The 54986-nt window shown below is 66.0% G+C and carries 58 protein-coding genes, 3 tRNA genes and 1 other RNA gene (1 of these 62 running past the window's edge); 48 read left to right on the top strand and 14 right to left on the bottom strand.

Annotated features, from left to right (window positions below; all coding sequences use genetic code 11):
• The first annotated feature begins 73 nt into the window (after nt 1–73).
• Together C0V74_RS04970 and C0V74_RS04965 are read left to right on the top strand one after the other, a co-directional pair.
• Nucleotides 74–754 carry a response regulator transcription factor gene (locus C0V74_RS04970; protein WP_131624350.1) on the top strand — a complete coding sequence of 227 codons (681 nt, stop codon included), beginning with the start codon at nt 74–76 and terminating at the stop codon, nt 752–754.
• A 94-nt stretch (nt 755–848) separates the two neighbouring features.
• Complete coding sequence (locus tag C0V74_RS04965; RefSeq protein WP_246844994.1) at nt 849–2162, top strand: HAMP domain-containing sensor histidine kinase; 1314 nt, start codon at nt 849–851, stop codon at nt 2160–2162.
• A 24-nt stretch (nt 2163–2186) separates the two neighbouring features.
• Here the strand turns inward: C0V74_RS04965 and C0V74_RS04960 are convergent, their stop codons facing one another.
• A complete protein-coding gene (locus C0V74_RS04960) occupies nt 2187–2477 on the bottom strand; it encodes a chorismate mutase (RefSeq protein ID WP_143252167.1) in 291 nt (96 codons plus the stop codon).
• 67 nt (nt 2478–2544) lie between these two features.
• Here C0V74_RS04960 and C0V74_RS04955 point away from each other — a divergent pair, with 67 nt between their 5' ends.
• The 9 genes from C0V74_RS04955 to C0V74_RS04915 all read left to right on the top strand — a co-directional run bounded on the left by C0V74_RS04955 (nt 2545) and on the right by C0V74_RS04915 (nt 12150).
• Complete coding sequence (locus C0V74_RS04955) at nt 2545–3564, top strand: polyprenyl synthetase family protein (RefSeq protein WP_143250878.1); 1020 nt, start codon at nt 2545–2547, stop codon at nt 3562–3564.
• Between the two features lie 107 nt (nt 3565–3671).
• Entirely contained in the window at nt 3672–6125 is a 2454-nt protein-coding gene (gene hrpB, locus C0V74_RS04950; RefSeq protein ID WP_143250877.1) for an ATP-dependent helicase HrpB, read from the top strand.
• Between the two features lie 18 nt (nt 6126–6143).
• Nucleotides 6144–6422 (top strand): ETC complex I subunit, encoded by a 279-nt coding sequence (locus C0V74_RS04945; RefSeq protein ID WP_143250876.1) that lies wholly within the window; start codon nt 6144–6146, stop codon nt 6420–6422.
• Nucleotides 6423–6514: 92 nt separating this feature from the next.
• Nucleotides 6515–6609: signal recognition particle sRNA small type (gene ffs / locus C0V74_RS04940), an RNA gene on the top strand.
• Between the two features lie 43 nt (nt 6610–6652).
• The gene (locus C0V74_RS04935) at nt 6653–8446 is read left to right on the top strand and encodes a DNA polymerase III subunit gamma/tau (RefSeq protein ID WP_143250875.1); all 1794 of its coding nucleotides are present in this window, start codon (nt 6653–6655) and stop codon (nt 8444–8446) included.
• On the top strand, nt 8443–8784 hold the full coding sequence (locus tag C0V74_RS04930) for a YbaB/EbfC family nucleoid-associated protein (protein ID WP_131624362.1): 342 nt from the start codon (nt 8443–8445) through the stop codon (nt 8782–8784). Before C0V74_RS04935 ends, C0V74_RS04930 begins: the two co-directional genes overlap by 4 nt.
• A gap of 82 nt (nt 8785–8866) precedes the next feature.
• Nucleotides 8867–9139, top strand: coding sequence for a hypothetical protein (locus tag C0V74_RS04925; protein ID WP_143250874.1), 273 nt, complete (start codon nt 8867–8869; stop codon nt 9137–9139).
• Between the two features lie 84 nt (nt 9140–9223).
• Complete coding sequence (gene lon, locus C0V74_RS04920; RefSeq protein WP_143250873.1) at nt 9224–11611, top strand: endopeptidase La; 2388 nt, start codon at nt 9224–9226, stop codon at nt 11609–11611.
• 266 nt (nt 11612–11877) lie between these two features.
• The gene (locus tag C0V74_RS04915; protein WP_131624368.1) at nt 11878–12150 is read left to right on the top strand and encodes an HU family DNA-binding protein; all 273 of its coding nucleotides are present in this window, start codon (nt 11878–11880) and stop codon (nt 12148–12150) included.
• Between the two features lie 65 nt (nt 12151–12215).
• On the opposite strand, the gene C0V74_RS04910 is transcribed toward C0V74_RS04915, so the two are convergent.
• Both C0V74_RS04910 and rlmB read right to left on the bottom strand, forming a co-directional pair.
• Entirely contained in the window at nt 12216–13112 is an 897-nt protein-coding gene (locus C0V74_RS04910; protein WP_143250872.1) for a hypothetical protein, read from the bottom strand.
• A 37-nt stretch (nt 13113–13149) separates the two neighbouring features.
• Nucleotides 13150–13965, bottom strand: a complete 816-nt coding sequence (gene rlmB / locus C0V74_RS04905; RefSeq protein ID WP_143250871.1) for a 23S rRNA (guanosine(2251)-2'-O)-methyltransferase RlmB — start codon at nt 13963–13965, stop codon at nt 13150–13152.
• A 115-nt stretch (nt 13966–14080) separates the two neighbouring features.
• Here rlmB and C0V74_RS04900 point away from each other — a divergent pair.
• The 5 genes from C0V74_RS04900 (at nt 14081) to C0V74_RS04885 (ending at nt 17217) form a co-directional block, all read left to right on the top strand.
• Nucleotides 14081–14166: transfer RNA gene (locus C0V74_RS04900), tRNA-Tyr, on the top strand.
• A 57-nt stretch (nt 14167–14223) separates the two neighbouring features.
• The gene (locus C0V74_RS12850; protein ID WP_168194154.1) at nt 14224–14367 is read left to right on the top strand and encodes a hypothetical protein; all 144 of its coding nucleotides are present in this window, start codon (nt 14224–14226) and stop codon (nt 14365–14367) included.
• A gap of 42 nt (nt 14368–14409) precedes the next feature.
• Nucleotides 14410–15540: a beta-ketoacyl-ACP synthase III gene (locus C0V74_RS04895; protein WP_143250870.1), complete on the top strand. Its 1131-nt coding sequence runs from the start codon at nt 14410–14412 to the stop codon at nt 15538–15540.
• Between the two features lie 67 nt (nt 15541–15607).
• Complete coding sequence (locus C0V74_RS04890; protein WP_143250869.1) at nt 15608–16357, top strand: phosphatidylserine decarboxylase; 750 nt, start codon at nt 15608–15610, stop codon at nt 16355–16357.
• A complete protein-coding gene (locus tag C0V74_RS04885) occupies nt 16354–17217 on the top strand; it encodes a phosphatidylcholine/phosphatidylserine synthase (protein WP_143250868.1) in 864 nt (287 codons plus the stop codon). Before C0V74_RS04890 ends, C0V74_RS04885 begins: the two co-directional genes overlap by 4 nt.
• Here C0V74_RS04885 and C0V74_RS04880 read toward each other — a convergent pair.
• Nucleotides 17153–17422 (bottom strand): hypothetical protein, encoded by a 270-nt coding sequence (locus C0V74_RS04880; protein WP_143250867.1) that lies wholly within the window; start codon nt 17420–17422, stop codon nt 17153–17155. The genes C0V74_RS04885 and C0V74_RS04880 overlap by 65 nt on opposite strands.
• A 333-nt stretch (nt 17423–17755) precedes the next feature.
• Here C0V74_RS04880 and rpsB point away from each other — a divergent pair, with 333 nt between their 5' ends.
• From rpsB to rpmE, 12 genes are all read left to right on the top strand, one after another.
• Nucleotides 17756–18553 carry a 30S ribosomal protein S2 gene (rpsB, locus tag C0V74_RS04875; protein WP_131624379.1) on the top strand — a complete coding sequence of 266 codons (798 nt, stop codon included), beginning with the start codon at nt 17756–17758 and terminating at the stop codon, nt 18551–18553.
• Nucleotides 18554–18648: 95 nt separating this feature from the next.
• The gene (gene tsf, locus C0V74_RS04870) at nt 18649–19575 is read left to right on the top strand and encodes a translation elongation factor Ts (RefSeq protein WP_131624381.1); all 927 of its coding nucleotides are present in this window, start codon (nt 18649–18651) and stop codon (nt 19573–19575) included.
• Nucleotides 19576–19729: 154 nt separating this feature from the next.
• Nucleotides 19730–20464 carry a UMP kinase gene (pyrH, locus tag C0V74_RS04865; RefSeq protein WP_143250866.1) on the top strand — a complete coding sequence of 245 codons (735 nt, stop codon included), beginning with the start codon at nt 19730–19732 and terminating at the stop codon, nt 20462–20464.
• Nucleotides 20464–21021, top strand: a complete 558-nt coding sequence (gene frr, locus C0V74_RS04860; RefSeq protein ID WP_131624385.1) for a ribosome recycling factor — start codon at nt 20464–20466, stop codon at nt 21019–21021. Before pyrH ends, frr begins: the two co-directional genes overlap by 1 nt.
• Nucleotides 21022–21085: 64 nt before the next feature.
• Nucleotides 21086–21727, top strand: a complete 642-nt coding sequence (gene uppS / locus C0V74_RS04855; RefSeq protein ID WP_143252166.1) for a polyprenyl diphosphate synthase — start codon at nt 21086–21088, stop codon at nt 21725–21727.
• Entirely contained in the window at nt 21717–22439 is a 723-nt protein-coding gene (locus C0V74_RS04850; RefSeq protein ID WP_246844968.1) for a phosphatidate cytidylyltransferase, read from the top strand. The genes uppS and C0V74_RS04850 overlap by 11 nt, the downstream gene beginning before the upstream one ends.
• The gene (gene dxr / locus C0V74_RS04845; RefSeq protein WP_143250864.1) at nt 22439–23593 is read left to right on the top strand and encodes a 1-deoxy-D-xylulose-5-phosphate reductoisomerase; all 1155 of its coding nucleotides are present in this window, start codon (nt 22439–22441) and stop codon (nt 23591–23593) included. The genes C0V74_RS04850 and dxr overlap by 1 nt, the downstream gene beginning before the upstream one ends.
• A gap of 1 nt (nt 23594) precedes the next feature.
• A complete protein-coding gene (rseP, locus tag C0V74_RS04840) occupies nt 23595–24713 on the top strand; it encodes an RIP metalloprotease RseP (RefSeq protein ID WP_143252165.1) in 1119 nt (372 codons plus the stop codon).
• Nucleotides 24714–24924: 211 nt separating this feature from the next.
• A complete protein-coding gene (gene bamA / locus C0V74_RS04835) occupies nt 24925–27636 on the top strand; it encodes an outer membrane protein assembly factor BamA (RefSeq protein ID WP_246844967.1) in 2712 nt (903 codons plus the stop codon).
• A complete protein-coding gene (locus C0V74_RS04830) occupies nt 27636–28316 on the top strand; it encodes an OmpH family outer membrane protein (protein WP_143250862.1) in 681 nt (226 codons plus the stop codon). The genes bamA and C0V74_RS04830 overlap by 1 nt, the downstream gene beginning before the upstream one ends.
• Before the next feature lie 28 nt (nt 28317–28344).
• Nucleotides 28345–28827: a 3-hydroxyacyl-ACP dehydratase FabZ gene (fabZ, locus tag C0V74_RS04825; protein WP_143250861.1), complete on the top strand. Its 483-nt coding sequence runs from the start codon at nt 28345–28347 to the stop codon at nt 28825–28827.
• Between the two features lie 98 nt (nt 28828–28925).
• Complete coding sequence (gene rpmE / locus C0V74_RS04820) at nt 28926–29150, top strand: 50S ribosomal protein L31 (RefSeq protein ID WP_131624397.1); 225 nt, start codon at nt 28926–28928, stop codon at nt 29148–29150.
• A gap of 107 nt (nt 29151–29257) precedes the next feature.
• Here rpmE and C0V74_RS04815 read toward each other — a convergent pair whose 3' ends face one another.
• Entirely contained in the window at nt 29258–29800 is a 543-nt protein-coding gene (locus C0V74_RS04815) for an MOSC domain-containing protein (protein ID WP_143250860.1), read from the bottom strand.
• The gene (locus tag C0V74_RS04810) at nt 29797–30429 is read right to left on the bottom strand and encodes a 2OG-Fe(II) oxygenase (RefSeq protein WP_143250859.1); all 633 of its coding nucleotides are present in this window, start codon (nt 30427–30429) and stop codon (nt 29797–29799) included. The genes C0V74_RS04815 and C0V74_RS04810 overlap by 4 nt, the downstream gene beginning before the upstream one ends.
• Nucleotides 30430–30599: 170 nt before the next feature.
• Here C0V74_RS04810 and C0V74_RS04805 point away from each other — a divergent pair.
• The 10 genes from C0V74_RS04805 to C0V74_RS04765 all read left to right on the top strand — a co-directional run bounded on the left by C0V74_RS04805 (nt 30600) and on the right by C0V74_RS04765 (nt 38678).
• Nucleotides 30600–30676: transfer RNA gene (locus C0V74_RS04805), tRNA-His, on the top strand.
• Nucleotides 30677–30715: 39 nt separating this feature from the next.
• Complete coding sequence (locus C0V74_RS04800; RefSeq protein WP_143250858.1) at nt 30716–31777, top strand: Glu/Leu/Phe/Val dehydrogenase dimerization domain-containing protein; 1062 nt, start codon at nt 30716–30718, stop codon at nt 31775–31777.
• A gap of 75 nt (nt 31778–31852) precedes the next feature.
• Entirely contained in the window at nt 31853–32593 is a 741-nt protein-coding gene (gene ccmC, locus C0V74_RS04795; protein ID WP_143250857.1) for a heme ABC transporter permease CcmC, read from the top strand.
• Nucleotides 32593–32730: a hypothetical protein gene (locus C0V74_RS12845; protein WP_168194153.1), complete on the top strand. Its 138-nt coding sequence runs from the start codon at nt 32593–32595 to the stop codon at nt 32728–32730. The genes ccmC and C0V74_RS12845 overlap by 1 nt, the downstream gene beginning before the upstream one ends.
• Nucleotides 32727–33197, top strand: coding sequence for a cytochrome c maturation protein CcmE (gene ccmE, locus C0V74_RS04790; protein WP_143250856.1), 471 nt, complete (start codon nt 32727–32729; stop codon nt 33195–33197). The genes C0V74_RS12845 and ccmE overlap by 4 nt, the downstream gene beginning before the upstream one ends.
• Nucleotides 33194–35140, top strand: a complete 1947-nt coding sequence (locus C0V74_RS04785; protein WP_143250855.1) for a heme lyase CcmF/NrfE family subunit — start codon at nt 33194–33196, stop codon at nt 35138–35140. The genes ccmE and C0V74_RS04785 overlap by 4 nt, the downstream gene beginning before the upstream one ends.
• Entirely contained in the window at nt 35137–35667 is a 531-nt protein-coding gene (locus tag C0V74_RS04780) for a DsbE family thiol:disulfide interchange protein (RefSeq protein ID WP_143250854.1), read from the top strand. Before C0V74_RS04785 ends, C0V74_RS04780 begins: the two co-directional genes overlap by 4 nt.
• A complete protein-coding gene (locus C0V74_RS04775) occupies nt 35664–36068 on the top strand; it encodes a cytochrome c-type biogenesis protein (RefSeq protein ID WP_143250853.1) in 405 nt (134 codons plus the stop codon). The genes C0V74_RS04780 and C0V74_RS04775 overlap by 4 nt, the downstream gene beginning before the upstream one ends.
• On the top strand, nt 36065–36694 hold the full coding sequence (locus C0V74_RS04770) for a tetratricopeptide repeat protein (protein WP_143250852.1): 630 nt from the start codon (nt 36065–36067) through the stop codon (nt 36692–36694). Before C0V74_RS04775 ends, C0V74_RS04770 begins: the two co-directional genes overlap by 4 nt.
• A gap of 76 nt (nt 36695–36770) precedes the next feature.
• The gene (locus C0V74_RS04765; RefSeq protein ID WP_143250851.1) at nt 36771–38678 is read left to right on the top strand and encodes a potassium transporter Kup; all 1908 of its coding nucleotides are present in this window, start codon (nt 36771–36773) and stop codon (nt 38676–38678) included.
• Here C0V74_RS04765 and C0V74_RS04760 read toward each other — a convergent pair.
• Genes C0V74_RS04760 through C0V74_RS04740 form a run of 5 tightly spaced genes read right to left on the bottom strand, consistent with a single transcriptional unit; the run spans nt 38675 to nt 43900 of the window.
• Nucleotides 38675–39331 (bottom strand): inner membrane-spanning protein YciB, encoded by a 657-nt coding sequence (locus C0V74_RS04760; protein WP_143250850.1) that lies wholly within the window; start codon nt 39329–39331, stop codon nt 38675–38677. The two genes, C0V74_RS04765 and C0V74_RS04760, sit on opposite strands and share 4 nt — an antisense overlap.
• Entirely contained in the window at nt 39331–40254 is a 924-nt protein-coding gene (gene ftsY / locus C0V74_RS04755) for a signal recognition particle-docking protein FtsY (protein WP_143250849.1), read from the bottom strand. Before ftsY ends, C0V74_RS04760 begins: the two co-directional genes overlap by 1 nt.
• Nucleotides 40251–41423, bottom strand: coding sequence for a MiaB/RimO family radical SAM methylthiotransferase (locus C0V74_RS04750; protein WP_143250848.1), 1173 nt, complete (start codon nt 41421–41423; stop codon nt 40251–40253). The genes ftsY and C0V74_RS04750 overlap by 4 nt, the downstream gene beginning before the upstream one ends.
• Entirely contained in the window at nt 41420–42232 is an 813-nt protein-coding gene (gene dapF, locus C0V74_RS04745; protein WP_143250847.1) for a diaminopimelate epimerase, read from the bottom strand. The genes C0V74_RS04750 and dapF overlap by 4 nt, the downstream gene beginning before the upstream one ends.
• Nucleotides 42233–42283: 51 nt before the next feature.
• A complete protein-coding gene (locus tag C0V74_RS04740) occupies nt 42284–43900 on the bottom strand; it encodes an EAL domain-containing protein (RefSeq protein WP_143250846.1) in 1617 nt (538 codons plus the stop codon).
• Between the two features lie 147 nt (nt 43901–44047).
• Here C0V74_RS04740 and C0V74_RS04735 point away from each other — a divergent pair, with 147 nt between their 5' ends.
• Both C0V74_RS04735 and C0V74_RS04730 read left to right on the top strand, forming a co-directional pair.
• Nucleotides 44048–44461: an EVE domain-containing protein gene (locus C0V74_RS04735; protein WP_143250845.1), complete on the top strand. Its 414-nt coding sequence runs from the start codon at nt 44048–44050 to the stop codon at nt 44459–44461.
• Between the two features lie 80 nt (nt 44462–44541).
• Entirely contained in the window at nt 44542–44712 is a 171-nt protein-coding gene (locus C0V74_RS04730) for a CsbD family protein (RefSeq protein WP_143250844.1), read from the top strand.
• A gap of 353 nt (nt 44713–45065) precedes the next feature.
• On the opposite strand, the gene C0V74_RS04720 is transcribed toward C0V74_RS04730, so the two are convergent.
• Nucleotides 45066–46373, bottom strand: a complete 1308-nt coding sequence (locus C0V74_RS04720; protein WP_143250843.1) for an MFS transporter — start codon at nt 46371–46373, stop codon at nt 45066–45068.
• Between the two features lie 110 nt (nt 46374–46483).
• Between C0V74_RS04720 and pgsA the strand changes: the two genes are divergently transcribed.
• Nucleotides 46484–47089, top strand: a complete 606-nt coding sequence (gene pgsA / locus C0V74_RS04715) for a CDP-diacylglycerol--glycerol-3-phosphate 3-phosphatidyltransferase (protein WP_131624434.1) — start codon at nt 46484–46486, stop codon at nt 47087–47089.
• A 23-nt stretch (nt 47090–47112) separates the two neighbouring features.
• On the opposite strand, the gene C0V74_RS04710 is transcribed toward pgsA, so the two are convergent.
• Nucleotides 47113–48009 carry a hydrogen peroxide-inducible genes activator gene (locus C0V74_RS04710; RefSeq protein ID WP_131624436.1) on the bottom strand — a complete coding sequence of 299 codons (897 nt, stop codon included), beginning with the start codon at nt 48007–48009 and terminating at the stop codon, nt 47113–47115.
• Nucleotides 48006–49199, bottom strand: a complete 1194-nt coding sequence (gene rnd / locus C0V74_RS04705) for a ribonuclease D (RefSeq protein ID WP_143250842.1) — start codon at nt 49197–49199, stop codon at nt 48006–48008. Before rnd ends, C0V74_RS04710 begins: the two co-directional genes overlap by 4 nt.
• Before the next feature lie 165 nt (nt 49200–49364).
• Here rnd and aspS point away from each other — a divergent pair, with 165 nt between their 5' ends.
• The 7 genes from aspS to C0V74_RS04670 form a co-directional block, all read left to right on the top strand.
• Complete coding sequence (gene aspS / locus C0V74_RS04700) at nt 49365–51185, top strand: aspartate--tRNA ligase (protein ID WP_143250841.1); 1821 nt, start codon at nt 49365–49367, stop codon at nt 51183–51185.
• Nucleotides 51186–51272: 87 nt separating this feature from the next.
• Complete coding sequence (locus tag C0V74_RS04695) at nt 51273–51509, top strand: acyl carrier protein (protein ID WP_067683987.1); 237 nt, start codon at nt 51273–51275, stop codon at nt 51507–51509.
• 101 nt (nt 51510–51610) lie between these two features.
• Nucleotides 51611–52873: a beta-ketoacyl-ACP synthase II gene (gene fabF, locus C0V74_RS04690; protein ID WP_143250840.1), complete on the top strand. Its 1263-nt coding sequence runs from the start codon at nt 51611–51613 to the stop codon at nt 52871–52873.
• A 1-nt stretch (nt 52874) separates the two neighbouring features.
• The gene (gene mltG, locus C0V74_RS04685) at nt 52875–53837 is read left to right on the top strand and encodes an endolytic transglycosylase MltG (protein WP_143250839.1); all 963 of its coding nucleotides are present in this window, start codon (nt 52875–52877) and stop codon (nt 53835–53837) included.
• Between the two features lie 26 nt (nt 53838–53863).
• Nucleotides 53864–54349: a 2'-5' RNA ligase family protein gene (locus C0V74_RS04680; RefSeq protein WP_246844966.1), complete on the top strand. Its 486-nt coding sequence runs from the start codon at nt 53864–53866 to the stop codon at nt 54347–54349.
• A 63-nt stretch (nt 54350–54412) separates the two neighbouring features.
• A tRNA-Met gene (locus C0V74_RS04675) sits at nt 54413–54489 on the top strand.
• Nucleotides 54490–54957: 468 nt separating this feature from the next.
• Nucleotides 54958–54986: the beginning of a hypothetical protein gene (locus C0V74_RS04670; protein ID WP_143250837.1), read on the top strand. The gene runs 151 nt beyond the window's last position; the window shows 29 of its 180 coding nt (coding positions 1–29); it begins with the start codon at nt 54958–54960; the stop codon falls past the right edge of the window.

The following is a 54986-nucleotide window of genomic DNA, read 5'->3' as shown; positions in this document are numbered from 1 at the left end:
GCTCGGTTGACGCGTTCATGTCTTGCGCCCACATCGCGGCGGCAAGATAGAACACACAGGGGATCACTCGCCCATGCGCATCCTGATCGTCGAGGACGAGCCCACTCTCGGCAAGCAGCTCAAATCCACGCTGGAACAGACCGGCTATGCCGTGGACCTGTCGACGGACGGGGAAGACGGTCATTTCCTGGGCGCGACCGAGGAATACGACGCGGTGATCCTCGACCTAGGCCTGCCCGAGATCGACGGCCTGACCGTGCTCGGCATGTGGCGGAAAGAGGGGCGCAAATTCCCGGTCCTGGTCCTGACCGCGCGCGACAGCTGGTCGGACAAGGTCGCCGGCCTCGATGCCGGGGCCGACGATTACCTTGCCAAGCCGTTCCAGACGGAAGAACTGATCGCCCGGCTGCGGGCGCTGATCCGCCGCGCATCGGGCAACACGTCCAGCGAACTGACCGCGGGGCCGGTCCGGCTCGACACCCGTTCGGGTCGGGTCACCCTAGCCGGGGAGCCGGTCAAGCTGACCGCGCAGGAATACAAGCTGCTGTCGTACCTGATGCATCACAAGGGCAAGGTCGTCAGCCGCACCGAGCTGATCGAACATATCTACGATCAGGACTTCGATCGCGATTCCAACACGATCGAAGTCTTCGTCACCCGTATCCGCAAGAAACTGGGCGCGGATGTCATCACCACGATCCGCGGTCTTGGATACAGCCTCGACGATCCCGACGGCCAGCCGCGCGCCAACTGAGCCGGCCGTCCAGGACGCGGGCCATCCTGCGTCCGGAGCGCCGGTGAGCGCGGAGCCGGCGCACGTCCCGCACACCGGCAGCCTGGCGCGCCGGATGATGCTGATCGCGTTCGGGTGGATCGCGCTGCTGCTGGTCGGCGGCGGTTTTGCGCTCGACCGGACGCTGACCAATCTGGTGGAGAGCAATTTCGACGATCAGCTCGAATACCTGCTGAATTCCATGCTGGTGTCGGCCGAGATCGGCCCGGACGGCGAGGTTTATTTCAACCGCACCATCGGCGAACCGCGCTTCCTCGAACCGAATAGCGGCCTCTATTTCCAGATCAGCGCGCAGGGGCAGGAGGGGTATCCCTCACGCTCGCTGTGGGACAAGACCCTCGCCACCCGGCCCGACCACGTCGATTCGATGCCGCACTTCTACGACAGCGCCCAGTTTCCCGATGAGCCGCTGCGCGTGATCGAGCGTACCGTCACGCTGCCCTTCAGCGATGCGCGCTGGACCTTCACCGTCGCTTCGGCACGCGTGCAGCTCGACGAGCAGATCCAGCGCATCCGCTCGATCCTGGTGTGGAGCTTCGCGATCCTGGGGCTGGGCCTATTCCTGATGGCGGCGCTGCAGACCTGGTATGGCCTCAGCCCCTTGCGCCGGGTGCGGATCGCCATCCAGCACATGCGCACCACCGGCATCAACCGGGTCGCCGACCCGCTGCCGCAGGAAGTGCGCCCCTTGGTGGAGGAGCTCAACGCCCTCCTCGCCCATTCGGAAAAGCAGGCAGAGGAAGCGCGCACGCACGCCGGCAATCTCGCGCATGCGCTGAAGACCCCGCTGACGGTGATCAACAACGCGGCCACCGCCAAGTCGCCCGACCTTGCCGACACGGTGATCCGCGAGGCGGGCACGATCCGCCGCCATGTCGATCACCACCTCGCCCGCGCGCGCGCCGTGGGCCGCCGCGCTGTCGGCCACGCGCGGACGCCGGTGTGCGAAAGCGCCGAAGCGGTGCGTCGTGCGGTCGAGCGGCTGTATCCCGAAGTGCGCTTCGATCTTGATGGCAACCGCGGGGCCACGGTCGCCATCGAACGGCAGGACCTCGATGAAATTCTAGGCAATCTGATCGAAAACGCCGCCAAGTACGGCGGGGGCAGCGTGTTCGTGACCGTGGATGCCGAACCGGAAGACGCCGCCTGCGTCATCTGGGTGGAGGACGACGGCATGGGCATCCCCGATGCCGAGCGCGACCGCATCTTCGCACGCGGGGCGCGGCTCGACACCGGCAAGCCTGGTACTGGCCTCGGCCTCGCGATCGTGCGCGATGTGGCGGAAATCTATGGCGGCGGGGTGACGCTGGGCGAGAGCGAGGATCTAGGCGGCCTGCTGGTCCGGCTAATCCTGCCCAGGGCCGGATAACGCGCTGGGTAACGGGCCGGGGAGCTACGCTTCGCGCGCCTGTTCGTGGTGCCGGATCACCTCGTCGATCACGAAGCGGATGAACTTTTCGCTGAATTCGGGATCGAGCTGCGCCTCTTCCGCCAGCGTGCGCAGGCGCTGGATCTGCGCCGCCTCCCGCGCGGGATCGGCCGGGGGCAACTGGGCGTGCGCCTTGTATTCGCCGACCGCCTGCGTGATGCGGAACCGTTCGGCCAGGATATGGATCAGCGCGGCATCGAAATTGTCGATGCTCTTGCGATAAGCGGCCAGCACGGGATCGGGGGCGTCGGTCATCTGGCGGCGCACGATAGCGGCGATTCCCGGCTTGCCAAGCGTGGTCCAGCCCCCCATGTCGCGCGCCATGAGCGCCGACATCGTCCCGCTGAAGCGACACGCAGGCGAGACGCCGTCCCTCGACCCCATCCTTGCGCTGACCGCGCCCGGCATGAACGCGGTCAATGCCGTGATCCTCGACCGCATGCAGTCGAAGATTCCGCTGATCCCGGCGTTGGCGGGCCACCTGATTTCGGGCGGGGGCAAGCGGCTGCGGCCCATGCTGACGCTCGCGGGGGCCGAGCTGGTGGGATATAACGGCGCGCGGCATCACAAGCTCGCCGCCGCGGTCGAATTCATCCACACCGCAACCCTCCTGCACGATGATGTGGTGGACGGCAGCGACCTGCGCCGCGGCAAGGCGGCGGCCAACATCATCTTCGGCAATCCGGCGACCGTGCTGGTGGGCGATTTCCTGTTCAGCCGCGCGTTCGAGCTGATGGTCGAGGACGGCAGCCTCAAGGTCCTGAAGATACTGTCCAATGCCAGCGCGGTGATTGCCGAGGGCGAGGTCGACCAGCTGACCGCCCAGCGCCAGATCGAAACGAGCGAGGAACGCTACCTCGCGATCATCGGCGCGAAGACGGCAGCGCTGTTTGCGGCTGCCAGCCGGATCGCGGCGGTCGTGGCCGAATGCGACGACCGGCGCGAGCAGGCGCTCGACGATTACGGCCGCAACCTCGGCATCGCATTCCAGCTGGTCGACGACGCGATCGACTACGATTCCGATGCCAGCACCATGGGCAAGGCGCGGGGCGACGACTTCCGCGAAGGCAAGATGACCCTGCCGGTGATCCTCGCCTATGCCCGCGGCAGCGAGGTTGAGCGCAAGTTCTGGCAGGCGGCCATCGCCGGCCATCGCGGCGGCGACGAGGCGCTCGCCGAAGCCACCCGGCTGATCGCGCAGCATCAGGCGCTGGAGGCCACGCGCGAGCGGGCGCGCCACTTCGCCCAGCGCGCGATCGATGCGCTGTCGATCTTTCCCGACGGCGCAGCGCGGCGGGCCATGACCCAGGCCGCCCAGTTCGCGGTGGCGCGCGGGTACTGAACCTCTGCGTTGCCCCATGAGAAGGCGGGGCTTCATTCCCCGATGCATGTGATCGCCGCAACCAGTCCCAGCTTCCGCTCGAACGGCAGGGTGGGTAGGCCAGGTCGATGAGCGCCGATCTGCCCATCGACGCGGTGCTGCCCGATCTCCTCGCGGCGCTGCGCGAACGAACCGGAGCCGTGCTGATCGCTCCCCCCGGTGCCGGCAAGACCACTGCCGTCGCGCCCGCGCTGCTCGGTCAGCCATGGTGCACCGGACAGGTCATCGTCACTTCGCCCCGCCGGGTGGCCGCCCGCGCCGCTGCCGAGCGGATGGCGGAGCTGATGGGCGAGAAGGCGGGCGAGACGGTCGGTTACCTCACCCGGCTCGACAGCAAGCAATCCGCGCGCACCCGCATCCTGGTCGTGACCGAGGCGATCCTGGTCAATCGGCTGCTCGACGATGCCGAGCTATCGGGCGTTTCGGCGCTGCTATTCGATGAAGCGCACGAACGGCATCTCGACGGTGACCTTGGCCTGGCGCTGGCGCTGGAAACGCGCGCGGTGCTGCGCGAGGATCTGCGGGTGGTGGTCATGTCCGCGACCATCGACGGCGCGCGCTTCGCCGATCTGATCGGCCTCGGTACGCCGGTGATCGAGAGCGCGGGCAAGGCCTTTCCACTGGAAATCAGGTGGCTGGGATCGGCTCCCGCCAAGCGCATCGAGGATGCGATGGCGGACGCGGTCATGCAGGCATGGCGCGAAACCGAGGGCGACCTGCTCGCTTTCCTGCCGGGGGTAGGGGAGATCGAACGGGTGCGCGAGCGGCTCGAGCCGCGCCTTGCCGATACGCCGATCCTGCCGCTTCATGGCCAGGTCGAACCCGCTGCCCAGCGCGCCGCGATCCGCCGCGATCCGCAGGGACGACGCAGGATCGTGCTGGCGACCAGCATCGCTGAAACCTCGCTCACGCTCGACGGCGTGTCGGTGGTGGTCGACAGCGGGCTGGCCCGCGGCGCTGCGTTCGACAAGGCAGCCGGAACCACACACCTGGTTACCAGCCGGGCGAGCCAGGCCGCCGCCGCCCAGCGCGCCGGCCGCGCGGCGCGGCAGGGGCCGGGGGTCGCCTATCGCCTGTGGGAAGCCGCCGCGCACGCTGGCCGTCCGGCGTTCCAGGCGCCCGAGATGCTCACCGCCGACCTTGCGCCACTGGTGCTGGCGCTTGCCCAATGGGGCGCGGCCGATCCGGCGGGCCTGCCGTGGCTTGATCCGCCGCCCCCCGCCGCAGTGGCTGCCGCGAGAAGTGCCTTGGCGAGCTTGGGCGCGATCGGCGGGGACGGGCGCATCACCGCACACGGCCGCGCGATGGCGCAACTGGCGATGGCCCCTGGCCCAGCGCACATGGTGCTGTTCGCAGCGCAGAACGGGGCTGCGCGCGATGGCGCCGAACTGGCGCTGCTGCTGCAGGAGCGGGGACTGGGCGGGCGGGGTGAGGACCTGGCCCAGCGCCTTTCCCGCTGGCGGGGCGACCGCTCGCCCTCCGCCACCGCAGCGCGCAAGCTCGCCGCCCGCTGGGCGCGCCGCGCCGAGGAGCTGACCGGCCAAGACGCCGCTGCCAATGCGCCGACTGCCGGGGTGCTGCTGGCGGAGGGCTTCCCCGACCGGGTGGCGCGGCGGCGGGGCCCGGATGCGGAAGAATGGCTCTCCGCCGGCGGGCGCGCTTACCGCCTGGAGCGGACGTCCCCCCTCGCGGGCGCCGAATGGCTGGCGATCGGCGACGCGCAAGGCTCGGCGCAAGGGGCACGGATCACCGCCGCGATCGAACTGCCGTATGCCGAACTGACCCGCTGGCTGGACCACCGGATCGAGGAGCGCTGCCACGTCCGCTGGATCGCCGAGCGGGAGGCGGCCGAGCCGGTGCGCGAGCGGCGGCTGGGTGCCATCGTACTGTCGCGCGGGCACGACCCGTCGGCGGCCCAGGGCGCGGTAATCGCGCTGCTGGTCGACCATTTTCGCCGGGAAGGGCTGGCGGCGCTGCCGCTGTCGCCGGCGTGCCGCACCCTGCTCGCACGGGCGCGGTATGCCGGGATCGAGGCGCTGTCGGAGCCCGCGCTCAAGGCCGATGCCGAAGACTGGCTGGGCGACATCGCCGGGGCGTTGAACTCGCTGCGCAAACTCGATCCCGCGGCGATCCGCCAAGCGCTGCACAATCGGCTGACCTATCAGCAGCGAATGGACCTGGAACGCTATGCCCCGGCTGAATTCACCAGTCCCGCGGGCACCAGCCATGCGATCGACTACGCCGGCGACGACGCGCCCAGTGTCGAGGTTCGGGTCCAGGCGCTGTTCGGGCTGGAAGTGCATCCGATGATCGGAACCACGCCGCTGCTGCTCAAGCTCACCAGCCCCGCCGGGCGCCCGCTTCAGTCCACCCGCGATCTGCCGGGCTTCTGGCGCGGCAGTTGGAAGGACGTGAAGAAGGAGATGAAGGGCCGCTATCCCAGGCACCGCTGGCCGGACGAACCGTGGGCGGAAAAGCCCAGCCTCAAGACCAAGAATGCCTTTTCCCGCTCCCAAAGCTGATCTAGGACGCAAAGCATCATGGCAGCACGTATTTACCAACGTCCCAAAAGCACGATGCAGTCCGGCAAGGCACGGACTGCAGAATGGGTGCTCGAATTTGAAAGCACCGAAGCCCACCGGCCCGACCCGCTGATGGGCTGGGCCGGTGGGTCCGATACCCAGAGCCAGGTGGTGCTGACCTTCGCCAGCGTAGCGGAAGCGACCGCCTATGCCGACAAATACGGCATCCCCGCGCGGGTCCAGCCGACCCCGCCCAAGCGGCTGAAGCTGCAGGCCTACGCCGACAACTTTCGTTAGTGCGCGGACCGATCATCTGCGGATGACTTCGCGCCGGCACCGTGGCCAGCCGGACGGCTGGACAAAACACCACGAAGACTCCATATGCCCGCCCGGGAGTCGGTCGGACGCTTGCGTCCGCCAACCTGGTCAGGTCCGGAAGGAAGCAGCCACAACGGGTTGCGGCGGGTCGGCCGGCTCCTCCTCATTCATCCGATGACTTTCGCCCCCTCAACCCCTAGCTTCGCTTCATGAGCGAATCCGGGGACATGTTCGGCGAGACCCCGCCCGAAGACGATGCCGACCGCGCCCCCAGTGCGGCGGAGCTGGAAGCGGCGGGTCAGAGCGCGATGTTCGCCGATCCCGCGCCGGCCCCGACGCCCGCACCCGCACCCGCAGCTGCGCCGGCACCCTCTCCGGCAGCGCAGCCGTATCGCGTCCTCGCCCGGAAGTACCGGCCACAGACCTTCAGCGAGCTCATCGGGCAGGAACCGATGGTCCGCACGCTGGCCAATGCGATCAAGCGCGACCGGCTGGCGCACGCGTTCCTGATGACCGGCGTGCGCGGCGTGGGCAAGACTTCGACCGCGCGGCTCATCGCCAAGGCGCTCAACTGCATCGGCCCCGATGGCACCGGCGGCCCGACGATCGACCCGTGCGGAGAGTGCGAGCCATGCCGCGCGATCGCCGAAGGGCGCCACATCGACGTGATCGAGATGGACGCGGCCAGCAACACCGGCGTCGACGACGTGCGCGAGATCATCGAGGCGGTCCGCTACGCGGCAGTCAGCGCCCGCTACAAGATCTACATCGTCGACGAAGTCCACATGCTGTCGCGCAATGCGTTCAACGCCTTGCTCAAGACTCTTGAGGAACCCCCCGCGCATGTGAAGTTCCTGTTCGCGACCACCGAGGTCGAGAAGCTGCCGGTCACCGTGCTTAGCCGGACCCAGCGGTTCGACCTGCGGCGCATCTCCGCCGAGCTGCTTCAGCAGCATTTCGCCAGCATCTGCCGCCAGGAGGGCGTCGAGGCGGAGGACGAAGCGCTGCACCTGATCGCCGGCGCAGCAGAAGGATCGGTGCGCGACGGCTTGTCGATCCTCGACCAGGCGATCGCCCACGCCGACCTCGACACCGAGGGGCCGACCAACGCACCGATGGTGACCGCAGAGCGGGTGCGCGACATGCTCGGGCTGGCGGACAAGAGCGCGCAGCGGCGGTTGTTCACTCACCTGCTCGAAGGCGATGCCAAGGGCCTGCTGACCGCGCTCGCTGACCAGTACGCGCTGGGCGTCGAGCCGATGGCGCTGATGCGCAGCCTGATGGAACTGACCAACCGCATTACCGTGTGCCAGGTCGGCGGCAGCGGCGCCGATGCGCCCACCATCGAAGAACGCGCCGTGATCGACGAGTGGGCGGAGCGGCTCTCTCCCGGCCAGCTTCACCGGCTGTGGCAGCTTCTGCTCAAAGGCTACGACGAGGTGCGCACCGCGCCCGATCCGCTGGTCGCGGCTCAGATGGCGCTGCTCCGCGCCCTCCATGCGAGTGATCTGCCCGACCCGGGCACGCTGGCGAAATCGCTGGAGGAGATGGCGGCGCGCGCCGCCGCGTTGCCCTCTGCAAGTGCTGGCGCCGATGCCGCGCCCGTGGCACCCGCCGCGCTCGACTGGACGCAGTTGGTCGATGACATCGAGAACAAGATCGGCCGCCTGCAGCTCGCCTCGCAGCTCAAGATGCAGGTGCGCCCGGTCGAGGTGGTCGCGGGCCAGCTGACGTATGCGCTGGCGCCCGGCTTCAGTGACGATCTGGCTCCCGATCTCAGGCAGGCGCTGCTCGAGCTGACGGGCGAGCGCTGGCAGGTCGAGCGCGTGGCCGAGGGCGGCGCGCCCACGCTTTACGAACGCGAGCAGATGGACCGCGATGCCGCCGCGCAGAAGCTGCGCGCGCATCCGCTGGTTGAAGCCGCCTTCGCCGCATTCCCCGACGCCGAACTGGTGCCTGAAGAAGGCGCCGCCGGCTCACCCCCATGGAGAAGTCGCGCATGAAATCGATGGAAGAGATGCTGGCCGCCGCGCAGAAAGCGGCGGAAACGATCCAGCAACAGATGGGCGACGCCCAGGCCAAGCTCGACGCGCTTGAGGTCGAAGGCGTATCGGGCGGCGGCCTGGTCAAGATCCGCTGTACCGCCAAGGGCCGCATCCTCGGCGTGTCGATCGACGACAGCCTGATCGTGCCGGAAGAAAAGACGATGCTGGAAGACCTCGTCACCGCCGCGTTCAACGATGCGCGCGGCAAGGCGGACCGGGTGGCCAACGACGAGATGCAGAAGATCCAGTCGGGCATGGGCCTGCCCCCGGGACTGGAAATCCCCGGCTTCAGCTGAACGGAGGCGGCCCCGCGCCTAGGGGTTCATACGGAGGCCCTGGTCAGCAGGCTGTTGGTGCCCGGCGGCATAGCCCTGCCGCGTGGCGCGCTTTCTTCTGCTGATCGGCCCCGTCTTCGCCGCCGCCGCTCCTGTGCTGGCAGCGGAAGAGCGCGCCACGATCAACGTCTCCCTCAAGATTGAGCCGTTTTGCGCGGCGCGCTCCGTGCCGGCAAGAAACAGCGCAGCGCCCAGCTTTGCGATCGACTGTGCACGGAACCCCCAGCGGGCCGGACCCGGGCGCGAGGGTTCGCCGCCTTACTCCGTGCGAACCGTGCGCAATGCCAGGGGCACGGTGATCTCGTTCGAGTTCTGATGCGACTGTGCGCAGCGGTGCCTGCGCCCGTTGCGCGCCCGCGCGCCAGCTCCCATATCCGTTTTCAACAGACGGATATCTTTCATGAACCAGCTTTTCCCCCTCCTCCCCTTGCGCGACATCGTGGTCTTTCCGGGCCAGGTCGTGTCGATCTTCGTCGGCCGCGAGAAGTCGGTCGCCGCGCTGGAAGCAGCGATGGAAGGCGACAAGGACATCTTCCTCGTCGCGCAGCTCGATCCGGGATGCGACGATCCGTCGGACGACGATCTGTTCGATACCGGGGTGATCGCGCAGGTCCTGCAACTGCTCAAGATGCCTGACGGCACGGTTCGCCTGCTGGTCGAGGGTGGCACCCGCGCCAATCTGATCGCCATGCGGCAGGAGGGCGGCTTCGTCGTCGCCGAGGTGGAGAGCACGTCGCCAGAAACCGCGGCGGGCAGCGAAGTCGTGGCGATGATGCGCCAGGTGGTCGAGCAGTTCGGCGAGTATGCCAAGCTCAACAAGAAGCTGGGCGAGGGCGCGGGTAACGATCTGACCGAAATCGACGACGCCGGGGAGTTGGCCGACACGATCTCCGCCGCGCTGGCGGGCAAGGTCGCCGACAAGCAGGCGCTGCTGGCCGAGCGCGATCCGCTCAAGCGGCTGGAAATGGTCATGTCGATCATGGAAGGCGAGCTGTCGGTGCTCAAGGTCGAGCGCAAGATCCGCGGCCGCGTGAAGCGCCAGATGGAAAAGACCCAGCGCGAATATTACCTCAACGAACAGTTGAAGGCGATCCAGAGCGAACTGGGCGGCGACGGCGAGGACGGTGACGAGATCGCCGAGCTGACCGACAAGATCGCCAAGCTGAAGCTGAGCAAGGAAGCGCGCGCCAAGGCCGAAAGCGAGCTCAAGAAGCTCAAGACCATGCAGCCGATGAGCGCCGAAGCAACGGTCATCCGCAATTACCTCGACGTGCTGCTGGGGCTGCCGTGGGGCAAGAAATCGAAGGTCAAGAAAGACATCGCGCAGGCGCAGGCCGTGCTCGATGAGGACCACTATGCGCTGGAAAAGGTCAAGGACCGGATCGTCGAATACCTGGCCGTCCAGGCGCGCACCAACAAGCTGAAGGGGCCGATCCTGTGCCTCGTCGGTCCTCCGGGCGTCGGCAAGACCAGCCTCGGCAAGTCGATCGCCAAGGCCACGGGCCGCGAATTCGTGCGCCAGTCGCTGGGCGGAGTGCGCGACGAGGCGGAGATCCGGGGCCACCGGCGCACCTACATCGGATCGTTGCCGGGCAAGATCGTGTCCAACCTGAAGAAGGCCGGGACCAGCAACCCGCTGTTCCTGCTCGACGAGATCGACAAGCTGGGCCAGGATTTCCGCGGCGATCCGGCGTCGGCTCTACTGGAAGTGCTCGACCCTGAACAGAACGCCAAGTTCCAGGACCACTACCTGGAGCTGGACCTCGACCTGTCGGACATCATGTTCGTGACCACAGCGAACAGCCTGAACCTGCCGCAGCCGCTGCTCGACCGGATGGAGATCATCCGGCTGGAAGGCTATACCGAGGACGAAAAGGTCGAGATCGCCGAACGCCACCTGATCGCCAAGCAGATTGAAGCGCATGGCCTGAAGGACGGCGAGTTCGTCCTCACCACCGATGGCCTGCGCGACCTGATCCGTTACTACACGCGCGAAGCGGGCGTCCGCACGCTGGAGCGCGAGATCGCACGGCTCGCGCGCAAGAGCCTGCGCAAGATCCTCGAAAAGCAGGTGACCAGCGTCACCGTCACGCCCGAAAACCTTGGCGAGTTCGCCGGGGTGCGCAAGTTCAAGCACGGCGTCTCCGAGGAAGAGGCGCAGGTCGGCGCGGTCACCGGGCTGGCGTGGACCGAGGTGGGCGGTGAGCTGCTGACCATCGAAAGCGTCACCACGCCAGGCAAGGGCGAGATCAAGACCACCGGCAAGCTGGGTGACGTGATGACCGAGAGCATCGCCGCGGCGTTCAGCTTCGTGAAGGCGCGCGCGCCGGCCTATGGCATCCGGCCGAGCGTGTTCCAGCGCAAGAACATCCACATCCACCTGCCCGAAGGCGCGGTGCCCAAGGACGGGCCCAGCGCGGGTGTCGGCATGGTCACCTCGATCGTTTCAACGCTGTCGGGCGTCGCCGTGCGACCCGACGTGGCGATGACCGGTGAGGTCACCTTGCGCGGACGGGTGCTGGCGATCGGCGGGCTGAAGGAAAAGCTGCTCGCGGCCCTGCGCGGCGGAATTAAGACGGTCCTCATCCCGGAAGACAACGTCAAGGATCTCGCCGAGATACCGCAGAACATCAAGGATGGGCTGGAGATTGTGCCGGTCGGCCATGTGGACCAGGTACTGGAACGGGCGCTGGTGAGCCCGCTCGATGCGATCGAGTGGAGCGAGGCCGACGACCTTGCCAGCCAGCCGCTGCGGCATGAGCCGGGCGAAGGCGCCACCGCGCACTAGGTCTGTCCGCGACATCGGCGTGCGCGGCCAGCCACGCACGAAACGCCGGTGGTGCGACGCTACGGCATCCGAACCGGACCGTTTCGAGACGGTTCGGCTCGGTTTGCCCCGCGTGGCAGGGGACCGGCCCTATTTGGCTTTGACTCAGGTGCCAAAACCTCGTCAGAAGTCCGCCCTTCGCAGCAGCGAATCCTGGGGGACGAACGGCGGGTCCGCGCGCGCCATCCCAGGCGGGTCTGACATATCATCGCCGCAAGGGGGAATGGATGAACAAGAACGATCTCATCGGCGCGGTCGCCGAGAATGCGGGGCTGTCGCGCACTGACGCCGCCAGCGCGGTGGAAGGCGTGTTCGACGCCATCACCGGCGCTCTCAAGAAGGGGGACGAGGTCCGCCTGGTCGGCTTCGGCACGTTCACCGTGTCCCGCCGCAAGGCATCGACCGGACGCAACCCCCGGACCGGCGAACCGATGAAGATCAAGGCATCCAACCAGCCCAAGTTCAAGGCGGGCAAGCTGCTGAAGGATTCGGTCAACTGACCGTCTAGCCAGTCACGGCCATCGGCGACACCGGGCGCCCCAGCGGGGACACCCGGTGCCAGCCGCTAATCGATCTTGATCAGCGCGGTCGGCGCCTGCTTGGTGCGCACGTTGATCATCCAGGCCAGCGTCTTGCCGCGGGCACCGGTGGCGGCTCCCTCGTCGGTGTTGTTGGCCAGGATCTCGCCATCGGTGGTGACGGTGAAGGTGCCCTCCGTCACCGGCCATACGGGCGGCGTGACCGAGTCTTCGCCGGCCTCTGCCGCGACCCTGGTCGCTTCTTCCGCCGCGCCCGCCATCATCCCGCCCATCATCATCGCTTGAAACGGGTTGGTCCCCGCCGGGGAGACGAGTCCCGCAGCGTCGATCCGCACGGTCCCGCCCTGGCGGCGGGTGGCGGTGACGAAGAAATTCGCCATCGGGAAGCCTTCGAGTGTCGGAAACACGAAATCGTGGTCCAGCTTGCCGCTCAGCGCAAAGCGAACGTCGAACAATCCGTCGCCCTTGTAGTTGACCCGGCTCCAGCCGGCCTGGCGCCGAAGCCGGGCGGCCAGTTCTTCGGCCGCCGCGGGGTCTGCCGGATCGATCCCGCCGAGCATTGCGCGCATCGCCACGGCTTCCTGGTCCTTTTTCACCAGCCGCGCGGCCGCGCCGTCGTCCCACGCCTGGCGCTGCTCGGCTTCCTCCTCCGGCGTGCAGTCGCGCTGCTCGAACGTGTCGTCGTCGGCGCAGAAAGCGGTGAAGGCTTCCTCTGCCTTCGCGCCCTGACCCATCTGCGCCAGCTTGCTCAGCGCCAGCAGGTGGATCTCGCCGTCATAGGTATAGGTAAAGGCGCCGCCCTTGCGGATGTCGAGCGTGGAGGCGAACTTGCCCGGCGTCAGCAGGCATCCGGCCAGCAACAGCGCGGCGGCGGCCGTGATTGCCGCGGCGGCAAACCGGCGCGGTCGTTTGATCCAGATCATCGAGTTCCCCCTCCGTTAAACCCCCGTTGCGGCGCGCTTACGGCGTTCGTGTCGCCACCGCATACAGCGCGATCGCCGCCGCGTTCGATACGTTGAGGCTTTCCATCGCCTCGCTGATCGGCAGCCGCGCCAGCGCATCGCAATGGCCGGCGATGTTGTGCCGCATGCCTTCGCCTTCCGCGCCGAGCACCAGCGCGACCCGTCCGGCGGGCAGCGCCTCGGCGAGCGTCGTGTCCGCTTCGCCCGCGAGGCCGATGCGCCAGTATCCCGCCTCGGCCAGCTCCTCCAGCGCGCGGGCCAGGTTCACCACCCGCACCCACGGCACGATTTCGAGCGCGCCGCTGGCCGATTTGGCCACCGTTCCCGATTCGGGGGGAGCATGGCGATCCTGCGTGACGATGGCTGCCGCCCCGAACGCGGCCGCCGACCGCATGATCGCGCCCACGTTGTGCGGATCGGTCACCTGGTCGAGCACCAGCACCGGACCGCCGCCTCGCCCCTCATCAAGGTCTTCATCGCTGGCGATCACATCGTCGAGAAACACGTCTTCCAGTGGGACGCATTCGAGCACCAGCCCCTGGTGCGGCGCATCGCGCGCCACCAGCCGGCTCAGATCGTGCGCATCGGCGTATTCGACCGGGAAATCCGCCGGCAGTTCGCCATCGAGCGATTCAATGCCTTCGCGCGTCGTCCACAACTTGCGATGCTGGCGTTCCGGGTTCTTGAGCGCGGCTTCCACCGCGTGCCGGCCCCACAGCCGGACCTGGCCGGTGCCGGCGCGTCCGCTGCCCCGGCCGCCTTGCATGCGCCCGGCGCGTCCGCGCATCGCTCTTTTTTTCTCGCCCTTGGCCATCGGCAGCCCCTGCCAGCGCGGCCATTGACAGGCAAGCGCTGCTTCGCCATGGCGCGCCTCTCTCGGCCCACGGACCCCGCATGCGGGATGGAAGTGGAGCTCGTAAGCCCTGTGTGGACAGGTGGCCGAGTGGTTAAAGGCAGCAGACTGTAAATCTGCCCGTGCAAGCGTACGCTGGTTCGAATCCAGCCCTGTCCACCACCGCCTTTTCAAGGTAGGGCTTTCCCGGTGGGGCGTGTTTCTCGGTGGGCGGGGATCATGAAGCGAATACCAATGGGATATGAGGCGCGGCTCAAGGCCGCGGCGCGGCGGCGCAAGCTGGTGCGTATCGGGAAGGCCGCGATCGTCGGGATCGTGGTGCTGACCGCAGGTCTGTGGGGATACGTGCTGCTGACGGGCTGAGCGGCGCTTGCCGTGCCCGGCCCGCGCGCCTAATCCGCCGCGATGGACGCAACGCACCGCCCGGTGATCTCGGCGACGGGACTTTACACTCCGCCGGAAACAATCACCAACGCCGAACTGGTCGACAGCTTCAACGAGTATGTCCGGCGCCATAACGCCGAGCACGCTGACGCGATCGCGGTGGGGGACCGTCCGGCGCTGGAGCCAAGCTCTGTCGAGTTTATCGAGAAGGCGAGCGGGATCAAGTCGCGCCACGTGGTCGATAAGGCGAGCGTGCTCGATCCCGGAACGATGTGCCCGCGCATTCCGGAACGCGCGAACGACGAACTGTCGATCATGGCGGAGGTTGGCGTCACCGCCGCGCGCCAGGCGCTGGAGCGGGCGGGGCGCGCGCCCGGCCAGGTGGACGCGGTGCTTTGCGCGGCGTCCAACATGCAGCGCGCCTATCCGGCGATGGCGATCGAGATCCAGCATGTGCTGGGCATCGACGGCTTCGGGTTCGACATGAATGTCGCATGCTCGTCGGCCACCTTCGGCATCCAGACCGCCGCCGATTACATCCGCGCGGGCAACGCGCGCAGCGTGCTGGTGGTCAGCCCCGAAATCACCAGCGGACACCTTAACTGGCGCGACCGCGACAGCCACTTCATCTTCGGCGATGTCGCCACCGCGGTGCTGGTGGAGGATGCTGCCATGGCCCCGGCGGACCACTGGGACATCCTCGGCACCAAGCTGAAGACGGTGTTCTCCAACAACATCCGCAACAACTTCGGCTTCCTCAATCGCGCCGCGCCAGAGGGCGCCGGCCAGCCCGACAAGCTGTTCGTCCAGGAAGGGCGCAAGGTGTTCAAGGAGGTGGTGCCGATGGTCGCCGCGATGATCGTCGAAGAAGCGGACCGGTTGGGCATCGATCCGCGCTCGCTGCGGCGGTTGTGGCTCCACCAGGCGAACGCCGGAATGAATCGCCTGATTGCGCAGAAAGTGCTGGGGCATGAGGCGAGCGAGGACGAAAGTCCGACGGTGCTGGATACATACGCCAACACCTCCAGCGCCGGCTCGATCATCGCGTTCCACCAGCACTCCGGCGACCTGGTGGCGGGCGACACCGGGATCATCTGCAGCTTCGGCGCCGGGTATTCGGCGGGGACCGTGTTCGTCCGCAAGGCGGGGTAGCGCCCGCGCGGTTTTGCCCACTCGGTTTTACTTGTGAGCATCGGGCGCACGACCTAAGCCACCGCCTATGGCCGGAGAAATTCTCGACAACAAAGGCCGCGGCGACGCGCACTGGCAGTGGCCCTCGGTCCATCCTGAAGGTAGAAAATTCGCGCTGATCGGCGCGACGGCGGCGTTCGTGTGCGCGCTGCTGGCGTGGGAGACGATCGCCTGGCCGCTCGCCTTCCTGACCTTGGGCGTGCTGGCGTTCTTCCGCGATCCGGAGCGCGTGGTCCCGCAGGACGATCGGCTGATCGTCTCGCCGGCGGATGGCATGGTCTCCCTGATCGCGCAGGTGGCACCTCCGGCCGAACTGCAGGTCGATGATGGCAGCGGCGCGCGCGGGCTGCCTGCCGGACCCGTCACCCGCATCTCGATTTTCATGAGCGTGTTCGACGTGCACATCAATCGCGCGCCGATTGGCGGCACGGTGCGGCGGGTGGTCTATATCCCGGGCAGGTTCGTCAACGCCGACCTCGACAAGGCGAGCGAGGAGAACGAGCGTCAGCATATCCTGATCGAACGGCCGGACGGCACCGCGATTGGCTTCACCCAGATCGCCGGCCTGCTGGCGCGGCGGATCGTCCCGTTCGTCAAGCCGGGCGACATGGTCGCGGCGGGCCAGCGGGTCGGGCTGATCCGCTTCGGCAGCCGGGTGGATATCTATCTTCCGGCCGGCACTGATGCGAAAGTCGTGTTGGGGCAGACGGTGGTCGCCGGCGAAACCCCGCTTGCCGAAATCGGTACGCAGAAGCTGCTGGAAGGCATCAACCAATGACAGATTTCGACCGGCCACGCGTCGGCCCCAAGGCGGCCGAGGACGAGGTTCCGCTCGCCACCCGCCGCCGCCCCAGCGGGCTGGCGATGCGCGCGGTCGTGCCCAATGCCATCACCGCCGCGGCGATGTGTTCCGGGCTGACCGGCATCCGGTTCGCGATGGGCGGCCTGTGGGCGGAAGCGGTCATCGCCGTCATCCTCGCCGGGGTGCTGGACGGGATGGACGGGCGCATCGCACGGCTGTTGCAGGCGCAGTCACGCTTCGGGGCGGAACTTGATAGCCTGGCCGATTCGCTCAGCTTCGGCACCGCTCCGGCGCTGATCCTGTTCCTGTGGTCGCTGGGCGATCCGGCCAGCCCGCTCGCGCGGCTCGGCTGGTTCGCGGCGCTGGCGTTCGCGATCTGCGGCGCATTGCGGCTTGCCCGGTTCAACGCGCAGATCGACGTGAAGGAACAACCGCACAAATCCGCCGGCTTCCTGACCGGGGTGCCCGCCCCGGTGGGCGCGGGGCTGGCCTTCCTGCCGGTTTACCTGTGGCTGGCGACCGGCGAGGACATCTTCCGCGATCCGCGGCTGGTGGCGCCGTGGATCGCGCTGATCGCGTTCCTGATGATCTCGAACGTGGCGACGCTCAGCTGGACGCTGATGCGACCCCGGCGTGACGTGCGGCTGGGAGTGATCCTGGTGGTTGGACTGGTGTTCGCGGCATTGCTGCTGGAACCGTGGTGGACGCTGGTGGCGATCTGCGCCGCGTATCTGGCGCTGATCCCGTATGCCTGGATACGCTATGCGCGGATCAAGCGGCAGCGCGCAGCGGCTTTGCCGTCCACACCACCCGGCGCGCTCCCCGAGCACCCCTGACCGCGAGCGGGCGCAGCGCGGGCAACGGCTGCCACATGTCTTCGCCTTCGAACCGCACCGTCACGCGCCGGTCCTCATGAGCCGACACCCGCTCGCTCCGCAGCAGCCGGAACGCGTTCCGGCCGCGGACGGCGGCATCGGCAAGAGTGGCGACACTGGTCACGGCGACAGCGGCAAACAGTGCGACGAGCAGGATAGCGATCATTTTTGCGAGACCTTCGATGGTCGGCACAACCGCGTTGACGGTATGTGGACAACTGGTGGAAAACTCCGAATCGGTTATGGTTCCCGATACGAGACAATGTTCGCTTTTTGTTCCGCACGGTCAAGGGTAATTCTCGGCAGTCCGAATCACGGGCGCGGTGAATTGAAGGTGGCAATCCGCGCGCGGTGACGCTATGGGCCGCCCCTGTTCGTCATCTTTCCCGATGGGAAATGGCGGGCAAATCCACATGGAGAGCACTTCATACCGGTGCCGCGCGCGGGATCTCCGCACGGGTTCCAGCTCTCCAGAGGCCAAACCGGAAAGGAATTACCTATGGCGGCTCCGACCGTCTCCATGCAGCAATTGATCGAGGCCGGCGCGCACTTCGGCCACCAGACTCACCGCTGGAACCCGCGGATGAAGCCGTACATCTTCGGCGCCCGCAACGGTGTCCACATCATCGACCTGTCGCAGACCGTGCCGCTGATGGCGCGCGCGCTCGACTTCATCCAAGACACCGTGCGTTCGGGCGGCAAGGTGCTGTTCGTCGGCACCAAGCGCCAGGCGCAGGAGCCGATTGCAGAGGCCGCCCGCCGTTCGGGCCAGCACTTCGTCAACCACCGCTGGCTGGGCGGGATGCTGACCAACTGGAAGACCATTTCCGGTTCGATCAAGCGCCTCAAGAGCCTGGACGAGCAGCTGTCGGGCGAAATCTCGGGCCTGACCAAGAAGGAAATCCTCCAGCTCACGCGTGAGCGCGACAAGCTCGAGATGAGCCTGGGCGGCATCCGCGACATGGGCGGCATTCCGGCGGTCATGTTCGTGATCGACGCGGGCAAGGAAGACCTCGCGATCAAGGAAGCCGGCGTGCTCGGCATTCCGGTCGTCGCCGTGCTCGACACCAACGTCGATCCGAGCGGCATCGCGTTCCCGATCCCCGGTAACGACGACGCCGCGCGCGCCGTGCGCCTGTACTGCGACGCGGTGGCCGAAGCCGCCTCGAGCGGGAAGGGCCGCGCGACCATCGATTCGGGCCAGGACATCGGCGCGATGGCCGAACCGCCGGCGGAAGCTGACGTGGCCGAAGCGAGCGGCGCCCAGGCCCCTGCCGAGGCTGCCGCACAGGGCTGATGCCCGCGCATCGCCTGCCTGCCTAATACCCTGTTCGCGCGGCGCCGGGCTCAAATCCGGCGCCGCGCCGCATGATACCAAGAAGGAAGACTGACATGGCTGCTTTCACCGCCGCCGACGTGAAGAACCTGCGCGAGAAGACTGGCGCGGGCATGATGGACGCCAAGAAGGCGCTCGAGCAGACGAACGGCGACATCGAAGCCGCGGTCGACGCGCTGCGCGCCAAGGGGCTTGCCACCGCCGCCAAGAAATCGAGCCGCACCGCGGCCGAAGGCCTGGTCGGCGTGGCCGTCGAGGGCACCAAGGGCGTGGCCGTCGAGGTCAACTCCGAGACCGATTTCGTCGCCAAGAACGACAAGTTCCAGGACTTCGTCCGCAAGGTCACCGAAGTGGCGCTGACGGACGGCGCCAATGACGTCGAAACGCTGAAGAGCGCCGCCTATCCCGACGGCGGCACGGTAGCCGACAAGCTGACCGACAATGTCGCGACCATCGGCGAGAACCAGCAGGTCCGCCGGATCAAGCATGTGTCGGTGAACCAGGGCGTGGTGGTACCGTACATTCACAACGCCGCCGCGCCGAACCTCGGGAAGATCGGCGTGCTGGTCGCGCTGGAATCGACCGCCGACAAGGGCGCGCTCGAAAGCCTCGGCAAGCAGCTGGCGATGCACATCGCCGCCGCGTTCCCGCAGGCGCTCGACGCTGACGGCCTCGACGCGGAAGTGATCGAGCGCGAACGCAAGGTCGCCGCCGACAAGGCTGCCGAGAGCGGCAAGCCGGCTGACGTGCAGGCCAAGATGGTCGAAGGCGCGGTCAAGAAGTTCGCCAAGGAGAACGCGCTGCTCAGCCAGCTGTTCGTGATGGACAACAAGACCGCCATCAGCGACGTCGTCGCCGCCGCCGGCAAGCAGGCGGGCGCGGAGATCGTGCTCAAGGATTACGTCCGCTTCCAGCTCGGCGAAGGCATCGAGAAGGAAGAGACCGACTTCGCCGCCGAAGTCGCGGCCGCGGTCAAGGGCTGAGCGCCAACCGGAACCACGGGCGGCCGCCGGAGCGATCCGGCGGCCGCTTTCGTTTGTAGCCCTCGCGACCCTCACCGCCGACCCTTGCCGCAGGGGTCCCGCCGCCTATAAGAGCGCGCAATCCGCCCCGGCCGTTACACGAGAAACCAGCTTCATGGCCCTGCCACCCCTTAAGCGCGTGCTCCTCAAGCTGTCGGGCGAGGTGTTGATGGGCAGCCAGCAGTTCGGCATCGACCCCGCGTTCGTGGCGGAGCTCGCCCAGGAAGTGAAGGCGGCCAAGGATACCGGCCTTGAAATCTGCCTGGTGATCGGCGGCGGCAATATCTTCCGCGGGATGGCGGGCGCGGCTGCCGGGATGGACCGCGCGCAGGCCGATTACATGGGCATGCTGGCGACCGTGATGAACGCGCTGGCGATGCAGAACGCGCTCGAACAGATCGGGGTGCAGACCCGCGTCCAGTCAGCGGTGCAGATGGACACAGTGTGCGAACCGGTGATCCGCCGCCGCGCCGAACGGCATCTCGAAAAAGGCCGCGTGGTGATCTTCGCTGCCGGCGTCGGCGCGCCGTACTTCACCACCGACAGCGGCGCCGCCCTGCGCGCGGCCGAGATGCGCTGCGATGCCCTGCTGAAAGGGACCAGCGTCGACGGTGTGTACGACAGCGATCCCAAGAAAAACCAGACCGCCCGCCGTTTCGATACCGTGACTTACGACCGGGTGTTGGCAGACAATCTCAAGGTGATGGACGCATCCGCCGTGGCGCTGTGCCGCGATAATGACATCCCGATCGTGGTGTTCTCGATCCGCGAACAGGGCAATCTGGCGCGGGTGCTGAGCGGGCAGGGCGTGCAGACAATCGTTCAATCCGATGACGCGGGAGAAGCCTGATGGCAAAGTATGACAAGGCCGACATCGAGCGGCGGATGAAGGGCGCGGTGGAATCGCTCAAAAGCGATCTCGGCGGCCTCAGGACCGGGCGCGCCAATGTTGCGCTGCTCGATCCGGTGGTGTGCGAAGTGTACGGCGCGATGATGCCTTTGAACCAGGTCGCCACCGTGTCGGCGCCCGAGCCGCGGATGCTCAGCGTCCAGGTGTGGGACAAGGCGAACCTCACCGCGGTGGAAAAGGGCATCGCCAAGGCCAACCTAGGCCTGAACCCCATGATCGACGGCCAGACCCTGCGGCTGCCGCTGCCCGACCTGACGCAGGAACGGCGCAAGGAACTGGCCAAGCTGGCCGGCGAATACGGCGAAAAGGCCAAGATCGCGATCCGCAACGTCCGCCGCGACGGGATGGAGAACCTGAAGGACGACGAGAAGAAGAAGGACATCTCCGAAGACGATCGCAAGCGGTCAGAGGAAGACGTCCAGAAGCTGACCGACGCGCACGTCGCCGACACCGATGCCGTCGTCGCGGCGAAGGTGAAGGAGATCCTCACTCAGTGAGCACCCGGACGGGAGCGCGTGGGTGACGAACGAGGCCGGGGTCGCACGGCACGTTGCGATCATCATGGACGGCAACGGGCGCTGGGCCAAGGCGCGCCACCTGCCGCGCGTGGTCGGGCACCAACGCGGGGTGGAGGCGGTGCGCAAGCTCGTCCGCAGCTTGCATGACACGTCCATTGAGTGCCTGACGCTGTACGCCTTCAGCTCCGAAAACTGGAAGCGACCGGAGGATGAGGTCGACGATCTGATGAACATGATGCGCAAGTTCATCAAATCGGACTTGCCCGAATTCATCGCCAACGACGTCAAGCTGCACATCCTGGGTGACTGGCGCGTTCTTGCGCCCGATATCGTCGCGCTGCTCGAAGATGCACTGGCACAGACCGCCAAGGGCAGCCGGACGCTGGCGGTCGCGCTGAACTATGGTTCGCAGCAGGAAATCGCCCGCGCCGCGACACGCGCCGCCGAGGAGGGAGCGATCACCGCCGAGGCGATCGAGCGCCACCTCGATACGGCAGCCCTGCCGCCGCTCGACCTGCTGATCCGCACCAGCGGCGAGGTGCGGCTGTCGAACTTCCTGTTGTGGCAGTGCGCCTACGCCGAAATGATGTTCACCGACGTGCTATGGCCGGATTTCACTCCGGCGCATTTAAGCGATGCGCTTGACGACTTCGCGCGCCGGGAGAGGCGGTTTGGTGGACGATAGGATTAGCCCGGCAGCGCCGCGAGCAAGGCGCAGCGACCTGCCGGTGCGGCTCGCTTCGGCCCTGCTGATGCTGGCGGTGACCATCGCCGCGCTGGTGATCGGCGGGCGGGTGTTCGATGCATTCGTGGTGCTGGTGGCGCTGGTCGCGTTCGCCGAATTCGTGATGCTGGTGATGAAGGCGACGGGGAGCGTCGCCATCCGCCTCGCCGCGATCCTGGCGGGCGCGCTGTACTTCGGCTTTGCCGGCGGCGTGCTGGCGGGCGCGGGCGATTTCCTGATCGTGCTGATCATCGGGGTGACCGTTTTCACCGACACCTTCGCCTATTTCAGCGGGCGTACCATCGGCGGCCCGAAGGTGGCGCCGTCGATCAGCCCCAACAAGACCTGGGCTGGCGTGATCGGCGGGATGATCGGCGCAGGCTTGTGGGTGGTGCTGTGGATCGTCGCGATCGACGGCGGGATCGCCGGCCCGCGGTTTGAGCTGGGCCTGCCGCTGATCGCGGAAAACCTGGGGCTCGCGGCGGTGCTCGGCGCGATCCTCGCCGTGCTGGCACAGGCGGGCGACTTCTTCGAAAGCTGGCTCAAGCGGCGGGCGGGGGTGAAGGATTCCTCCACGCTTATTCCGGGGCACGGCGGCGTGTTCGACCGGGTCGACGGCATGTTGCCGGTGGCGATCGCGGTCGGCGTGCTGGCAGCGACGCTGGTCAACTGATGCGGACGATCTCGATCCTCGGCGCGACCGGATCGGTGGGCGCCTCGACGCTCGACCTGATCCGGCGCAACCGGGATGACTGGCGGGTCGTTGCGCTGACCGCCAACTGCAACGCGCAGGAACTGGCCGCTCTGGCGCGCGAGTTCGGCGCGGAAATCGCGGTGGTGGCGGATGAAAGCTGCCTGCCTGAACTGCGCGATGCGCTCGGCATGAGCGGGATCGAGACCGCGGGCGGAGCATCCGCGCTGATCGAGGCGGCCGCGCGGCCGGCAGACCTGACTGTTGCCGCGATCGTCGGCTGCGCGGGCCTCGCCCCGGTGATGGCCTCGATCGAGCAGGGCGGCACGATCGCGCTCGCCAACAAGGAAGCGCTGGTCTCCGCCGGTGACGTCATGACCGCCGCGGTCGCGCGGCACGGGGCGACGCTGCTGCCGGTGGACAGTGAGCATAACGCGATCTTCCAGTGCCTCGCCGGAAACCGGATCGAGGATGTGCGGCGGATCACGCTCACCGCGAGTGGCGGTCCGCTGCGGACGTGGGACGCGGCGCGGCTCCAATCCGCCACGCCCGCGCAGGCCGTCGCGCACCCCAACTGGGACATGGGCGCCAAGATCAGCGTCGATTCGGCGACAATGATGAATAAGGGCCTCGAATTCATCGAGGCGCACCACCTGTTCCCCGTAGGGCTCGATCGGATCGCCATCGTGGTCCACCCGCAGAGCGTGATCCACTCGATGGTCGAATACCGCGACGGATCGACCCTGGCGCAGCTTGGTCCCAGCGATATGCGGGTGCCGATCGCCAGCTGTCTTGCATACCCTGCACGGATGGAGACGCCGATGGCGCCGCTCGACCTGCCGGCGCTCGGCACGCTGACCTTCGAGGCGCCCGACGAAGCGCGCTTTCCCGCCACCCGCCTGGCGCGTGAGGCGGCCCAGGCGGGCGGGGCGGCACCGGCGGTGCTGAACGCGGCGAACGAGATCGCGGTCGCACGCTTCCTCGCCGGTCAGATCGCGTTCACCGATATTGCCGCATTGGTCGCGCGCGCGCTGGAGGAAGGCAACCTCCCGCCCGCCCCGCAAACCCTTGCCGAAGTGCTTGATCTGGACCGTGCGACCCGCGCACGGGTGACCGCCATGCTGGAGCTTGCCTGAGTTGATCGAAAGCCCCCCCTTCTGGCTCTACATTGTCGGTTTCCTGCTGTTGCTGGGGCCGCTGGTGACGGTGCACGAGTTCGGCCATTACCTGATGGGCCGGCTGTTCGGCGTCGGGGTGGAGGCGTTCTCGGTCGGGTTCGGCAAGGAGATCGCCGGCTTTACCGACAAGCACGGCACCCGCTGGAAGCTGTCGGCGTTGCCGCTGGGGGGATATTGCCAGTTCAAGGGCGACATGAACCCCGCCTCGATGCCCGATGCGGCCAAGGTCGCGGCGATGAGCCCGGCGGAACGCGACGGCAGTTTCCATCATGCGCCGCTGTGGCAACGATCGCTGATCGTGCTGGCCGGCCCGCTGACCAACATCGTCGTCGCGCTGGCGATCTTCGCCTCGTTCAACCTCGCGTATGGCCGGGTCGAGGCACCGCCGGTGGTCGACCGGTTCGCTGCCGGATCGGCGGCGGAAGCGGCGGGGCTGGAGGCGGGCGACCGGATCGTCGCGCTCGACGGTGCGCCGGTCAGCGATTTCATGGCCATCCGGCGCGAGGTCGCGCTCTATCCCGGCCGCGCGATCGAACTCACCGTCGACCGCGAAGGCGATACGGTGGAGATCCCGGTCACGGTCGGCGAGATGATCCAGCGCGACACGTTCGGCAACGAATCGCGCGTCGGCGTGCTCGGCATCTACGCGGTCGAGCCGCGGATGGTGCCGATGGGCGTGGGCGAGGCGGTGGGCCAGGCGTTTGTTCAAAGCTGGCAGATGGCCGAGATGATGGTGGTCGGGATCGGCCAGATCGTCACCGGCGACCGGTCGGTGCAGGAACTGGGCGGCCCGATCAAGATCGCCAAGTTTTCGGGCGAGCAGCTCAGCCTTGGGCCGCAGGCGTTCGTGTGGTTCGCGGCGCTGATCTCGCTTAATTTGGCATTCATCAACCTGTTGCCAATCCCCGCCCTCGACGGCGGGCACCTGGCTTTCTACGCGGCCGAAGCGGTCCGCCGGAAGCCGATCGGCGCTCGCGGTCAGGAAGTGGCGTTCCGCGCCGGCGTGGCGGTGATCCTTGCGCTGATGGTGTTCGTCACGATCAACGACCTGCTCTCGCTGCCGATCCTCGGGCGCTAGCAGCACTCTGTTCGGGGATCGCAGCGCGGGAACAAGCGGTGCCGCACCGCTTGATCGGGACCCCGCTATCGGGCAAGGGCGCACGCACGTGCCGCCGGGCCTGTAACCGGCAGGCGGCGGGCGCGCACCTTCGCGCACAACTTGGAATTTGGACGGGAGTCCCACCTCAATGATGGCACGCGAAATCGCCGGTTCACGCACCCGGCCGGGCATGACCAGACTGGCTTTGTCCCTGCTGTGCGGAACCGTGCTGAGCGGCATACCCGCGGTTGCCCTGGCGCAGGATGCTGCCCCTGTGCCGGGCGCTTCCGCGGACGTGGCCCCGCAGGCTGACGTCATCCGTTCGATCTCGGTCTCGGGTTCCCAGCGGCTCGAAGCCAACACGATCGTGTCGTACATCCGCCTGCGCACCGGTCAGGTCTACACCCAGGCCGCGGCCGATCAGGCGCTGAAGGACCTCTACGCGACCGAGCTGTTTTCCAGCGCCAACATCGTCAACAACGGCGGTGACGTGATCGTCACCGTGGTCGAGAACCCGGTGATCAACCGCATCGTGCTGGAAGGCAACAAGCGGATCAAGTCGGACAAGATCACGCCCGAGATCAAGCTGGCCCCGCGCCAGATCTTCACTCGTTCCAAGGTCCGCGCCGACGTCGCCCGCATCGTCGAGCTGTACAAGCGGCAGGGCCGCTTCGCCGCGACGGTTGAGCCCAAGATGGTCGAGCTGTCGCAGAACCGCGTCGACGTGGTGTTCGAGATCAACGAAGGGCCCAAGTCCAAGGTCCGCCAGATCAACATCATCGGCAACGAGGCGTTTTCCGACAGCGACCTGCGCGGCGAAATGGTCACCAAGCAGGCGCGCCTGACCAGCTTCCTCAGCTCCAACACCAGCTACGATCCGGACCGGCTGGCGTTCGACCAGCAGAAGCTGCGCGAGTTCTACCTGACCGAGGGCTACGCCGACTTCCGCGTCGTGTCCGCGGTGGCCGAGCTGACGCCCGACAAGCAGGACTTCATCATCACGTACGTGGTCGAGGAAGGCGAGCGCTACAAGTTCGGCGATGTCGCCGTGCGCAGCGAGATCCGCGATTTCGACAGCGACGTGCTGACCCGCAACCTGCCGCTGAAGGAAGGCGACTGGTTCAACGGCAAGCAGGTGCAGGACACCGAGGAACAGTTCACCGAACTGGCCGGCACCTTCGGCTATGCCTTTGCCGACGTGGAGGCGCAGTACCGCCCCAACCGCGAAGAAAAGACGATGGGCCTGACCTTCGTGCTGAAGGAAGCGCCGCGCGTCTATGTCGAGCGGATCGACGTCAACGGCAACACGCTGACCCAGGACAAGGTCCTGCGCCGCGAGTTCCGCCTGGTCGAAGGCGATGCGTTCAACTCGCTGCAGGTCAAGCGCACGACCAACCGGATCAAGTCGCTGGGATATTTCCAGGACAGTTTCGAAGTCGCGCAGAAGGACGGCAGCACGCCCGATCGCATCGTGCTGGAAGCCAACGTGGAGGAGCAGCCCACCGGTCAGCTTCAGCTCTCGGCCGGTTTCTCGTCGATCGAAAGCTTCATCCTCGCCGCGTCGATCCAGCAGCGCAATTTCCGCGGCCGCGGCCAGACCGTCGGCTTCGGGGTGAACTATTCGCGCTATTCGAAAAGCGCGAACATCAGCTTTGCCGAACCGTACGTGTTCGATCGCAACATCTCGATGGGCGTCGACCTCTACCGGCGCGACACCAACAGCTTCAACTTCCTGAACAACACCCGCAACACGACCTTCCAGCAGACCACCACCGGCGGCCAGGTGCGGCTGGGCGTGCCGCTGACCGAGTACATGTCGGCGGTCGCCAGCTACACGCTGAACTTCGACGACGTGACGCTCGACCGGAACCGGTTCTTCACTCCCGATGCGGCCGGCAACCTGTCGTGCAACCCGATCCTGGCGGGCCGGTACCTGTGCGACGCAGTGGGCAGCCGGACCAGCTCGATCCTGGGCGTGAACGTGGTGTACGATTCGCTGGACAGCCGCCTGCGGCCCACCCGCGGTCGCTCGATCTCGCTGGGCGCGGAATTCGCCGGGCTGGGCGGATCGGTGAAGTTCGCCCGCATCCGCGGCAAGGCTTCGCAGTTCTGGCCGCTGGGCGGTGGGTTCATCTTCTCCACCTCGATCGAAGGTGGGGCGATCAAGGGACTGGGCGATGGCGACGTCCGCCTGACCGACCGCTTCTTCCTGGGTGAGCCGCAGTTCCGCGGGTTCGCGATCCGCGGGGTTGGCCCGCGCGTGATCCGGCGCCCGCTGGTGGACGATCCCGCCAGCACCGATCCGACCAAGTTCCTGGAACTGACCGACCGGCGCAGCGTGTCGGACGATGCACTGGGCGGTAACTACTATTACCTTGGCCGGGCCGAGCTGGAGATTCCGCTGGGCAGCGGGGCGCAGGAACTTGGCCTGCGGCCGTCGATCTTCGCCGATGTCGGCGCGCTGTGGGGCGTTCGCACCCCGCAGCTCAACGACAGCAGCAGCACCTTCCCGACCGGCTTCGAATTCCCGATCCGCGATGCCAGCGGCAGCCCGCTGTTCACCCAGATCAACGTTGCCACTCTGGTCACGCCGACCGGCGGCGGAACGCCTGTCTGCACCCCGGGCACGGCGGCTGGCGACGTCACCACGGTGACCAACCCGACCAATCCCAATCCGCCGAGCTGCCTCGGGACCAACACCAACACGGCGCTGATCAGTTCGATTCCGCCGTTCCGCGAGGTGTTCCTGGGCGATTCCCCCAGCCCGCGCCTGTCGGTCGGCATCGGGGTCAACTGGAACTCGCCGTTCGGCCCGTTCAGGATCGATTTTGCTCACGTGCTCTTAAAGCGTGCCGGTGATGACACGAAGCGATTCACATTCAACGTAGGAACTCAATTCTGATGAAGAGCTATCTCAAGCCGGCGCTGGCCGCCGGGATCATGTTCGCGGCCGCATCGCCGATGATCGCAGCGCCCGCCGCGGCGCAGGTCGTCAAGGGCATCGGCGTGGTCAGCCTCCCCGCGGTGGTGGCCAATTCCAACGCCTACAAGACGGCCGAGACCCAGCGCCCGGTGACGTACAAGGCGCAGGTCGATGCTGCCGAAGCGCGCCGCGCGGCGATTGCCGCCCAGCTCCAGCCGCTGCTCACCAAGTACAACGCGGACCAAGCGGCGGACGCCAACAACCCCGCGCTCAATGCGCAGCGGCAGACGATCCAGCAGATCGGCCAGTCCGGTCAGCAGGAACTGCAGCAGCTGCTCGCGCCGATTTCGCTGAGCCGCGCCTATGTCACCGAACAGATCGAGGATCGCCTCGACACCGCGGTGCAGAATGCCGCCAAGCGCAAGAACATCCAGCTGATTCTCGATCCCACGCAGGGCGCGGTGATCTATGCCGATGCGGCGTACAACATCACGCAGGACGTGCTGAACGAACTCAACACCCTGCTGCCGAGCGCGCAGCTGGTGCCGCCGGAAGGCTGGCTCCCGCGCGAAATCCGCGAACAGCAGGCGGCCGCCGCGCAGGGCGGGGCAGCCGTGCCGACCGTGCCGCAGAACCCGCCGGCCGCGACCGGCCGCTAAGACCAGGCCGAAACCGGGGGCAGGGCCGATGAGCGACATCAACACCCAAGGTAACGCCGGCCAGACGCCGTACGATATCTTGAAGGTGCTCAAGGCCCTGCCGCACCGTTATCCGCTCCTGCTGGTCGATCGGGTTCGCTCGATCGACCTCGGGGAGCGGATTCATGCGGTGAAGGCGGTTTCGTTCAACGAGCAGTTCTTCCAAGGGCACTTCCCCGGTCGCCCGATCATGCCGGGCGTGCTGCAGATCGAGGCGCTGGCCCAGGCCGCCGGCGTGCTCGGGATCGAGACGTTCGAGCTGGCGGGCACCGGCAAGCTGGTGATCTTCATGGCGATCGAGAACGCCAAGTTCCGCGCGCCGGTGGAGCCGGGATGCCTGCTCGACCTCGAAGTGGAATTCACCCGCAAGTCGAGCCGGGTGTGCAAGTTCAAGGGCCGCGCCAGCGTGGAAGGGCAAACGACTTGCGAGGTCGAGTTCACCGCGATGATCGCCGATCCTCCCAAGGACTGACGCCGCGCTTGCCAATCCGCGTCGCCATCGCTAAGCGCGCGCCTTTCTCATCACAGCTGGACCGGTCGGAACCGTTCCGAGGCTACGGAGCATATGCCATGAAGGCCGATACCCACCCCGATTACCACATGATCACCGTCAAGATGACCGACGGCACCGAATTCCAGACCCGTTCGACGTGGGGCTCGGAAGGCGACACGCTGGCGCTGGATATCGATCCGACCAGCCACCCGGCGTGGACCGGTGGCAAGCAGCAGCTGCAGGAAGGCGGCCGCGTGGCCAAGTTCAACCAGCGCTTCGGTGGGCTCACCCTCAAGAAGTAAGCCGCGGCCCGGGACTCGTTCCGGGGCCTCAGCACAAGACACCTGGGCGGTCCTGCGGGGCCGCCCTTTGTGCGTCTACACCAGCGTGCTTCTACACCGGCGTGCGCTTACACCGGCTCCAGTCTCCGGCGCGGTCCAGCCGGCTCCTCGATCCTGATCGGTGCTCCGACGGCGATTTCGCCACCGTGCTCGACCACCGCCATGACCCCGCACTTGCGGTTGAGCGAACCATCGGCGGGCTTCTCGATCATGTGCTTGAGCAGTCCGGGCATGAAGTCGTCGATCTGGCGGCACGGATTGCGCAGACCCGTCACCCGGATCACCGCTTCTCCGATATGCAGCCGGGTACCCTCGTGCAGGGCGAGCAGGTCGATCCCGCGAGTCGTGACATTTTCCCCCAGCGCGCCGGGCGCCAGGACATAGCCGTGCTCAACCAGGTCATCGAGCAGCTCGGCATGGATCAGGTGGACCTGCCGCAGGTTCGGCTGGTCGGGATCCTGCTTGATCCGTGACAGGTGCTGGACGGTCACCCCGGCATGGGCGTCGCCTTCCACCCCCAGCCCCTCGATCAGGCACAGGCTGTCGCAGGGAAGCTTGGAAAAGTGATGCGCCATGCTGCGGGCGAGGCCGAACACGTGCGGTTTGTTCATCGCCAGGGCCCCTCCCGATACCATTTGGTGATCACGTACTTCACGCCTCTGCGCACCTTCATTCCGTGGTGGAGCGTCGCCGGATTGGGTTCGCCGCCGGCCCGCCGGTTGTTCCATGCCAGTAATTTGCCTGCTTCCGGCTGAACGATCTTCTTCGCCGCCACGAAACGGGTGCCGCCGCCGGCCTCCACGCTGTTCGGGTAGACCATGAACGTCCAGGTCCGCTGGCCTGACACAGCACAATACCGCTCCCAATCGGCGCCGTCCGGATCGAAGTAATCGGTGTGCGGCTTGAACTCCTGCCCCGGGGCATAGCGTTGCCCCTGGACCGGCTCGCCGTGTGCCGGATCGATTTCGTTGAGGGCCACCAGGCGGCTTTCCAGCTCGCGAACCGCCGGGTGGTCGGGATCGAGATCGCAGGTCTCGCTGGTACGGAACAGCGCGTCGCCATTGGCATCGGCGATGGTGGAGGGCCGCCGGCCGGCTTCGATCAGTTCGATCAGCGCCGCGCACAAAGCGGGTGCCAGGAACTGTTTGCGCTGGAACAGCTCCAGGTCGGCGAAGGGCGCGCGCTGGACGCCCGGCGTCTGCGACAGGATGTCAGCCGAGGATTCGCCAAGTTGCATCATTTGTGCGTTGTTAGTGGCGAAACAATCTTGCGCCGCAAGTCATCCTGCGCAGTTTTCCCTTCCCAATCGGCAGGGCTTGTGCAACAGGCGCTCGCCCCGTGGGATGCCGCTTGACGGCGCCTCAGGGGGGTCTATCTGCCCGGGCCTCTTGGCATGCAGCAGGGCATGTGGCGATCGTAGCTCAGTTGGTTAGAGCGCCGGTTTGTGGTACCGGAGGTCGGGGGTTCGAGACCCCTCGATCGCCCCATTTTCCCTGTCCTTGCCGCCACTTAGCGCAGGCAAACCGATGACGGCTTTCTGGACTCAGGCGGATTACGACGATCACGAACTGGTCGAGGTGGTCCACGATCGGGCTTCCGGGCTGACCGCGATCATCGCGCTGCATTCGACGCATCTCGGACCCGGCGCCGGCGGCACCCGCTTCTGGCACTATGCCGATAGCGCCGATGCGATGCGCGATGCCCTGCGGCTAAGTCGCGGAATGAGTTACAAAAATGCCATGGCCGGCCTGCCGATGGGCGGCGGCAAGGCGGTGATCCTCGCGCCGCGCGACAAGCGCAAGACCCCTGAAATGCTGGCTGCATTCGGTCGTGCGGTCGACGCGCTCGGCGGACGTTACGTCACCGCCGAGGATGTCGGCATTTCCGAAGCGGACATGGTCGAGGTTTCGCGCCACACGAAGTTTGTCTCCGGCCTGCCTGTGGCCGAGGGCGAGGCCGGCGGCGATCCGGGGCCGTTCACCGCCATGGGTATCTACCTTGGCATCAAGGCGGCGGTGGAGCACAAGCTGGGCAAGACCTCGCTGCAGGGCGTTCGGGTGGCGGTGCAGGGTACCGGCAGCGTCGGCGGCGGGGTGGCCCGGCTGCTCGCGAAAGACGGTGCCCGGCTGGTGGTCGCCGACATGGACGAAGCGCGCGCCCGGTCGCTCGCCCTGGAAACCGATGGGGAAGCCGTGGCGCCTGACCAGATCATGTCGGTCGCGTGCGATGTCTTCAGCCCCAACGCTCTCGGCGCGATCCTGGACGAAGAGGGTATCGCCCGCCTCGACTGTGCGATCGTCGCTGGCGGCGCGAACAACCAGCTCGCGCGGTCGCAGCACGGCGGTCTGCTGGCGGAGCGGGAAATCCTCTACGCGCCCGATTATGTGATCAACGCCGGCGGCATCATTTCGGTGGCGCTCGAGTATCTGTGCCGCACCGAAGGTCATCCGTGCGACATCAACGAGGTCCGCAAGCGGCTCGCGCAAATCCCCGATCGTCTGCGCGCCATCTGGCAGGAAAGCGACCGTACCGGCGTTTCTTCCGACGTGGTGGCCGACCGCATGGCGCAGAAGCTGATCGGGCGCTAAATATCAGGCGCGGGGGGCGGCGTGATGCTTGCCGCGCCTGTCGCACCCTGCCAAAGCGGCGCGGACGGTTTTCCGATGCACGGCTTCGCCAATCCCAAACGCTTTCTGAGCCTCGCGCGTCCGGTGACGCCGTGGCTGCTCGTGCTCGGGGTGATCGTCACCGGGGGCTCCCTCGCCTGGGGGCTGACCCAAGTGCCGGCAGAGCGCCTGCAGGGCGAAACCGTCCGCATCATGTACCTCCACGTGCCGGCCGCCTGGCTGGGCATGGCCGGCTGGCTGACCATCGCCGCCGCCAGTTTCACCGAGATCGTCTGGCGTCACCCGTTGAGCGCGATCGCGGGACGGGCCGCCGCGCTGCCGGGAGCGTTCTTTACCGCGCTCTGCCTCGTCACCGGATCGCTGTGGGGACGACCCGCCTGGGGCAAGTGGTGGGTGTGGGATGGCCGCTTGACCAGCATGCTGGTGCTGCTGTTCCTGTACCTAGCCTACATCGCGCTGGCGGGCGCGACCGCGCGCGAAGGTGCCTCCAGGCGTATACCGGCGATCTTCGGCCTGGTCGGCATCGTCAACCTTCCGGTGATCCATTATTCGGTGATCTGGTTCTATTCGGTCCATCAGCCCCCCAGCATCTCGATGGGCAACTCTTCGATGGCACCGGAATTCCTCTGGCCGTTGCTCGTCGCGACCTTGGGCTTCACGCTGCTGTTCGCCGCAATCGTGCTGATGCGCATGCGTGCGCTGCTGGCCCAGACCCAGGCCGAGGCGCGGCTGCGGCGGCGGGCGCGCGAAGTCGATCTGGCACCGGCACAAGCGTGATGCGCGAGACGCTTGACCCCTGGCCGTTCATTCTTGCTGCCTACGCGATCGGCGTGTTGGGCACGCTCGCGCTCCTCGCGTGGAGCTGGCTGGCCATGCGCCGTGCCGAACAGCGCCGTGAAGGTGCCGGGCGATGAGCGAAACGCGGGGCCTGCAGCCCAAGCATCAGCGGCTCGCCTTGGTGGTGCTCGCAGTGGTGGTTCTGATTGCCGCCGCCCTGATCGCGACCTGGGCGCTGCGTAGTCAGGCGAGCTATTTCTACGTCCCGAGCGAGATGGTGGAAGAGCGCCCCGCCGCAGATCGCGCGGTGCGGTTGGGGGGGATGGTCGAAACCGGCTCGATGGTCACCCGCCCGGACGGCGTCACCGTCGATTTCGTGGTTGGTGATGGCAAGGCGCGAGTCCCGGTGCGTTACTCCGGGATCCTGCCCGATCTTTTCGTGGAGGGTTCTGGCGTGGTGGCCGAGGGGCGCTTGCAAACTGACGGGACCTTCGTGGCCGACAACCTGCTTGCCAAACATGACGAAAATTACGTCCCTCGGGAGCTGGAGGAGATGACCGCCGCGCAAAAGAAGCTCGTGGTCGAAGAGACGACCGGCACGTGATCGCCGAACTTGGCCTTGCTGCGCTGTGGCTGGCCGCTGCGCTGGCCGCGTTGCAGCTGGTGGCGGGGGGTCTCGCCGCCCGGCAGGAGGACAGCGAATTGGCGCTGTTGGCTCGTCCTGCAGCCGTCGTCCAGGGGGCGCTGTGCCTGTTCTCGTTCGCGATGCTCGTGTGGCTGTTCGCGCGCACTGATCTGTCGGTCAAGCTGGTGGCGATGAACTCGCACTCCATGAAGCCGATGGTGTTCAAGCTCGCCGGCTCATGGGGCAATCACGAAGGCTCGATGCTGCTGTGGGTCACCGTCATGAGCGCGGCGGGCGCGCTGATCGGGTTCCTCGAGCGGCGGCTGCCGGAACGGACCATGCAGGCAACCCTGGCTGCGCAGGGGTTCGTCGCCTTGGGTTTTTACGCATTCCTGCTGTTCAGCTCCAATCCGTTCGAACGCCTGCCGGTGCCGGCGTTAGAGGGCAACGGCCTCAACCCGTTGCTGCAGGACATCGGTTTGGCCTTCCATCCGCCCACGTTGTACCTGGGCTACGTCGGTCTCTCGGTCGCCTTCAGCTTCGTCGTCGGCGCTCTGCTGACGCGCAGCGTGACCCCGGACTTCGCCCGGGCGATGCGGCCGTGGGTGCTGGGTGCCTGGATCTTCCTGACCATCGGCATCACCGCCGGTTCCTACTGGGCGTATTACGAGCTTGGGTGGGGCGGCTGGTGGTTCTGGGACCCGGTCGAGAACGCTTCGCTGATGCCGTGGCTGGCGGCGACCGCCTTGCTCCATTCCGCCAGCGTGCTGGCCGCTCGCGACGCCTTGCGGACCTGGACGGTGATGCTCGGCGTGGTGGCGTTTTCGATGAGCATGATCGGCACGTTTCTGGTGCGATCGGGCATCCTGACCAGCGTTCACGCCTTTGCCGTCGATCCTGAACGGGGCGCATTCATCCTCGCGCTGCTGATGATCTACATCGGCGGGGCGTTGGCAGTGTTCGGCTTTCGCGCGGGGACAGTGGCCGAAGGGGAGAGGTTTGCCCTCGTCAGCCGCGAGGGCGCGCTGGTGATCAACAATGTCATGCTTTCGGCGATCCTGGGCGTGGTGTTGCTGGGAACCTTGTACCCGCTCCTGACCGAGGCAGTGGGCGTGCGGGTTTCGGTCGGGCCGCCTTACTTCGATCCCGCGGGTGCGATCTTTACCCTGCCGATGCTGCTGGTGATGGCGGCAGGACCGCTGCTGCGCTGGCGGCGCGACCGGCTGGAGCGGGTCAAGGCGCCGCTGATCGCGGCCGGACTGGTGGCGCTGGCAGTCCTCGTCGGGGTGTTAGCCTTTGCCGGACCCGGGGTGCTGCCGCTGCTGGGGCTCGCGCTCGGGGCCGGGCTGGCGGTCGCGAGCCTGTTGCCGCTGCGCGGGCGCAAGCTGACCCGCCTGCCGCTGGCGACCTGGGGAATGGTGGTCGCCCATTTCGGGATCGCGGTGGCGCTGATCGGCATGGCGAGTGACAGCGCGTTCAGCGAAGAACGGCTTGCCGCGCTGAAGATCGGTGATAGCGCCGAGATCGGGTCGTGGCGGGTTACGCTGGCTGCGGTGTCGCCGGTCGCGGGTCCGAACTGGAACGCGATCGAGGGGGTCATGCTCGCAAGCTATTCTGGGGGCATACCCGTACGGCTCGCCCCGCAGGCCCGCAGTTTCTGGACGCCTCCGCAGGAGACCACCGAAAGCGCGCTGGAAACCCGCTGGAACGGGCAGCTTTACGCCGTGCTTGGGAAGGCAGCTGACGGTGAGCGCTGGCAGGTGCGGTTGTGGTGGAAGCCGTTTGTCACCCTGATCTGGTTCGGCGGCTTGCTGATCGCGTTCGGCGGTGTCCTGGCGCTGCTGGGGCGCCTGGCACAGGATCTGCGCCGACGGACCATTGCGCGCAAGGGTGCGGCCCGGCGAGCGGAGCTGAGCGCATGAATTCGTGGCGCTTCTTCGTGCCGCTCGCCATCTTCGCCGCCTTCCTTGGCGTCGCGGCGTGGCAGTTGACCCAGCCGAAGGACGAGTTTGTCCATTCCGCCATGGTGGGCAAGCCGATCCCGGCCTTTGCGATGCGGCCTGCCACGTCCGACCGTCCCGGACTGAAGCTCGCGGACTTGAAGGACGGCAAGCCCAAGCTGCTCAACATCTGGGCGAGCTGGTGCGTCCCGTGCGCGGCCGAGGCGCCCCAGTTGGCTGCGTTGAAGGCGCAAGGTGCTCCGATCGTCGGTGTGGCCATCCGCGACCGGCCAGAGGATGTCGCCGCGTTCCTGGCACGGTATGGCAACCCGTTCGACAGGATCGGCGCCGATGACCTGTCCGAACTGCAGCTGGCTATCGGCAGCTCGGGGGTTCCCGAAACCTTCGTCGTCGATGGCCAGGGCGTGATCCGCTACCAGCACATAGGCGACATCCGCAAAAGCCACGTGCCGATCCTTCTCGAGAAGCTGGCCGAGGCTGGCGAATGAAGCGGATTGCCACCTTCCTGCTCGCTCTGCTTGCCGTCCCCGTGGCAGCGCAGGACACCATGCCGCCGGCTCCCTATGCCTATCGGCAGCTGGAAGATCCTGCGCTGGAGGCGCGGGCGCAGGGGCTGATGGCGACGCTGCGCTGTCTCAAGTGCCAGAGCCAGTCCATCGCCGACAGCGACGCGCCGATGGCGGGCGACATGCGCCATCAGGTGCGAATCCGCCTCGCGGCAGGCGAAGAACCTGAACAGATCCGCGAATGGATGATGGAGCGGTACGGCGACTATGTCAGCTACGCGCCGCAGGTCAGCCGGACCACCTGGCCGCTGTTCGCCGGACCGCTGATCCTGTTGGTCATCGCCGCGCTGCTGCTGTGGCGCCGCTTCGGTGCAGGGCGATGAGTTTCCTCCCCGTCATCCTGTTGGCGGCCGCGGCGTTCGCGCTGGCCGCGCTGATGCTGCGCTTGCCGCGCGCCGGCTGGGCCCTGTTCGGTGCGGCGCTGCTGTTCGGGCTGGCGGGCTATGCCTTGCAAGGTTCACCCGGCTACGCGGGAGCGCCAAAGGCTGCCGCGAGGGAGGCCCGGGATGTGGGCGTGGCGCTGGTCGATGCGCGGCGCGAGCTGTACGGGCCGCTTCCGCCCAGCCGATTCGTTACGGTGTCCGACGCGTTCGCTCGCCGCGGCCAGTTTTCCGATGCCGCCGGCATCTTGCGCAAGTCGCTTGAAGAAAATCCCCGCGATGCCGAAGCCTGGCTGGCGCTGGCCAACGCGTTGGTGGAGAACGCCGAAGGCCAGCTGACCCCCGCCGCGACGTACGCATTCTCCCGGGCCGAGCAGCAGGCCCCGGCGAACCCGGGACCGGGGTTCTTTCTGGGAATCGCCTTGATCAATTCAGGGCGTCCGGCGGAGGCGCGCCAGCTGTGGAGCGACATGCTCGCCCGCGCACCAGCGGATGCGCCGTGGCGCGAGGGGCTGAAGGAACGGCTCGATCGGCTGGACGTACTGATCGCGCGAATGGGAACCCGGTGACCAACGTGCGCCTCGGTTGCAGGCGGTCGGCGGCGGTGCTAAGCGCCGCGGCCTTCGCAGCAGGGGTACCCCGCCAATGAGCGTAGCCGTCGACCCCCCAGGGGGCGGCAAGACAACCTCCGCCAAGGTCAAGCTGGCGGCGGGGGCGGTCGGTATCGTGTTCGGCGATATCGGCACCAGCCCGATCTATGCCTTCCGCGAAACGTTTGTCGGTCCGCATCCGCTGACGCTCGACACCTTGCACATCATGGGCGTGGTGAGCCTGATCTTCTGGGCGATGACGATCGTCGTTTCGCTCCAGTACGTTGCCATTCTGATGCGCGCCGACAACCGCGGGCAGGGCGGCACTCTCGCGCTGGTCGCCTTGATCTCCCAGAAGGTCGGCGGCACCAGTCGGGGCTGGATCGCGGTGCTGCTGGCAGTGTTCGCGACGGCCCTGTTCTATGGCGACAGCATGATCACCCCGGCGGTGTCGGTGCTGTCCGCGGTCGAGGGGCTGACGACGGTTGAGGAAGGGCTTGCTCCCTTCGTCATCCCGATCGCCCTCAGCCTGCTGATCTGCCTGTTCCTGCTCCAGAAGCGCGGGACGGCAGCGATCGGCAAGCTCTTCTCGCCGATCATGCTGGTCTACTTCACCACGCTCGCCGCCTTGGGCCTGGTTCAGATCATCGACAATCCGGGCGTGCTCGCGGCGCTGAATCCCTGGTACGCGGTCCAGTTCTTCATGACCGACAAGTTGCTGGGGTTCCTGGCGCTCGGGTCAGTCGTGCTGGCGGTTACGGGCGCGGAGGCGCTTTACGCGGACATGGGACACTTCGGACGCGGACCTTTGCGGATCGGCTGGTTCGGTTTCGTCATGCCGTGCCTGCTGCTCAACTACTTCGGGCAAGCGGCGATGATCATGAACCTCGAGGCAGCCGCTGCCGCCGAAGCGATCAAGAACCCGTTCTTCGTCATGGCCAGCGAGAGCTTTCGATTGCCGCTGGTGCTGCTGGCCACGTGTGCCACCTTTATCGCCAGCCAGGCGGTCATCACCGGCGCGTTCTCGGTCACTCAGCAGGCGGTCCAGCTGGGTTTCGTGCCTCGCCTGTCGATCCTGCACACCAGCGAGACCGAGCATGGGCAGATCTACATCCCGTTTGTCAACTGGGTGCTGATGATCGCCGTCATCCTGCTGGTGCTGACGTTCCGCAATTCGTCCAACCTTGCCAGCGCTTATGGCATCGCGGTGACGGGCGCGATGTTCATCGACACCTGTCTGATGGCCGTGCTGTTCATGGCGGTCTGGCGCTGGCGCTGGTGGACTATGGCGCCGGTGGTCGGCCTGTTCTTCCTGGTGGACGGCGCGTTCTTCGGTGCCAACCTTTCGAAGGTGCCGGACGGCGGCTGGTTCCCGCTGCTGGTGGGGGCGATCGGCTTCACTCTGCTCACCACCTGGGCGCGGGGGCGCAAGCTGATGCGCGACCGGATGAGCGAAGTGGCCCTGCCGATCGCGATCTTCGCCAAGAGCGCCAAGAATTCCGCGACCCGCGTTCCTGGAACCGCAATCTTCATGGCGTCCAACAGCGGCGGCGTGCCGAGCGCGCTGTTGCACAACATCAAGCACAACAAGGTGCTGCACGAACGGGTGGTGATCCTGACCGTCGAGATCGCGGACGTGCCCTATGTCGATCCGGGCCGACGGTTCGAAATCCATACCGTCGGCGATGGGCTCTACCGCGTGGTCCTGCACTACGGTTTCATGGACGAGACCGATGTCCCCGCGGCGCTCAAGGCGAACGCCGAATGCGGCGGGTTGTTCGACATGATGCACACCAGCTTCTTCCTCAGCCGCCAGACACTGATCGCGAGCAAGCGGCCCGGTATGGCAATCTGGCGTGAGAAGCTGTTTGCCTGGATGCTGCGCAACTCGGCAACCGCGATGCAGTTCTTCCGTCTGCCACCGAACCGCGTGGTCGAACTCGGCAGCCAGCTGGAGATTTAGTCGGTCGGCGGCTGGTCCTTCAGCACTTCGTCGCGATCCTCGAAGCTCAAGCCGTGTCGCAGCAGCATCGGGATCTGAGTAAAGGTGAACAGGAACGACAGCGGCATGAACACCCACAGCTTGGCCCACAACCAGGTTTCGAAGCCGCCGTTTTCTGCGTTATAGAAGTACCGCAGCGCCTCATTAAGGGCGGCCAGGAAGAGGAAGAACAGCCCCCAATTCCGCGACAGCTTGAGCCAGCCGGCCCGGTCGACCCCTTCGAAGGCCGCGGCCAGCAGCACTTCCAGCAGAGCGGCCCCGCGAGCATAACCAATCAGCAATGCGGCCGCGAACAGCAGGTAGATTACGGTCGGCTTGATCTGGACCCAGAACGGTTCGCCAAGGAAGATGGTGAGACCGCCGAACCCGATGATCAGTCCGGTGGAAAGCCATAGCATCGGCGACACGCGGCCGAATTTCACCCGGCTGAAGATCAATGCCGCGATCGCTGCGACGATGAATGCGCCGGTGCCGCGAATGATCGCTGCGATCGTCCCGCCGATGTCGTCTCCGCCTGGATCGGACAGTTTGAACACGGCCAGGAACACGATCAGTGGCCCGTAGTCGACCAGGACGTTGAGCCACCCGGATGGCTTTTGCCTACCGTCGTTCATCACGCCACTCCTGCGATGACCCGCGCGACCAGGTCAGGGTCGAAGGGTCTTAGATCGTCGATCTTCTCGCCCACGCCGATCGCGTGGATCGGGAGGCCGAACTGCTCGGCCGCGGCCACCAGCACCCCGCCACGCGCGGTGCCGTCCAGCTTGGTCATCACCAGGCCGGTCACGCCCGCGACTTCCTTGAACGTTTCGATCTGTGCGAGGGCGTTCTGGCCGTTGGTGGCATCGAGCACCAGGATCACGTCGTGCGGCGCCTCGGGGTTAAGCCGGCCAAGCACGCGTCGGATCTTGGCCAGCTCCTCCATCAGCTCGCGCTTGTTCTGCAATCGGCCAGCGGTGTCGACGATCAGCGCATCGGTGCCGATCGACGTGGCCTGCTTGACGGCATCGAATACGATGCTTGCCGGATCGCCTCCCTCCGGGCCGCTGATGATCGGGACTCCCACGCGCTCGGCCCAGGTCGCCAACTGCCCGATCGCGGCGGCGCGGAAGGTATCTCCTGCGGCGAGCATGACCGCGTAGTCATCTTCCTTGAGCCAATGCGCGAGCTTGGCGATGGTCGTGGTCTTGCCGCTTCCGTTCACGCCGATCACCAGGATCACCTGCGGCCGCGGGAAAGCAACGATCTCCAGCGGCTTGGCGACGGGCCGCAGAATGGCGGCGATTTCTTCGGCAACGGCCTGCTTGAGATCGGCTTCGGTGATGTCGAGGCCAAAGCGCTTCTCCGCCAGCCGTTCGCGAATGCGCTGCGCCGCCGCCGGGCCGAGGTCCGACATGATCAACGCGTCCTCGACGTCGTCGAGCGTCGCGTCGTCCAGTCGCGCGGTTCCGACCACCCCGGCCAGGTTCTGGCCGAGTTTTTCGCTCGTCTTGCGGAAACCGCCGAACAGGCGCTCGGTCCAGGTGGGTTCGCTCATGCGAGCAGGCCTTCCTCGATGGAGGTGGGAGTGATGGGGACAATCGCACCCCGCGGCGTTCCTGCGGGCAGCCGCGCCCGCGCGAAGTTTTCCGCGTAGCCGGTGCCGTCCGCCTCTGCGAGCACCAATAGCGGGCGGCCGATCTGCCGGTCGAGCCATTCGCGGCGCACGTCGGCAACGGCCGCACGCAACTCGCCGGCCCGCGCCTTCACGGCAGCGCGCGCCACTTGCGGCATCCTTGCAGCCGGCGTTCCAGGTCGCGGTGAATACGGAAAGACATGGCCGTGAACCACGCCGAGTTCTCGCACGATCGAAAGATTGGCAGCGTGATGCGCCTCGTTTTCAGTGGGGAAACCCGCGATAAGATCGGCGCCGATCGCGATCTCCGGCCGGCGCCTTTTCAGCCGCTCGACCAGGGACACGGCATCGCCGCGCGAATGACGCCGCTTCATGCGCTTGAGGATCAGATCGTGACCGTGCTGAACCGACAGGTGGATATGCGGCATGATCCGCGGCTCGCTAGCCAGCAGATCTTCCAGCAGAGGATCGATCTCGATGCCATCGAGCGAGGACAGCCGCAGTCGGGGGAGAGCCGGAAATGTCGACAGGATCGCCGTGACCAGGTCGCCTAGGCGGGGGAGGCCGGCAAGGTCGTTCCCCCAGCTGGTCAGATCCACGCCGGTCAATACCACCTCGCCAGCTCCGCTCGCGAGCTCGCGCTCGAGCTCGTGCAGGACCTGCGCGACCGGGGTCGATCGACTGGCACCGCGCCCCTGCGGGATCACGCAAAAGGTGCACGCGTGATCGCAGCCGTTCTGCACCGCAAGGAACGCGCGCGTATGTCGTGGGGCCGGGGTGGTGCGCGCAGATGACGCGTTCCAGGCGCGCGGGTCCAGCTTGGCGGCATTCGCGACGATCCCGTCCACTTCGCTCATCGCACCAATGTCCGACCGGTCGATCTCGGCGGCGCAGCCGGTCACCACGAGGCGCGCATCGGGCCGCGCACGCCGCGCGCGGCGGATCGCCTGGCGCGTTTGCCGGGCGGCCTCGGCCGTAACGGCACAGGAATTGATCACGACCGTATCGCTCTCGTCGCCCAGCAACGCGCGAATGCGCTCCCCTTCGGCCAAGTTCATCCGGCAGCCGAGCGAAATCACCTCCGCGCTCATGCGAACGTGGCCCAGTCGAATGTGCCGCGGAAGCTTTCCGCCGCCGGGCCTGTCATGATGATCCGGTTCGCGTCGGTCCATTCGATCTCGAGCGTGCCCCCGGGGAGGGTCACGCTGGCGGACCGCCCCGCGATCAAGCGCCGGCGGATGGCCGCAACCGTGGTAGCGCAGGCACCGGTCCCGCAGGCGCGAGTCAGACCGGCGCCGCGTTCCCAGACCGTGAGCAGGATGGAATTCGGCCCGGTGATCTGCGCCACGTTCACGTTGATCCGTTCCGGAAACAGCGGATCGCGCTCGATCTCCGGTCCCAGCCGTTCCAGCGGGACCTGCTCCAGATCGGGCACGAAGAACACCACGTGAGGGTTGCCCACGCTGACGGCAGATGGCGTCTCGAGGTCCTCCCACGAGACAGGCATGGTCAGCGTATCCATCGCGTATGCAAGGGGGATCGATTCCCAGGAGAAGCGCGGCTCACCCATGTCGACGCGGGCGCCGCCGTCAGTCGGGGCAAGGGCGATCGTGCCGCCGGACGTCTCCACGCGCGCTGCACTGCCTTGAAGCAGCGCCACCGCCCGGCTGGCGTTGCCGCACGCCTCCACCTCGCTGCCGTCCGCGTTGAAGATGCGCATGCGGAAATCCGCGATGTTGGACGGTTCCAGGAGGATGAGCTGGTCGCAGCCGATCCCGGTGCGCCGATCCGCCAGCGCGGCCGCTTGCCCGGCGGTGACCGGCGGCAGCGGCTCGCTCCGGCCATCCATCACGACGAAGTCGTTGCCGAGGCCGTGCATCTTGACGAAGGGTACCCGCATCGCGCGCGGGCTCTATGCGGGGGCGGCGGCGGCGTCCAGTGGCGAGGACGATTAGCCCGCGGCTCGTCGGCCGTCAGTCAGCACGCACTCGCCATCAGGAGCAGCCCGCGCGGCGAGCAGTCCCGCCGATGCCAGGCGGGCGCGCACCGCGCCAGCATCCTCGGGCCGGCCATAGAGATAGCCCTGGCCCTTCAATTCGCCCATCTTCTGCAACTTGGTGAGGATCGTCGGATCCTCGATGCCCTCGGCGGTCATCGGCAGTTCCAGCCCGTCGCCCAGCGAGACTATCGCCTGGACCAGCTTGTCGCTGTCTTCGCCGTCCTTGAGTTCCGAGACAAAGCTCCGGTCGATCTTGAGCCGATCGAACGGCAGCGAGCGAAGCTGCGCCAGACTGGAAAATCCGGTGCCGAAATCGTCCAGGCTGATGGTGACGCCCTGGTTGCGCAGCGACGTGATGATCGAGCGGACAAGGCCGATGTTCTCGTGCAGGCAGCTTTCGGTAATCTCGATATCGAGCCGCTGCGGGGGGAAGCTATGGCGTACCAGCATCTGCAACAGCTTTTGCGAAAACCAAGGATCGCGCAGCTGCACCGGCGAGATATTGATCGATAGTGAAAGCTTGGGATCCCACTCCTTGGCATCCTCGAGCGCCTGTTCGATCAGGTTCTCGCTTAGCTCGCCGATCAGGCCGATTTCCTCGGCAATGGGGATGAAGATTTCGGGGCTGACCGTGCTGAGCGTCGGCGATCGCCAGCGGGCCAGCATCTCGAAGCCGGTCAATTCCCCCGTCGCAAGATCGATCTGCTGTTCGTAGAATGGGACGAATTCGCCTCGCGGAATACCGCGGCGGATGCCGGTTTCGAGCTCGCTGCGGAAGCGCAGTTCACTCTCCATCGCCTCTTCGAACCAAAAGTAACGGTTCTTGCCCTGTTTCTTGGCGTGATACATCGCGATGTCGGCGCGATGGATCAGCGTCTGTGCGTCAGTCGGCACCGGCGATCCCTGAGCTCGGCCCGGGATGTCCGCCGCCATGCCGACCGACACGGTGACTTCGAAAGTAAGCCCGTTGAACTCCGACGGCTGCGACACCCTCTCGATCAGCAGGCTGGCGAACTGGTCGATGCGATCGGGGTTGCGGGCGTCGTACGGCACCACGCAGGCGAACTCGTCCCCGCCCAGCCTCGCCAGGAGCGCATCCTTGGGCAGCAATGCCCGGATACGCTCGGCAGTCAGCTTAAGCAGGGCGTCGCCCGCCAGGTGCCCGTTGAGATCGTTGACGAGCTTGAAGTTGTCCAGATCGACCATCACGAAAGCGGCGAGGCGCCCGCTGGCATGTGCGTCGGTGAGCAATTGATCGGTAGCCGGGCCGATGCTGCGCCGGTTGAGCGTGCCCGTCAGCGGATCGATTTCGGAAAGCTGGCGGGCGATTTCCTCGGCCTTCCGGCGCTCGGCGATCTCGGAAGTGAGTTCCGCATAACGGCGCCAGCCAAAGATCACGAGCGCGATATTGAGCAGCAGGGTGGACACCAGCAGCGGATCGGGCGTCTTGCCGCCCCCCAGCCATGCGTGGATGACCTGCGGCACGACCATCCCGCCGGTGCCGACAAACAGGAGGATCGCGGCAGTCGCGATGCCGAGCGCGACCAGATCACGCTCCGCACGGCCCATCTTGGGCGCGTGCGATGGCGATTGACCAGCGTTGGCGTTAGAGCCAGGCAACAAGAACCCCCGTCGTTGCGAAGCTCCGGCTATCCCCTAAGAGATTGAAAATCGGGTTAAGGCTGCTTGCGCCCGTTTGCGGAGGAAGATCGAGACATGGCGCGCCGGTATTGGCTGATGAAGTCGGAACCCGACGTATACAGCTGGGATGACCTGGTCACCGAGGGAGAGGGGACGTGGGACGGCGTCCGCAACTACCGCGCGCGCAACAACCTTGCCGCGATGAAAGTGGGCGACCGCGCCTTTTTCTACCATTCGAACATCGGCAAGGAGGTCGTCGGGATCGTCGAGATCAGCCATGCCGCCATTCCTGATCCCACTGACGATACGGGCAAGTGGGTTGCGGTGAAAGTCAGGCCGGTCAGCAAGCTTGCCTCTCCTGTCACGCTTGCAAGCATCAAGAGCGAACCGGCCCTTGGCGAGAGTGAGATCATCCGCCAGTCGCGGCTCTCCGTCGCGGAGCTTGAACCGGAGGAGTGGGAGCAGATCCTGACGATGGGCGAAGGTTAAATCGGAACGCTCTGCCGTGCCCATCCGTTGAGTTGGTGATGGCGGCGCTGAGCCGTCGAACATACTCGAGGAGAAGCCAGATGGGCGAACTGAAAGACAAGGCCAAGGGCATCGGTAACGAGATCGCCGGCAACGCGAAGCAGATGTCGAGCGATGCCGAAACGCGCGCCGAAGGTCACGCGCAGGAGCGCAAAGGCGAAGGCCAGAACCTGAAGGGCGAAGTGAAGGGCATCCTTGGCGACAAGGTCTAGCCACTTTCGAACCCGAATATATTGCAAGGGCCACCCATGATTGGGTGGCCTTTTTGCTGTGGACGATCGTGACGCTTGGTCAACGAACACGCTTAACGTCCCGCAGCGCGACAGCCCCCAGATTGCAAGGAGCGTAATGGTTTCCGTGCCGTTAACACCTTCATCATGCGACGCTCCCTTGTTCTTACCGATGAATCGGCCCGGCATCCGTTCCGGGCTTCACTCCCGCCGCACGTCTGCCGAGGCGGTCCCGTCGTGGAGACACGCCCGTCATGGGTGATCTCCCGCGATGACGTGCAGGGTTTCGTCGGTGCTTACTTCGCTTGCCTGGCGGCCGTGGCGGTGTTCATCGTCTAGGTCCGGGCGGCGCGTTCCGCCCGTAATAAAAGCAAGCCTAGCCAGGCAGATACGACGCACATCGCCGCGCTCAGAAGCAGGTGATGCACGATGTCGAGTCCGGCTGCGGTAAGTCCGGCGGCCAGCAGCGAGCCGGCGACCATGGCACCCGAATTGACGATGTTGTTTGCCGCGATTGTTCGCGCTGTCTGGGTCTTGGGCACGAACGTCGTCAGGAACGCATAGAGCGGAACGACAAACATGCCGCCGGCGATTGCGATGCCCAGCAGGCTCAGCAGCAGCGGGATCGCGAGCGAATGCGACACGAACTCCCCGACATTGAGCAACGTGCCGACAGGCTCAGCCGTCCACCCCCGGCACAGTAGATAGAACGCCAGCACGAACGCGCCCATCATCAGGACCGATACGGGTGAATAGCGTGCCGAAACCGTCCCCTTGAGCAGCGCGTTGACCGAGACCGAGCCGATCGCCACGCCGATCGAGAAGATCACCAAGAACAGGCTGGCGACCTCCTTGCTGGCGGTGAGCACGTTCTTCACCAGCGGGGGAAACTGGATGAACAGCACCGCACCAATGGTCCAGAAGAAGCTGATGGCCATGATCGCGAGGAACACCCGACGATCGTGGCTGGTATTGCGAACCAGCGCGATGGAACTGCGCACGACGTGGTAATCGAGCGGTTCGACTTCGCCCTGCGCTGGCGCTTCGGGCACCTGACGTGCTGCCAGGTAGCCGATGATGGCGGTAACAACTACGCAAGCCGCAGCCGCTTCCACCGGGATCCATCCGGCCAGGATCGTTCCGAACAGGATGGCAATATAGGTGCCGGCTTCCACCAGTCCGGTTCCCGCCAGGACCTCGTGCTCTTCCAAATGCTGCGGCAGAATCGCGTATTTGATCGGACCGAAGAAGGTCGAATGCACTCCCATCGCAAACAACGCCACCATCAGCAGCGGGATGGACACTGCTTGGACCTGGATACCCTTCCACGCGAGCAGCAGGCCCACGGCGCCCACGCCCATGATGGCGATCTCGCAAGCTTTCACGATGCGGATGATGCGGGCCTTGTCGCGCATGTCGGCAAGCTGGCCAGCGAGGGCTGACAACAGGAAGAACGGAATGATGAAGACGGCCGATGCGACCGCGCTGAACATTCCCTCCGCCTCTTCGGAATTGTAGATGCTGTACACGACGAACAGCACCATCGCGGTCTTGTAAAGGTTGTCGTTGAAGGCGCCGAGCAGCTGGGTGATGAATAGCGGCAGGAAGCGCCGGCGCCGGAGCATGTGCGTGGAAACAGTCATGCAGGTCCCGAGATTGCCGCTCCGGAGCAGGGGTCTAGCGCCTCGCGCTCAGGTCACAAGGCCAAAGGACACTTTTGCACCGCGGCTCGCTGGTCTACGGACGATGGCGCATGCTGACCTTGCCCAACCTGCTCACCTTGAGCCGCATCTTCGCGGTCCCGTTACTCGCGTTCTTGCTGTGGTGGCCTGACTGGAGGCTGGGCTACGCGATCGGTTTCGTCGTCTACTGCGTAATCGGCTTCACCGATTATCTCGATGGCTATCTGGCGCGCGCGCAGGGCACGGTCAGCAAACTGGGCCAGTTCCTCGATCCGATCGCGGACAAGATCATGGTGGCGGCGGTGATCCTGGTGCTCGCCGCGCAAGGCTACATGCGCGGACCGTATGTGGGCGACCTGCACGTCATCGCTGGCCTCATCATTCTGGTGCGCGAGATCGCGGTGTCGGGCTTGCGCGAATTTCTGGGACCGCTGAAAGTGTCGATCCCGGTGTCCAGGCTGGCCAAGTGGAAGACGACCTTTCAGCTCGTCAGCCTAGGGGCGCTGATCCTGGGCGGGGCTGTGCACGGCGCTCCCTGCGTTATGCGCGGCGATTGCGGTCCCCTGGCCGATCAATGGGTTCATCTGGTCGGACTTGCGAGCTTGTGGGCGGCCGCAGTGCTCACGCTGATAACCGGGTGGGACTATATGCGCGTGGGCATCAAACACATGGACTAGCGCTCCGGTGAGTTTGCGAGAGTTCAGCCTGCCCGCAGCTCCTCGGCCAGCAGCCTGAACTCCTCCGCGCGAGGGCTGTTCTTGCGCCAAACCAGCGCGATCTCGCGCTTGGCCGACTTTCCCTTCAGGGGCCGGGCGACGACGTCGGTCTCGTGCAGGATGCCCGCATCGATCGCCATTTCGGGCAGCATCGTCAGGCCCAGGCCGTTGTCCACCATCTGCACGAGGGTATGCAGCGAGGTGCCGATCATGGTCGCATTCGCGCGCAGTTCGGGACGGTTGCACGCGGCGAGCGCGTGATCGCGCAAGCAATGTCCATCCTCCAGCAGCAGCAGTCGCGCATCGTCGACCATTGCTGGCGGTATCTCCGCCGGCGGGTCGCGTGGATCATTCTTCGGAAAGGCCACGAAAATCCGGTCGTCAGCGATGTGCGCGCTTTCGATCTCCCCCGTCGCGTAGGGTAGCGCAAGCAGCACGCAATCCGCGCGGCCGTGGTGAAGGCTTTCGAGCGCGTCGCCGGTCGTCTCCTCCCGCAGGAACAACTTGAGCGCGGGACGTTCGCGCCGCAGTCGGGGCAGCATGCGGGGTAGCAGGAAGGGCGCGATGGTCGGGATCACGCTCATCCTGAGTTCGCCCGAGAGCGGCTTCCCGCTGGCCTGCACGAGATCTGACAGTTCCTCCGCCTCACGCAGCAGCCGGTGTGCCTTGGCGACCACCTGTTCGCCCAAGGGCGTGAAACGCACCACCCGCCGGCTGCGCTCGACCAGCGTTACACCGAGGAGCGATTCAAGCTCGCGGATTCCGGCTGACAGCGTCGACTGGGAGACGAAACTCGCCTCAGCCGCGCGCCCGAAGTGGCCGTGCTCGTGAAGCGCGACGAGGTATTGTAGCTGCTTTATGGTGGGAAGGTACGTGCTCACTCCGCCGTCGGCGCCCCGGGTACCGGGTCCTGGATGCGGGTCATCTTCAGGCGCCCGCTCTCGACCCCGAAGCCTAGTCGCCCTTCCACCAGCTCAAGCGCGTCCTTGCCGAATACTTCATAGCGCCAGCCTTGCAGGACCGGCAGGTCGCGGACCCCCGCGGCGAGCGCTTCCATTTCATCGCTCCGGGTCAACAGCCGGGCAGCGACATCGATTTCCCGACTGCGAATCTTGAGCAGCAGCTTGAGCAGGTCGGCCACCAGGGCCCCCTCCTTGCCAAGCGGCGCCCCGCGTTTCGGTTTGTCCGGCATCTCGTCTGCGGAGAGCGGCGCCGCGCCCTCGATCACCTTCATCAGCCGCTTGCCGATGTCGTTGTCCTTCCACGCCGCGGACAGCCCGCGCACCTTGACCAGGTCGCCTTGCTGCTTGGGAGCATGACTTGCCAGATCGGCTAGGGTCTCGTCGCGCATGATCCGGCCGCGCGGAATGTTCTTGTGCTGCGCTTCCTGCTCACGCCAGGCGGCAAGCGCCTTGAGCCGACCGAGCACCGCGGCGTTACGGCTGGGCGGGCGGATGCGCTCCCACGCCGCGTCCGCGTCATTGGCGTAATTGGCCGGGTCGGCGAGCTTCTCCATCTCCGCATCTAGCCACGATCCACGGCCGGTCTTGATCAGCTTTTTCAGGATTCGCGGGAAAATATCAGCGAGATGCGTGACGTCGCCGATCGCGTATTCGATCTGGCGGTCGGTCAAGGGGCGTCGGCTCCAGTCGGTGAACCGGGCGCCCTTGTCGACGGTGAAGCCGAGCCAGCTCTCGACCAGATTGGCGTAACCGATCTGTTCGGACTGGCTGATCGCCATCGTCGCGATCTGGGTGTCGAAAATGGGGTGCGGGGTCTTGCCGGTGAGGTTGTAGACGATCTCCACATCCTGCCCGCCGGCATGGAATACCTTGAGCACGTCCTCGTTGTCGCACAGCAACTCGAGGAGCGGGGCGAGGTCGATCCCGGGCGCCAGCGGATCAATCGCTGCCGCTTCTTCCGAATTGGCGATCTGCACCAGGCACAGCTCCGGCCAGTAGGTATTCTCGCGCATAAATTCGGTATCGACGGTGACGAAATCGCTTTTCGCCAATCGCCCGCACAGTTCGGCGAGCACGTCGGTAGTGGTAATAAGATCGTGTATCTTCATGAATCTTTTCTCGGGCTGAGCGGAGTGCCGCCCCCGGGACCGAGACGCCCTGCCATTGCTTGACAAAGCCCCGCCGTTCCCCTGTTAGCGCGCGTCGTTTCCGCCTATGGAATGCGCGCGCGACGCGCCCCTAGCCTCAACGCCCAGGAATTGGAACAACTTAAGATGCACGCCTATCGTACTCACACCTGCGGCGCCCTGACCAAGGCCGACGTGGGGGAGACAGTCCGCCTGTCGGGCTGGGTGCACAACAAGCGTGACCACGGCGGCGTGCTGTTCGTCGATCTGCGCGATCATTACGGCATCACCCAGATCGTGGCCGATAGCGACAGCGAGGCGCTGGGAGTTCTCGACCGGCTCAAGCTGGAATCAGTGGTCACCATCGATGGCACGGTGAAATCGCGCGCCGACGCGGCGGTGAATCCCAACCTGCCGACCGGCGCGATCGAGGTCTATGCGCGCGGTGCGACAGTGCAGAGCCGGGCCGAAGACTTGCCTCTGATCGTCAATTCAGCTGACGACTACCCGGAGGAGACGCGCCTGAAATATCGGTTCGTCGATCTGCGCCGCGAGCGGGTGCACGCCAACATCGTGCTGCGTTCGAACGTGATCGCCTCGCTGCGGCGGCGCATGATCGACAACGGATTTACCGAGTTCCAGACGCCCATCCTTGGTGCATCCTCTCCCGAGGGCGCGCGCGACTACCTGGTGCCGAGCAGGCTGCACCCGGGCCGCTTCTATGCACTTCCGCAGGCGCCGCAGATGTTCAAGCAGCTGCTGATGGTCGCCGGTTTTGATCGTTACTTCCAGATCGCGCCGTGCTTCCGTGACGAGGATCTGCGCGCCGATCGCAGCCCCGAGTTCTATCAGCTCGACTTCGAGATGAGCTTCGTCACCCAGGAAGACGTGTTCCAGGCAATCGAGCCGGTTCTCGCAGGCGTGTTCGAGGAGTTCGCGAACGGCAAGACGGTGACGCCGGCGGGCAGCTTCCCGCGCATCCCGTACCGTGAGGCGTTGCTGAAGTACGGCACCGACAAACCCGACCTGCGCAACCCGCTGATCATCGCTGATGTCTCGCGCCACTTCACGACTTCGGGCTTCGGTCTGTTCGAGAAGATCGTCGGCAGCGGCGGCGTGGTCCGCGCGATCCCCGCGCCCGCGACGCACGAGAAAAGCCGCAAGTTCTTCGACGAGATGAACGACTGGGCCCGCCGCGAAGGGTTCGCTGGCCTGGGCTACGTTACCCGCAAGGGTGGCGAGTTCGGGGGTCCGATCGCCAAGAACCATGGCGCCGAGGGCATGGAGGCGCTTTATGCCGAACTGGGGTTGGGCGAGAACGACGGCCTGTTCTTTGCTGCCGGCAAGGAGAAGGATGCGGCCAAGCTGGCCGGCGCCGCGCGGACCCGGGTGGGCGAGGAGCTTGGCCTGATCCCACAGGACCGGTTCGACTTCTGCTGGATCGTCGATTTTCCGATGTTCGAATATGACGAGGACGCCAAGAAGGTCGACTTCAGCCATAACCCGTTCTCGATGCCGCAGGGTGAGATGGAGGCGCTGGAGACCAGCGACCCGCTCGACATTCTCGCCTGGCAATACGACATCGTCTGCAACGGCTACGAACTGTCCTCAGGCGCCATTCGGAACCACCGGCCCGACATCATGTACAAGGCGTTCGAGATCGCCGGTTACAGCCGCGAGGATGTAGATACGAACTTCTCCGGCATGATCGAGGCATTCAAGCTCGGTGCCCCGCCGCACGGCGGCTCGGCTCCAGGTATCGACCGTATCGTCATGCTGCTGGCAGACGAGCCCAACATCCGCGAAGTGATCGCCTTTCCGCTGAACCAGCGCGCTCAGGACCTGATGATGGGCGCACCCAGCGAAGTCTCGTCCCGGCAGCTGCGCGACGTACACATTCGCCCGCTGGATCAGCCCAAGTCGTCCGTGCCGAACCCGGACAGCCTGGTCGATCCAAAAGCCGGTTGAACGCAACTTGTCGGGCACTTGCCAGCCTGAACGGTGTTCATTAGGGCGACAGGTAACTCGAAACCCCAACTCAAGAGGGAAACACTCATGAGCGATACCGCTGAACGCGTGCAGAAGATTGTCGTCGAACACCTTGGCGTCGAGGCCGACAAGGTCACCCAGGACGCGAGCTTCATCGACGATCTGGGCGCCGACAGCCTCGACATCGTGGAACTCGTGATGGCTTTCGAGGAAGAGTTCGGCGTCGAGATCCCCGACGATGCGGCGGAAAAGATCACCACCGTCGGCGATGCGACCAAGTACATCGAAGAGCACAAGGGCTGATTGCCCATCCCGCTGTGCTCGCCTGACGGCTGTTCGGCGGGGCATGAACAGGCTCGTACCCTTTTGCAGGGTTCGGGCCTGTCGCGTTTACGGAGACTAGCATGCGCCGAGTGGTCGTAACCGGGCTGGGCCTCGTCACCCCGTTGGGTGCCGACGTCGAGACCACGTGGAAAAACCTGATTGCTGGGAAAAGCGGCATAGGCCCGATCACGCGTTTCGACGTTTCGGACCACAAGGCCAAGATCGCCGGCGAGGTGAAGGCCAAGGACCACGAATGGGGCTTCGATCCTGACAAGCGCGTCGACTTCAAGGTCCAGCGCCAGGTCGATCCTTTCATCATCTACGCGATCGATGCCGCAGGCCAGGCTATCGAGGATGCCGGTCTTGAAGACATGGACCAGGATTTGAAGGAGCGCACCGGCGTCTCCATCGGATCGGGCATCGGGGGCCTGCCGGGCATTGAAAGCGAATCGCTGGTGCTGAAGGAAAAAGGGCCGAGCCGGGTCAGCCCGCACTTCGTACACGGGCGGCTGATCAATCTGACCAGCGGGCAGGTATCGATCAAGTACGGGCTGATGGGCCCGAACCATTCGGTGGTCACCGCCTGTTCGACCGGCGCACATTCGATCGGCGACGCCGCGCGGATGATCCGCGATGACGATGCGGACATCATGCTCGCAGGCGGCGCGGAATCGACGCTGAATCCGCTCGGCCTGGCAGGCTTCGCTCAGGCCAAGGCGCTCAACATGAGCATGAACGACCAGCCCGAAAAGGCGAGCCGGCCCTATGACAAGGGGCGCGACGGGTTCGTGATGGGCGAAGGCGCGGGCGTGATGGTGCTGGAAGAATACGAACACGCCAAGGCACGCGGCGCGAAGATCTATGCCGAGGTCGTCGGTTATGGCCTGTCCGGCGATGCCTATCATGTCACGGCGCCGCATCCGGAAGGCAAGGGCGCCGAGCTCGCCATGAAGATGGCACTGCGCAAGGCCCACATGGAGCCGGGCGACATCGATTATGTCAACGCTCACGGTACCTCCACGATGGCCGACACGATCGAACTGGCCGCGGTGAAGCGCGTGCTGGGGGACGACCTTCACGGCGCGTCGATGAGCAGCACGAAATCGGCGATCGGCCACCTGCTTGGCGGCGCAGGCGCGGTTGAGGGCATCTTCTGCGTGCTCGCCATTCGCGACCAGATCGTACCGCCGACGCTGAATCTCGATGATCCGGACGAGGGCACCGAAGGCGTCGATCTGGTGCCGCACCGCGCCAGGAAGCGGGAGGTGCGCGCGGCCTTGTCGAACAGCTTCGGTTTCGGCGGCACCAACGCAAGCGTGATCTTCAAGAAGGTCGAGGACTGACGTGAAGCGCCTGCTGATTGCAGCGGCGCTGGTCGGCGTAATTGTCGGCGCGTGGTTTGCGTGGGGCTGGTACGGCGCGAGCACCGTCAGCAAGGAGACGGCCTTTACGGTACCCGATGGGGCGACACTGACCTCGGTCGCTGGCAAACTTGAGGATGAAGGCCTGATCGGTTCCTCGAGCAGCTTTCTGCTGCGGGCGAAGATACTGGGCAGCGGCGATCCGGTACAGCGGGGGGAGTTCGCGATCCCTGAGGGCGCGAGCGGCGCGGCCATTCTCGACACACTACAGCACGGCCAGGTCATTCGCCGGTTCGTCACCGTGCCTGAAGGTCTGCCGTCGATCATGGTCTACGAAAAGCTCATGGCCGAGCCTCTGCTGACCGGTCCGATCCCGGTCCCTGCCGAGGGTTCGGTGCTCCCGGACACCTACGATTTCGAGCGCGGCGAAGCGCGAACAGCGGTTCTGGCGCGGATGCGCACGGCCATGACGAAATACCTCGCCGAGGCCTGGTCGAAACGGAAACCCGGCATTGCGGTTTCGACCCCCGAGCAGGCGGTGACGCTGGCGTCGATCGTTGAAAAGGAAACCGGCGTTGCAAGCGAGCGGCGGATGGTGGCCGGGCTGTATTCCAACCGGGTCAAGCAGGGGATGCCGTTGCAGGCCGACCCGACGATTATCTACCCCATCACCAAGGGCAAGCCGCTGGGGCGCCGCATCCGCCAGAGCGAGATCGCCGCGGTGAATGGCTACAACACCTACACCATGAGCGGGATGCCGGTGGGTCCGATCACCAACCCGGGCCGCGAAAGCATCGCCGCGGTGCTTGATCCTGCGCAGACGCAGGCGCTGTTCATGGTCGCCGATGGCAAGGGCGGGCATGTATTCGCCAACACCTTGGCCGAGCACAACGCTAACGTGCAACGCTGGTTCGCCATCCGCCGCGCGCGCGGAGAACTCGACTGAGCGGGCGCGATCTCGCGCCGCTGATCGTGACTGCCGAATTGCCCGAGGCGCTGCAGTCGCGCGCCGACCAGTTGCGGCGCGAGCATTTCCCGCCGGAGCGCAACCACTTAGCGGCGCACGTGACGCTGTTCCATGCGCTGCCGCCGCAATACGAAGACGAACTCCGCGACCTGCTCGCCAGTGAAGCGCGTGCACGGCCAGTGCCTGCACGGCTTGAGGGCATCATGTCGCTCGGCGGCGGCACTGCGCTTAAGCTTTCAAGCCCTACCATGCTCGACCTGCGCGAACGCATCGCCGAGCGCTTTCATGGACTGTTGACGCCGCAGGACCAGCAAGTCCCCAGGCTTCACGTGACGATCCAGAACAAGGTCACCAGCACCAAGGCGAAGGCACTCCAGGCACAGCTTGCCACCGTCATCGTGCCGCTCGGCTTTACCTTCGCCGGCCTGGCGCTGCACCGGTATCGCGGCGGTCCGTGGGAACTGGCGAAACGCTGGTCATTCCGCGGTTGACCAGGCGGAGCGGCCAACCTAAGTGCGCCGCCTGTCCGGGCCTCGCGCCGGGCCTGCCCCTGGGGCGGAGTAGCTCAGCTGGTTAGAGCAGCGGAATCATAATCCGCGTGTCGGGGGTTCAAGTCCCTCCTCCGCTACCATTCTTCGTGCTGCGAAATCAGAGACTTAGGTAGGCGCTGATGTAGCGACGCCGCTTAGAACACGTTGCGCCACAATGCATCGCAGTTCTTTGATTTACCCCGCTTTTCCGTGGCTTCCGGCGAGTCCGTGCAACACGAGTGCAGCATGGGTGAGGTGGTGAAAGCGCTGTTAGTGGGCTAACATCGCGAACTCCGCGTCGCTCTCTTTCGGCAACTTAGCCCGCTCGCGTGGGGATAGAGCATGACTACAGGATTGGGGCGCCGCCGATCGTTAGGGGCAATCGTATTACATCGGCGCCCCGGATCTCTTCTAGACTGAGCAGGGTGCGACGCCGTCAACGCTATGATCCGCATAAACCCGTATTGCCGCGTTGCCCCCAAAGCGTTCCAAGCCGGTCCACCTCCTAACCCGCTCTTTACGTTCAGCGACTGAGGGGGTTAGCTTCATCCTAACGGTGGGGGTGCGGCATGGGCAACGACGGTAGCGGGAAACCAGC

Source organism: Altererythrobacter sp. TH136, assembly GCF_007065885.1.
Taxonomy (GTDB): Bacteria; Pseudomonadota; Alphaproteobacteria; order Sphingomonadales; family Sphingomonadaceae; genus Tsuneonella.
Note: the sequence above shows the minus strand (reverse complement) of the source record. Positions and strands in the feature narration are given on the sequence as shown.

Coding starts and splice junctions, on each gene's coding strand:
- fabZ (WP_143250861.1), top strand. CDS start 28,345: ATGAGCGACATCAACACCCAAGGTAACGCCGGCCAGACGCCGTACGAT.
- C0V74_RS04775 (WP_143250853.1), top strand. CDS start 35,664: ATGAAGCGGATTGCCACCTTCCTGCTCGCTCTGCTTGCCGTCCCCGTG.
- dxr (WP_143250864.1), top strand. CDS start 22,439: ATGCGGACGATCTCGATCCTCGGCGCGACCGGATCGGTGGGCGCCTCG.
- C0V74_RS04885 (WP_143250868.1), top strand. CDS start 16,354: ATGACAGATTTCGACCGGCCACGCGTCGGCCCCAAGGCGGCCGAGGAC.
- C0V74_RS04760 (WP_143250850.1), bottom strand. CDS start 39,331: ATGAACGACGGTAGGCAAAAGCCATCCGGGTGGCTCAACGTCCTGGTC.
- C0V74_RS04945 (WP_143250876.1), top strand. CDS start 6,144: ATGGCAGCACGTATTTACCAACGTCCCAAAAGCACGATGCAGTCCGGC.
- C0V74_RS04740 (WP_143250846.1), bottom strand. CDS start 43,900: ATGGGCCGTGCGGAGCGTGATCTGGTCGCGCTCGGCATCGCGACTGCC.
- C0V74_RS04935 (WP_143250875.1), top strand. CDS start 6,653: ATGAGCGAATCCGGGGACATGTTCGGCGAGACCCCGCCCGAAGACGAT.
- fabF (WP_143250840.1), top strand. CDS start 51,611: ATGCGCCGAGTGGTCGTAACCGGGCTGGGCCTCGTCACCCCGTTGGGT.
- uppS (WP_143252166.1), top strand. CDS start 21,086: ATGGACGGCAACGGGCGCTGGGCCAAGGCGCGCCACCTGCCGCGCGTG.
- C0V74_RS04800 (WP_143250858.1), top strand. CDS start 30,716: ATGACGGCTTTCTGGACTCAGGCGGATTACGACGATCACGAACTGGTC.
- hrpB (WP_143250877.1), top strand. CDS start 3,672: ATGAGCGCCGATCTGCCCATCGACGCGGTGCTGCCCGATCTCCTCGCG.
- C0V74_RS04915 (WP_131624368.1), top strand. CDS start 11,878: ATGAACAAGAACGATCTCATCGGCGCGGTCGCCGAGAATGCGGGGCTG.
- C0V74_RS04965 (WP_246844994.1), top strand. CDS start 849: ATGATGCTGATCGCGTTCGGGTGGATCGCGCTGCTGCTGGTCGGCGGC.
- C0V74_RS04695 (WP_067683987.1), top strand. CDS start 51,273: ATGAGCGATACCGCTGAACGCGTGCAGAAGATTGTCGTCGAACACCTT.
- rpsB (WP_131624379.1), top strand. CDS start 17,756: ATGGCGGCTCCGACCGTCTCCATGCAGCAATTGATCGAGGCCGGCGCG.
- C0V74_RS04890 (WP_143250869.1), top strand. CDS start 15,608: ATGGCCGGAGAAATTCTCGACAACAAAGGCCGCGGCGACGCGCACTGG.
- C0V74_RS04780 (WP_143250854.1), top strand. CDS start 35,137: ATGAATTCGTGGCGCTTCTTCGTGCCGCTCGCCATCTTCGCCGCCTTC.
- C0V74_RS04830 (WP_143250862.1), top strand. CDS start 27,636: ATGAAGAGCTATCTCAAGCCGGCGCTGGCCGCCGGGATCATGTTCGCG.
- C0V74_RS04810 (WP_143250859.1), bottom strand. CDS start 30,429: ATGATGCAACTTGGCGAATCCTCGGCTGACATCCTGTCGCAGACGCCG.
- C0V74_RS04765 (WP_143250851.1), top strand. CDS start 36,771: ATGAGCGTAGCCGTCGACCCCCCAGGGGGCGGCAAGACAACCTCCGCC.
- C0V74_RS04910 (WP_143250872.1), bottom strand. CDS start 13,112: ATGATCTGGATCAAACGACCGCGCCGGTTTGCCGCCGCGGCAATCACG.
- C0V74_RS12845 (WP_168194153.1), top strand. CDS start 32,593: ATGCGCGAGACGCTTGACCCCTGGCCGTTCATTCTTGCTGCCTACGCG.
- pyrH (WP_143250866.1), top strand. CDS start 19,730: ATGGCCCTGCCACCCCTTAAGCGCGTGCTCCTCAAGCTGTCGGGCGAG.
- C0V74_RS04770 (WP_143250852.1), top strand. CDS start 36,065: ATGAGTTTCCTCCCCGTCATCCTGTTGGCGGCCGCGGCGTTCGCGCTG.
- ftsY (WP_143250849.1), bottom strand. CDS start 40,254: ATGAGCGAACCCACCTGGACCGAGCGCCTGTTCGGCGGTTTCCGCAAG.
- frr (WP_131624385.1), top strand. CDS start 20,464: ATGGCAAAGTATGACAAGGCCGACATCGAGCGGCGGATGAAGGGCGCG.
- C0V74_RS12850 (WP_168194154.1), top strand. CDS start 14,224: ATGAAGCGAATACCAATGGGATATGAGGCGCGGCTCAAGGCCGCGGCG.
- rpmE (WP_131624397.1), top strand. CDS start 28,926: ATGAAGGCCGATACCCACCCCGATTACCACATGATCACCGTCAAGATG.
- C0V74_RS04930 (WP_131624362.1), top strand. CDS start 8,443: ATGAAATCGATGGAAGAGATGCTGGCCGCCGCGCAGAAAGCGGCGGAA.
- C0V74_RS04735 (WP_143250845.1), top strand. CDS start 44,048: ATGGCGCGCCGGTATTGGCTGATGAAGTCGGAACCCGACGTATACAGC.
- C0V74_RS04960 (WP_143252167.1), bottom strand. CDS start 2,477: ATGACCGACGCCCCCGATCCCGTGCTGGCCGCTTATCGCAAGAGCATC.
- C0V74_RS04880 (WP_143250867.1), bottom strand. CDS start 17,422: ATGATCGCTATCCTGCTCGTCGCACTGTTTGCCGCTGTCGCCGTGACC.
- pgsA (WP_131624434.1), top strand. CDS start 46,484: ATGCTGACCTTGCCCAACCTGCTCACCTTGAGCCGCATCTTCGCGGTC.
- rlmB (WP_143250871.1), bottom strand. CDS start 13,965: ATGGCCAAGGGCGAGAAAAAAAGAGCGATGCGCGGACGCGCCGGGCGC.
- C0V74_RS04970 (WP_131624350.1), top strand. CDS start 74: ATGCGCATCCTGATCGTCGAGGACGAGCCCACTCTCGGCAAGCAGCTC.
- lon (WP_143250873.1), top strand. CDS start 9,224: ATGAACCAGCTTTTCCCCCTCCTCCCCTTGCGCGACATCGTGGTCTTT.
- aspS (WP_143250841.1), top strand. CDS start 49,365: ATGCACGCCTATCGTACTCACACCTGCGGCGCCCTGACCAAGGCCGAC.
- C0V74_RS04815 (WP_143250860.1), bottom strand. CDS start 29,800: ATGAACAAACCGCACGTGTTCGGCCTCGCCCGCAGCATGGCGCATCAC.
- C0V74_RS04895 (WP_143250870.1), top strand. CDS start 14,410: ATGGACGCAACGCACCGCCCGGTGATCTCGGCGACGGGACTTTACACT.
- C0V74_RS04730 (WP_143250844.1), top strand. CDS start 44,542: ATGGGCGAACTGAAAGACAAGGCCAAGGGCATCGGTAACGAGATCGCC.
- dapF (WP_143250847.1), bottom strand. CDS start 42,232: ATGCGGGTACCCTTCGTCAAGATGCACGGCCTCGGCAACGACTTCGTC.
- rnd (WP_143250842.1), bottom strand. CDS start 49,199: ATGAAGATACACGATCTTATTACCACTACCGACGTGCTCGCCGAACTG.
- tsf (WP_131624381.1), top strand. CDS start 18,649: ATGGCTGCTTTCACCGCCGCCGACGTGAAGAACCTGCGCGAGAAGACT.
- ccmC (WP_143250857.1), top strand. CDS start 31,853: ATGCACGGCTTCGCCAATCCCAAACGCTTTCTGAGCCTCGCGCGTCCG.
- ccmE (WP_143250856.1), top strand. CDS start 32,727: ATGAGCGAAACGCGGGGCCTGCAGCCCAAGCATCAGCGGCTCGCCTTG.
- bamA (WP_246844967.1), top strand. CDS start 24,925: ATGACCAGACTGGCTTTGTCCCTGCTGTGCGGAACCGTGCTGAGCGGC.
- C0V74_RS04720 (WP_143250843.1), bottom strand. CDS start 46,373: ATGACTGTTTCCACGCACATGCTCCGGCGCCGGCGCTTCCTGCCGCTA.
- C0V74_RS04750 (WP_143250848.1), bottom strand. CDS start 41,423: ATGAGCGCGGAGGTGATTTCGCTCGGCTGCCGGATGAACTTGGCCGAA.
- C0V74_RS04955 (WP_143250878.1), top strand. CDS start 2,545: ATGAGCGCCGACATCGTCCCGCTGAAGCGACACGCAGGCGAGACGCCG.